Annotated in this window: 43 protein-coding genes, 1 pseudogene and 1 riboswitch (1 of these 45 running past the window's edge); of the genes and pseudogenes, 24 read left to right on the top strand and 20 right to left on the bottom strand. The window is 41.4% G+C overall.

Going from position 1 to position 57,671, the window contains the following annotated elements:
* On the top strand, nucleotides 1-612 hold the 3' portion of the coding sequence (mdh, locus tag GLIP_RS13620; protein WP_008845228.1) for a malate dehydrogenase. The gene continues 324 nt to the left of window position 1, outside the view; 612 of the gene's 936 nt are visible here — the last part of the coding sequence; the start codon falls outside the window, past its left edge; it ends in the stop codon at nucleotides 610-612.
* 110 nt (nucleotides 613-722) lie between these two features.
* Here the strand turns inward: mdh and ppc are convergent, their stop codons facing one another.
* A complete protein-coding gene (ppc, locus tag GLIP_RS13615; protein WP_008845227.1) occupies nucleotides 723-3,347 on the bottom strand; it encodes a phosphoenolpyruvate carboxylase in 2,625 nt (874 codons plus the stop codon).
* Nucleotides 3,348-3,564: 217 nt separating this feature from the next.
* On the opposite strand from ppc, the gene GLIP_RS13610 reads away from it, so the two are divergent.
* The gene (locus tag GLIP_RS13610) at nucleotides 3,565-4,221 is read left to right on the top strand and encodes an FKBP-type peptidyl-prolyl cis-trans isomerase (protein WP_193362861.1); all 657 of its coding nucleotides are present in this window, start codon (nucleotides 3,565-3,567) and stop codon (nucleotides 4,219-4,221) included.
* A gap of 146 nt (nucleotides 4,222-4,367) precedes the next feature.
* Nucleotides 4,368-5,933: a SulP family inorganic anion transporter gene (locus tag GLIP_RS13605; protein WP_008845225.1), complete on the top strand. Its 1,566-nt coding sequence runs from the start codon at nucleotides 4,368-4,370 to the stop codon at nucleotides 5,931-5,933.
* 233 nt (nucleotides 5,934-6,166) lie between these two features.
* On the opposite strand, the gene GLIP_RS13600 is transcribed toward GLIP_RS13605, so the two are convergent.
* The 5 genes from GLIP_RS13600 to ccoG form a co-directional block, all read right to left on the bottom strand.
* Complete coding sequence (locus tag GLIP_RS13600; RefSeq protein ID WP_008845224.1) at nucleotides 6,167-6,787, bottom strand: thiol:disulfide interchange protein DsbA/DsbL; 621 nt, start codon at nucleotides 6,785-6,787, stop codon at nucleotides 6,167-6,169.
* Nucleotides 6,788-6,811: 24 nt separating this feature from the next.
* Nucleotides 6,812-7,465 (bottom strand): thiol:disulfide interchange protein DsbA/DsbL, encoded by a 654-nt coding sequence (locus GLIP_RS13595; RefSeq protein ID WP_008845223.1) that lies wholly within the window; start codon nucleotides 7,463-7,465, stop codon nucleotides 6,812-6,814.
* Between the two features lie 149 nt (nucleotides 7,466-7,614).
* Complete coding sequence (locus GLIP_RS13590) at nucleotides 7,615-9,489, bottom strand: TonB-dependent receptor plug domain-containing protein (RefSeq protein ID WP_008845222.1); 1,875 nt, start codon at nucleotides 9,487-9,489, stop codon at nucleotides 7,615-7,617.
* Between the two features lie 70 nt (nucleotides 9,490-9,559).
* Nucleotides 9,560-9,789, bottom strand: a riboswitch (cobalamin riboswitch).
* 41 nt (nucleotides 9,790-9,830) lie between these two features.
* The gene (locus GLIP_RS13585) at nucleotides 9,831-10,814 is read right to left on the bottom strand and encodes a serine/threonine protein kinase (RefSeq protein ID WP_008845220.1); all 984 of its coding nucleotides are present in this window, start codon (nucleotides 10,812-10,814) and stop codon (nucleotides 9,831-9,833) included.
* The gene (ccoG, locus tag GLIP_RS13580) at nucleotides 10,811-12,244 is read right to left on the bottom strand and encodes a cytochrome c oxidase accessory protein CcoG (protein ID WP_008845219.1); all 1,434 of its coding nucleotides are present in this window, start codon (nucleotides 12,242-12,244) and stop codon (nucleotides 10,811-10,813) included. Before ccoG ends, GLIP_RS13585 begins: the two co-directional genes overlap by 4 nt.
* Nucleotides 12,245-12,564: 320 nt before the next feature.
* Here ccoG and GLIP_RS13575 point away from each other — a divergent pair, with 320 nt between their 5' ends.
* Complete coding sequence (locus tag GLIP_RS13575; RefSeq protein WP_153886343.1) at nucleotides 12,565-12,936, top strand: hypothetical protein; 372 nt, start codon at nucleotides 12,565-12,567, stop codon at nucleotides 12,934-12,936.
* A 15-nt stretch (nucleotides 12,937-12,951) separates the two neighbouring features.
* Here GLIP_RS13575 and GLIP_RS13570 read toward each other — a convergent pair whose 3' ends face one another.
* The 4 genes from GLIP_RS13570 to GLIP_RS13555 are packed head-to-tail and all read right to left on the bottom strand — an operon-like array spanning nucleotide 12,952 to nucleotide 16,211.
* A complete protein-coding gene (locus GLIP_RS13570) occupies nucleotides 12,952-14,196 on the bottom strand; it encodes an ATP-binding protein (protein ID WP_008845217.1) in 1,245 nt (414 codons plus the stop codon).
* A gap of 31 nt (nucleotides 14,197-14,227) precedes the next feature.
* A complete protein-coding gene (locus GLIP_RS13565) occupies nucleotides 14,228-14,932 on the bottom strand; it encodes a response regulator (protein WP_008845216.1) in 705 nt (234 codons plus the stop codon).
* Entirely contained in the window at nucleotides 14,929-15,333 is a 405-nt protein-coding gene (locus GLIP_RS13560) for a DUF3019 domain-containing protein (protein WP_008845215.1), read from the bottom strand. Before GLIP_RS13560 ends, GLIP_RS13565 begins: the two co-directional genes overlap by 4 nt.
* A complete protein-coding gene (locus tag GLIP_RS13555; protein WP_008845214.1) occupies nucleotides 15,330-16,211 on the bottom strand; it encodes a MipA/OmpV family protein in 882 nt (293 codons plus the stop codon). Before GLIP_RS13555 ends, GLIP_RS13560 begins: the two co-directional genes overlap by 4 nt.
* Nucleotides 16,212-16,411: 200 nt before the next feature.
* Here GLIP_RS13555 and GLIP_RS13550 point away from each other — a divergent pair, with 200 nt between their 5' ends.
* The 3 genes from GLIP_RS13550 (at nucleotide 16,412) to GLIP_RS13540 (ending at nucleotide 23,800) form a co-directional block, all read left to right on the top strand.
* The gene (locus GLIP_RS13550) at nucleotides 16,412-18,373 is read left to right on the top strand and encodes a beta-propeller domain-containing protein (RefSeq protein ID WP_008845213.1); all 1,962 of its coding nucleotides are present in this window, start codon (nucleotides 16,412-16,414) and stop codon (nucleotides 18,371-18,373) included.
* Nucleotides 18,374-18,593: 220 nt separating this feature from the next.
* Nucleotides 18,594-19,118 (top strand): DUF3016 domain-containing protein, encoded by a 525-nt coding sequence (locus GLIP_RS13545; RefSeq protein ID WP_008845212.1) that lies wholly within the window; start codon nucleotides 18,594-18,596, stop codon nucleotides 19,116-19,118.
* A 326-nt stretch (nucleotides 19,119-19,444) separates the two neighbouring features.
* The gene (locus tag GLIP_RS13540; protein ID WP_008845211.1) at nucleotides 19,445-23,800 is read left to right on the top strand and encodes an ExeM/NucH family extracellular endonuclease; all 4,356 of its coding nucleotides are present in this window, start codon (nucleotides 19,445-19,447) and stop codon (nucleotides 23,798-23,800) included.
* 80 nt (nucleotides 23,801-23,880) lie between these two features.
* On the opposite strand, the gene GLIP_RS13535 is transcribed toward GLIP_RS13540, so the two are convergent.
* A complete protein-coding gene (locus tag GLIP_RS13535) occupies nucleotides 23,881-25,644 on the bottom strand; it encodes an acyl-CoA dehydrogenase family protein (protein ID WP_008845210.1) in 1,764 nt (587 codons plus the stop codon).
* 114 nt (nucleotides 25,645-25,758) lie between these two features.
* Nucleotides 25,759-26,298, bottom strand: coding sequence for an NUDIX domain-containing protein (locus GLIP_RS21950; protein ID WP_161602055.1), 540 nt, complete (start codon nucleotides 26,296-26,298; stop codon nucleotides 25,759-25,761).
* 105 nt (nucleotides 26,299-26,403) lie between these two features.
* On the opposite strand from GLIP_RS21950, the gene GLIP_RS13525 reads away from it, so the two are divergent.
* From GLIP_RS13525 to GLIP_RS13510, 4 genes are all read left to right on the top strand, one after another.
* Nucleotides 26,404-27,471: an efflux RND transporter periplasmic adaptor subunit gene (locus tag GLIP_RS13525; protein ID WP_008845207.1), complete on the top strand. Its 1,068-nt coding sequence runs from the start codon at nucleotides 26,404-26,406 to the stop codon at nucleotides 27,469-27,471.
* Between the two features lie 10 nt (nucleotides 27,472-27,481).
* Entirely contained in the window at nucleotides 27,482-30,592 is a 3,111-nt protein-coding gene (locus GLIP_RS13520; RefSeq protein ID WP_008845206.1) for an efflux RND transporter permease subunit, read from the top strand.
* Nucleotides 30,593-30,705: 113 nt separating this feature from the next.
* The gene (locus GLIP_RS13515; protein WP_008845205.1) at nucleotides 30,706-31,779 is read left to right on the top strand and encodes a hypothetical protein; all 1,074 of its coding nucleotides are present in this window, start codon (nucleotides 30,706-30,708) and stop codon (nucleotides 31,777-31,779) included.
* A 3-nt stretch (nucleotides 31,780-31,782) separates the two neighbouring features.
* Nucleotides 31,783-32,400, top strand: coding sequence for an alpha/beta hydrolase (locus GLIP_RS13510; RefSeq protein ID WP_008845204.1), 618 nt, complete (start codon nucleotides 31,783-31,785; stop codon nucleotides 32,398-32,400).
* 212 nt (nucleotides 32,401-32,612) lie between these two features.
* On the opposite strand, the gene rpoD is transcribed toward GLIP_RS13510, so the two are convergent.
* The 4 genes from rpoD to rpsU all read right to left on the bottom strand — a co-directional run bounded on the left by rpoD (nucleotide 32,613) and on the right by rpsU (nucleotide 37,393).
* A complete protein-coding gene (gene rpoD / locus GLIP_RS13505) occupies nucleotides 32,613-34,442 on the bottom strand; it encodes an RNA polymerase sigma factor RpoD (protein WP_008845203.1) in 1,830 nt (609 codons plus the stop codon).
* A 287-nt stretch (nucleotides 34,443-34,729) separates the two neighbouring features.
* Nucleotides 34,730-36,514, bottom strand: a complete 1,785-nt coding sequence (gene dnaG / locus GLIP_RS13500; RefSeq protein WP_008845202.1) for a DNA primase — start codon at nucleotides 36,512-36,514, stop codon at nucleotides 34,730-34,732.
* 126 nt (nucleotides 36,515-36,640) lie between these two features.
* Nucleotides 36,641-37,084: a GatB/YqeY domain-containing protein gene (locus GLIP_RS13495; protein ID WP_008845200.1), complete on the bottom strand. Its 444-nt coding sequence runs from the start codon at nucleotides 37,082-37,084 to the stop codon at nucleotides 36,641-36,643.
* Nucleotides 37,085-37,177: 93 nt separating this feature from the next.
* Nucleotides 37,178-37,393, bottom strand: a complete 216-nt coding sequence (rpsU, locus tag GLIP_RS13490) for a 30S ribosomal protein S21 (protein WP_008845199.1) — start codon at nucleotides 37,391-37,393, stop codon at nucleotides 37,178-37,180.
* 235 nt (nucleotides 37,394-37,628) lie between these two features.
* Here rpsU and tsaD point away from each other — a divergent pair, with 235 nt between their 5' ends.
* Nucleotides 37,629-38,642: a tRNA (adenosine(37)-N6)-threonylcarbamoyltransferase complex transferase subunit TsaD gene (gene tsaD, locus GLIP_RS13485; protein WP_040522979.1), complete on the top strand. Its 1,014-nt coding sequence runs from the start codon at nucleotides 37,629-37,631 to the stop codon at nucleotides 38,640-38,642.
* A gap of 38 nt (nucleotides 38,643-38,680) precedes the next feature.
* Here tsaD and plsY read toward each other — a convergent pair whose 3' ends face one another.
* On the bottom strand, nucleotides 38,681-39,301 hold the full coding sequence (gene plsY, locus GLIP_RS13480) for a glycerol-3-phosphate 1-O-acyltransferase PlsY (RefSeq protein WP_008845197.1): 621 nt from the start codon (nucleotides 39,299-39,301) through the stop codon (nucleotides 38,681-38,683).
* A 123-nt stretch (nucleotides 39,302-39,424) separates the two neighbouring features.
* Here plsY and folB point away from each other — a divergent pair, with 123 nt between their 5' ends.
* The 4 genes from folB to GLIP_RS13460 are packed head-to-tail and all read left to right on the top strand — an operon-like array spanning nucleotide 39,425 to nucleotide 41,513.
* Nucleotides 39,425-39,778, top strand: a complete 354-nt coding sequence (folB, locus tag GLIP_RS22145; RefSeq protein WP_008845196.1) for a dihydroneopterin aldolase — start codon at nucleotides 39,425-39,427, stop codon at nucleotides 39,776-39,778.
* Between the two features lie 3 nt (nucleotides 39,779-39,781).
* A complete protein-coding gene (gene folK, locus GLIP_RS22140; RefSeq protein ID WP_008845195.1) occupies nucleotides 39,782-40,285 on the top strand; it encodes a 2-amino-4-hydroxy-6-hydroxymethyldihydropteridine diphosphokinase in 504 nt (167 codons plus the stop codon).
* Nucleotides 40,282-41,082, top strand: coding sequence for an undecaprenyl-diphosphate phosphatase (locus tag GLIP_RS13465; protein WP_008845194.1), 801 nt, complete (start codon nucleotides 40,282-40,284; stop codon nucleotides 41,080-41,082). Before folK ends, GLIP_RS13465 begins: the two co-directional genes overlap by 4 nt.
* A 59-nt stretch (nucleotides 41,083-41,141) precedes the next feature.
* Entirely contained in the window at nucleotides 41,142-41,513 is a 372-nt protein-coding gene (locus tag GLIP_RS13460) for a histidine triad nucleotide-binding protein (protein ID WP_008845193.1), read from the top strand.
* A 111-nt stretch (nucleotides 41,514-41,624) separates the two neighbouring features.
* Here GLIP_RS13460 and GLIP_RS13455 read toward each other — a convergent pair whose 3' ends face one another.
* The gene (locus tag GLIP_RS13455) at nucleotides 41,625-43,310 is read right to left on the bottom strand and encodes a dipeptidyl-peptidase 3 family protein (RefSeq protein WP_008845192.1); all 1,686 of its coding nucleotides are present in this window, start codon (nucleotides 43,308-43,310) and stop codon (nucleotides 41,625-41,627) included.
* A 275-nt stretch (nucleotides 43,311-43,585) separates the two neighbouring features.
* Between GLIP_RS13455 and GLIP_RS13450 the strand changes: the two genes are divergently transcribed.
* Nucleotides 43,586-44,419, top strand: coding sequence for an HDOD domain-containing protein (locus GLIP_RS13450; protein ID WP_008845191.1), 834 nt, complete (start codon nucleotides 43,586-43,588; stop codon nucleotides 44,417-44,419).
* A 56-nt stretch (nucleotides 44,420-44,475) separates the two neighbouring features.
* Here GLIP_RS13450 and rdgC read toward each other — a convergent pair whose 3' ends face one another.
* Together rdgC and GLIP_RS13440 are read right to left on the bottom strand one after the other, a co-directional pair.
* Nucleotides 44,476-45,375, bottom strand: a complete 900-nt coding sequence (gene rdgC / locus GLIP_RS13445) for a recombination-associated protein RdgC (RefSeq protein ID WP_008845190.1) — start codon at nucleotides 45,373-45,375, stop codon at nucleotides 44,476-44,478.
* Between the two features lie 187 nt (nucleotides 45,376-45,562).
* Entirely contained in the window at nucleotides 45,563-47,290 is a 1,728-nt protein-coding gene (locus tag GLIP_RS13440) for a sensor histidine kinase (RefSeq protein ID WP_008845189.1), read from the bottom strand.
* A gap of 303 nt (nucleotides 47,291-47,593) precedes the next feature.
* On the opposite strand from GLIP_RS13440, the gene phoB reads away from it, so the two are divergent.
* The 7 genes and pseudogenes from phoB to GLIP_RS21945 form a co-directional block, all read left to right on the top strand.
* Complete coding sequence (phoB, locus tag GLIP_RS13435) at nucleotides 47,594-48,283, top strand: phosphate regulon transcriptional regulator PhoB (RefSeq protein WP_008845188.1); 690 nt, start codon at nucleotides 47,594-47,596, stop codon at nucleotides 48,281-48,283.
* A 54-nt stretch (nucleotides 48,284-48,337) separates the two neighbouring features.
* Nucleotides 48,338-49,669 (top strand): phosphate regulon sensor histidine kinase PhoR, encoded by a 1,332-nt coding sequence (gene phoR, locus GLIP_RS13430; protein ID WP_008845187.1) that lies wholly within the window; start codon nucleotides 48,338-48,340, stop codon nucleotides 49,667-49,669.
* Nucleotides 49,666-50,628 carry a PstS family phosphate ABC transporter substrate-binding protein gene (locus GLIP_RS13425; protein ID WP_008845186.1) on the top strand — a complete coding sequence of 321 codons (963 nt, stop codon included), beginning with the start codon at nucleotides 49,666-49,668 and terminating at the stop codon, nucleotides 50,626-50,628. Before phoR ends, GLIP_RS13425 begins: the two co-directional genes overlap by 4 nt.
* Before the next feature lie 37 nt (nucleotides 50,629-50,665).
* Nucleotides 50,666-51,508 (top strand): prolyl hydroxylase family protein, encoded by an 843-nt coding sequence (locus GLIP_RS13420; protein WP_008845185.1) that lies wholly within the window; start codon nucleotides 50,666-50,668, stop codon nucleotides 51,506-51,508.
* A 276-nt stretch (nucleotides 51,509-51,784) separates the two neighbouring features.
* Nucleotides 51,785-54,583: a hypothetical protein gene (locus GLIP_RS13415; RefSeq protein WP_008845184.1), complete on the top strand. Its 2,799-nt coding sequence runs from the start codon at nucleotides 51,785-51,787 to the stop codon at nucleotides 54,581-54,583.
* A gap of 154 nt (nucleotides 54,584-54,737) precedes the next feature.
* Nucleotides 54,738-57,386 carry a TonB-dependent receptor domain-containing protein gene (locus GLIP_RS13410; protein WP_008845183.1) on the top strand — a complete coding sequence of 883 codons (2,649 nt, stop codon included), beginning with the start codon at nucleotides 54,738-54,740 and terminating at the stop codon, nucleotides 57,384-57,386.
* A 117-nt stretch (nucleotides 57,387-57,503) separates the two neighbouring features.
* A pseudogene (locus GLIP_RS21945) lies at nucleotides 57,504-57,671 on the top strand (IS5/IS1182 family transposase); the annotation flags it as partial.

Genomic DNA, 57,671 nt, shown 5'->3' with positions numbered 1-57,671 from the left:
TGCCCTGAAGCATGTACATGTATTATCACTAACCCTGTTAATACTACGGTAGCAATTGCTGCTGAAACCTTGAAAGCAAAAGGTGTTTACAACAAAAATAAATTATTTGGTGTAACTACTCTTGATGTAATCAGAGCGGAAACCTTTGTTGCAGAATTGAAAGGTTTAAGTTCAACAAGCGTACATGTTCCAGTTATCGGTGGACACTCTGGTACCACAATTCTACCTCTACTGTCTCAAGTTGAAGGTGTGACATTCAGCGATGAAGAAGTGGCTAGCTTAACGACGCGTATCCAAAATGCTGGTACTGAAGTGGTTGAAGCAAAAGCCGGTGGTGGCTCAGCTACATTGTCTATGGGACAAGCAGCAGCTAGATTCTGTTTATCGTTAGTAGCAGCAATGAAAGGCGACAACGTGGTTGAGTATACTTACGTTGAAACCAACTCTGATGATGCAGTATTTTTCTCTCACCCGGTAAGATTGGGTGCGAATGGCGTTGAAGAAATTTTGTCATACGGTGAATTGAGTGATTTCGAACAAAACGCGAAAGATTCAATGCTTGACGGTTTGCGTGGAGATATTGAATTAGGCGTTAAATTTGTAAACGGCTAAATTAAATATCCCAGTCAAATTAAAAAGCCCCTTACTTATGAAGTAAGGGGCTTTTTTAGTTATGGTGGGAAGTATAACGGGCAAATATTAATGCCCGTTGTTACCAAGTATTAGCCAGTATTGCGCATACCCACAGCTATCCCTGCAATGGTGACCATCATCGCTCTTTCTAGAACCGCGTCATGATCATCGTCTTCTAATTTCCGGATCCGTGACAACAATTCAATTTGCAAAAAATGTAATGGTTGTAAATATCCAGCCCTTATACTCATAGATTCTTTACCTTTAGGATCAGATTCCATTACCGAAGTTTGTCCTAAAAGTTTAAGCAAAGACTCAATACTTTCTTCCAGTTCGCTTCTTAAGGCTTCACCAAAATATTGTAATTCAGATGAGACTAAACGGCTGTCATATTCCTTACTGATACGCGTATCGGCTTTGTTGAAAACCATGTCTAACATAGACAAACGCGAATGGAAAAATGGCCAATTTTCCAACATATCGTCAATAACATTTTGTTGCCCTGACTGTTGTGCCTTTTTGACCGCTTTCATCACACCTAACCAAGAAGGTAGAACAAGTCGAGTCTGTGCCCAAGCGAATATCCAAGGAATTGCACGTAGACTTTCAATTCCTCCTGTGGGTTTACGCTTAGCTGGGCGACTACCCAAGGGCAGTTTGCCTAACTCTTGTTCAGGAGTGGCAACTCTAAAATAGGGAACAAAATTTTCATCGTGGCGCACGATTTGGCGGTAGTTATCACGCCCGTCATTAGCCATTGATGCAATGGCGTCACGCCATTCTTGTTTGGGTTTCGGAGGCGGGAAGAGTATCGCTTCCAAAATAGCGCTGGCGTACAAACCTAAACTACCTTTAGCTAGCTCTGGCATACCAAACTTGTAACGTATGGTTTCACCTTGTTCGGTGACCCTGAATCCGCCAGTTAGCGAGCCAGGAGGTTGAGAGTGAATCGCTGCATGAGCGGGTAAACCACCACGACCAATAGTGCCACCTCGACCATGGAACAAGGTTAATTTAGTGTCATTTTCTTCAGCTAATTTTACTAACGCTTCTTGGGATTCGTACTGTGCCCAGCCGGCAGCTAACGCGCCAGCATCTTTAGCTGAATCTGAATAGCCGATCATTACGTACTGTTTACCTTGAATGTAACCACGGTACCAGTCGATATTAAGTAATTTTGTCATTACTGCTGGCGCGTTGTTTAAGTCTTCCAAGGTTTCAAATAGCGGTGCTACAGGCATCGGCCAGCTTACTCCGCAATCTTTGAGTAGCAACTGAACGGCCAGTACGTCAGACGGCAAACTTGCCATAGAAATGATATAAATACCAAAACCTTGTTGGCTATTCTTGGCGATAGTACGGCAAGTATCCAGTACTTCTTTAACTTCCGCTGAGGGTTCCCAGCTTGGCGGTAATAGCGGACGTTTTGAGCCGAGCTCTTTTAACAAGAATGCTTGCTTGTCTTCTTCGCTCCATTCCATGTAGTCACCCATACCGAAGTAACGGGTTAGCTCACCAAATACCTGTGCATGGCGTTCTGAATCTTGACGAATATCCAATTTAAGTAGATGCACGCCGAAACAATGTACACGTCTAATAGTGTCTAATAACTTACCGTCAGCAATCACTTGCATTCCGCAAGCATGTAACGAGCGATAACAGGTTAGTAGTGGAGAAAGTAAATCATCTTGGCAAGCTATCCAATCGCTGTCATCAACCTGCTCACCAGAGATATAGCTCGCAATTCCTTCTTGGGTTTTGGCTAACTTGTGATACAAAGGGCGAAGCAGGGCGCGGTATGGCTCAAGAACGTCGTCACCAACTAAATTGCGTAGTGTGCTATCACAGTCACCCATCGAGAGTTCGACTTGTAAATCATCGATATCTTTGGCAAATAGTTTTGCAGCGCGTTTTCTGGCAAGTAACAAAACTTCTTGGGTGACTTTTGAGGTCACATTCGGGTTACCGTCTCTATCTCCGCCCATCCACGAGCTAAATTGCACGGGGGATGCATCGATAGGTAGGGAAATACCAAATTTATTATTTACCTTTTTATCTAATGAACGGATAAAGGCTGGGACCGCATCCCAAAGTGAATTTTCGATGACAGAAAATCCCCAGCGAGCTTCATCTACTGGAGTAGGACGCACTGAGCGAATTTCTTCGGTGTGCCAAGCTTGACTGATTAGGTCAGCAATGCGAGTTTCTAGTTCTTCGCGTTCGTCATCAGATAGCATGCTATGGTGCATTTCACGTAAACATTGTGCCAATTCACCATGTTTGTGAATAAGTGTTCGTCGCGTTACTTCAGTAGGATGTGCTGTTAACACTAGGTCGATTTTTAATTGTTCAAAGGCTTCAGCAAAGGTGCTTTGTTCAATATTGGCTTGACCTAAATGGGTAAATAGCTTTTCTACAGGATCATCTGTAATCGAAATACTATTAAATTCCTGCTCGGCAATATTCGCTAAATTTAAGAATTGAGAAAACGCTCGACCAACTGTTAGTAGATCTTCGTTTTTTAGTTCAGCAAATAAATCTTTTAACTGCTGGGTAGAGTCCGCATCGCCATTGTGAGATTTTCGTCCGCCTTTGCGAATCATTTCAATTCGTTCAAGCCATTCTTCACCAAGCTGGGCACGAATTGTGTCTCCAAGCGTTGTTCCTAGAAATCGCACAGATTCCTTCAATTGAACTGCAAGTTGCTCTTTCACACATCCTCCAAACTGAATATATAAAGTTAATAAAATACGTTTAGTTAGGGCACAAAGGTAAACAATATTTAATTATCAGGTCCTGACAATAAGCTGATTATTATTATTTTTATGTGCTTATTTCCGGCCTTTTTTTAACTTTCTTATTTATACTTGTTTTGTATTAAACCAATTAGCTTTTGGGGTACAAGGCAACACATTAACTATGTTACCATTCATGTTTTATCTTATCTCAATCAAAACAGGATATAACGTGACAGAAAAATATAACAGTGTTGAACTACAAGCAAGTTATGGTATTGGCTTTCAAATGGGTGAGCAACTAGCTTCTAACCCTTTCGAAGGTCTTGACATCGACGCAGTTAAAGCTGGTCTTGCCGATGCATTTGGCAAACAAGCTCCACAGGTTGATAACCAAACGCTAGGTGCAGCATTTAACGAAATTCACCAACGTATGCAAGCAGCTAAAGCAGACGAGCACAAAGGTGCAATCGAAGAAGGTGCTGCATATTTAGCTGAAAATGCTAAGCGCGCTGAAATTACCGTTACGCCTTCTGGCTTGCAGTACGAAGTACTAACCGCCGGTGAAGGTGAAAAGCCTGCTGCAAATTCTACTGTTCGTACACATTACCACGGTACATTAATTAACGGTAATGTATTTGATAGCTCTTATGAGCGCGGCCAACCTGCTGAGTTTCCAGTGAATGGCGTGATCAAAGGTTGGACTGAAGCTCTTCAGATGATGCCTGTTGGTTCAAAATGGCGTTTACACGTGCCACACGATTTGGCTTATGGCGAGCAGGGTGCTGGCGGTGCGATTGGTCCTTTCAGTACATTAGTATTCGATGTGGAACTATTAGATATCGTTGCTTAAGATCAAGCTTTAAAGCTTAAATTAAAGGTCGGAATTATCCGGCCTTTTTTGTGAGTTTTAACAAACTGTTAAAAGACCTAAACTCGCATAGCTGCTAAAATGTACGATTAAACAATAAAATTAATAACACAAATTTGGGGTAGTAAATGATTGACCTGATAACCAGCCGCGATAGCAACGTTAAAAATGACGTGCTTTCAGGCATTACCGTTGCTCTCGCATTGGTACCTGAAGCGGTTGCTTTTGCCTTTGTTGCAGGTGTTGAACCTATGGTGGGCTTATATGCTGCATTTATGATGGGCTTGATTACATCTGCAATTGGTGGACGACCAGGAATGATATCTGGTGCGACAGGCGCAATGGCGGTCGTTATGGTCGCGCTGGTTGCGCAACACGGTATTCAATATTTGTTTGCCGCGGTTATCTTGGCAGGCATATTACAAATACTGGCAGGCACCTTTAGGTTAGGAAAGTTTATTCGATTAGTTCCGTATCCGGTTATGTTGGGATTTGTAAATGGCTTGGCTATTGTCATCTTTCTCGCCCAACTTGGGCAATTCAAGATCGTCAATGAATTTGGTGTACAAGAGTGGATGCAAGGCAGCATGCTATATTGGATGCTTGGTTTAACGGCCTTAACAATGGCAATTATCTACTTTTTACCTAAGCTAACCACGGCAGTTCCCGCATCTTTAGTCGCAATTGTTACCGTCACTTTATTGGTGCACGGATTAGATTTAGAAGCGCGCACGGTAATCGATTTTGTGCGTGGTATGTTGCCTGAAGATCAAAAAGCCACTGCTACACTGGCTGGCGAACTACCCAGTTTTAGCGTTCCAATGGTGCCATTAAATATGGAAACCTTGTATATCATCTTACCCACTGCCGTGATTTTATGTTTGGTAGGGTTAATAGAATCGCTATTAACTTTGTCGCTGATAGATGAGATGACAGACACTCGCGGTCGCGGTAATAAAGAATGTGTTGGTCAAGGCGTAGCAAACACAGTAAATGGTTTCTTCGGCGGTATGGGCGGCTGTGCCATGATTGGTCAAAGTATGATTAATATCAATTCAGGTGGTAGAGGTCGTTTGTCAGGTATTACTGCTGCCTTAGTATTATTGGGCTTTATATTATTCGCAGCTCCTCTAATTGAAATGATCCCACTGGCTGCGTTGGTTGGTGTTATGTTTATTGTAGTAATAGGCACATTCGAATGGGCTTCATTCCGCATTGTGCGCGGCGTTAATAAAGAAGATGCATTTGTGCTGTTCCTCGTTACAGCGATAACGGTAGTCGCAGACTTAGCCATCGCTGTGGTGGTGGGCGTGATTGTTTCTGCCCTCGTTTTTGCTTGGAAGCATGCAACTCATATTCACGCTAAAACGCATACCGATGATGATGGCTGGAAAGTCTACGATCTGGAAGGGCCGTTGTTTTTTGGTTCAGTACTGCACTTTAGAGACTTATTTGATCCACAAAATGATCCGCAAGATGTGGTAATTGATTTTCGCGAATCACGAATTTGGGATTCGTCAGGTCTGGATGCGATAGACGGCTTAGCCGACAAGTATAAAGAACAGGGTAAGAAACTGCATATTCGCCACATTAGCCCTGAGTGTAGTGAGTTATTAACCAAAGCGCAGGAATACGTGGAAATGAATGTTAACGAAGATCCACGTTACAGAATTGCATCAGATAAATTAGGTTAGGTTATTCCATCTCCAGGGGCTGAAGCTCCTGCTACAAGGACGTGTAGGCTGGGATTTATCCCAGTGGATATACTGTGTGATACTTTCAGGGGCTGAAGCCCCTGCTACAAGGATGTGTAGGCTGGGATTTATCCCAGTGGATATACTGTGATACTTTCAAGGGCTAAAGCCCCTGCTACAAGGATGTGTAGGCTGGGGTTTATCCCAGCGCATACACTAAGATGTTAGGAAAACTATTTTTGGCTAGTGAGCCAAATAATTAATTCGACATACTCATCAGGCGTCATTTTGGCACCAAAAATCGCTTTGTATTTATCGTTGACGATAAAAGTAGGCACTGATCTAACACCAACTGTTAATTTATCGTTTTTACGCACCGCACCACGTATACCATAGCTATTTGCTAATTTTTTCAACTTATCGCTATCGCCACCTGCATCTGAGTAAACCTGTAGAATGTCATCCATAGATTCAATGCTTTTACGCTCTTTATGAATGGCATTGAATAACGCCGTATTGAACTCATCTGCCTGACCAAGTTGCTTAGCAGCCAACATAGCTTTGGTTGCAGCATTTTGAGTTTCTGGGGTGGCAGTAGCCATAAAGTTAACGTGTGCTTTAGTGAATGTTACGTCACTAGGCAATTTATTTTTAAGTTCTTTGGCAATGCTCTCGAAAGTGAAACAGTGGGGACACCAAAAGGAAAACACTTCGCGAACCTGCTTGCTTTGACTTGGCATATCTTTGAGAACAGTGTAGTGCTCACCTTCTTCCCATTTAGATTGCGCTAATGCAAGAGTTGGCAAAGCACATAATAAAGCGACTAATAAATTGCGCGTTAGTTTGAAAGTCATATAAATAAAATCCTGTAAATGCAATTAACGTTGTTTTGATAACCAGACAATGAGGTCAGCTATATCTTCTCTTGACATACCTTGGACAACCTTAGCTTGGTATTTACCATTGATTATAAAGTTAGGTACGCCACTTAAATGGTCACGATATTTTTCAATCGTTTGATTATTCTGTTTTAGCAAGTTGTTGACTTGAAAACTAGAAGCGACCTTATCAAATTCTTCAGTCTCAATTCCTTTGGCCAAAAATATATTACGTAGATCTGACAAGCCAGTAATCGGTTGGCGCTGCAAATGAATATAGCTAAAAATCGCACTGTTCATTTCTTGCTCTTGTTTCATGTTTCTACCTACCAGTAGCGCCTTGGTGGCTGCATCCTGAATTTCAGCACTGGTAAATCGCATGAAGTTAACATGTACCTTCTTGAAATTAACGTCTTTGTCTAATTTCTGTTTGATTTGCTCAACGATAGGTTCGTAGTTATAACAATGTGGACACCAAAAAGAGAAAAACTCAAGCACTTCAGGTTTTTCCGTGGCGGTTTCATTAATGACAATATAATGTGTGCCTTCTTTCCACTTTGAGGGGGCTTTGGCTTGTTCAGGAGTACTTTCTTTAGAGCAAGCCTGCAGCGACAATATTAAAAATAATGCAAATATTGTTGATAGTTTTTTCATTTCCATCTTTCCTTTATAAATTTATTAAAGGTTATCATAGCTAGTAAAAGATTAGGTATAGTTAATCGGCCAGTTGAATACAATCAACTGATGAATTACATAAAAAAACCGCTCAGTTGAGCGGTTTCATGTAATACCTTTTTTAAAATCTACAACCTTAGAGTCGTTGAAACAAAAAAGTTCCGGCCAGCAGTATTAAATCCACTCACTTCTTGGTAATTTTCGTTGAATAGATTGTTCACACCGGCTTTAAAGCTAATATATTCAGCTAATTGCCAATGAGCTGATAGATGGGTTACTTGATAATCATCTAGTTCTGTACCCGCTATATCTACAGCATTTCTAACATTTCGATAAGTCAATTCAGCATTTAATGTGTCATTCAACCAAGACTGACGTAAACCAAAATTGAATTTGTTTTTGGGCCTTCTTAATCTCACTTCACCAGCATTATCTTCGGTTTGGTTATAGGTATAATTTGCCCAAATTGTAAAACCACTGCTATAAACTTGCTCTATGTTGGCTTCTACGCCTTTAGATTCACTTTCTCCAGCTGTTTGTAAATAACCTTGGAAGCCAACCAGATCAAATACGATTTCGTTTTCGATAGTTTGTTTAAAAAAGACGACTTCTGCATTCAAGCCTTGACGGTTATTCAATTCAAATCCGATATCTAAGCCTTCGCTATTTTCTTCATTTAATTGCAAACCAGAAGCTTCACCATAGGCAAAAGGACCATCGTTATAGCTTTGCTCATACAGACTTGGAGCTCTAAACCCTGTGCCGTACGATGTTTTGAATTTCACATCCGCGACATCTAAGGTAACCACTTTGGCTGCACCTACGCGGACACTGTTATGTTTTCCAAACGTGTCGTTGTCGTCGATACGAAATCCTAAGTTTAATGCGATCTGGTTATCAAACTGGCCTAACCATTCTGCGAAAACACTTTTTTGATCGCGTTTTAGATCGCTTTCATCAATTTTTTGGGTTTCCTTTTCAGCGCCAAACACTAAGTCATGTTGCTGCCAGTTTATGCTTCCTAGATACTCAATCTTGTCAGTGCTTCCTGAATTGCTAAATCCAAATTCACCATTATTAAAAAAGTCTCTTTCTACGTCTGTTTTATTAACCGCGATTTGGTGCTGACTATTTTTGCCTTGGTATTTTAACGCGCCACGAATGGTTTGCTGTTCTGCTTCGGTAGTACATTGATTGATTAGCGCAAAGGTAACGTTGTCGTAACAACCATCATATTGATTTTCTGCATCAACATTTCGAAATACTAACGACGCGTCGATTTTATTTGTTAACGCCAACTGGCCTTTGAAATGTACAGTTTGATTTTCATAACCATCTTTTTCACCACTTTCGTCGCTAGATTGGGCATTAAAACCGTCACTCTCTATTTTTGAGGCAGATAGAAATACATTTCCGGTGTCGTTGCCAGCCGTAATATTCGCGTTTAAGCCTTGGGTATCAAATGACCCAATAGACAAAGTGCCACTGGCATCAAACCCAGTAGCGGCTTGTTTGCTATACATGCTTATTACACCACCGGCATCGGCACCATAAGAAAGGCCTTGTGTGCCTCGCAAAATCTCTATTCGAGACAACTGTTCGATAAGTACATCATCAAAAATTGGCGCAACTTGAGGAGAAGACGCGTCGGTCAACTCAACATTATCTATATAAAGTTTTGTTCTAAATCCTTCTTCACCGCGAATTCTCACGACTGTGTTTTTACCTAAGCCGCCAGAGTTTGATACACCTACACTTGGAGTCTGTCGTAAAAGCTCAGCGACGCTTAGTCCCACATGCAAAGCTAGATCGGATTCATCTAATACCGATACGCTTGTGGTGAGTCGATTTGTAGGGAGTGAAATTCGGCTCGAAACAACCGTCATTTTTTCAATGTTGAGTGGGTCTGATTGTTCATTTGAAGTGTCGTTTTGCGCATAAACACTTGGAGATAACATTGCCAAGCTGACGCTTAGCGCTAATAGCGTTGTTTTGTTTTGCATTTTGATTGGCCTTATTGAGTACTCCGCCCGAGTACTAAGTCATATTGATTTCAGTTTGTTGGATTTCAAACAAACTGGTGATTCTGAGGCCGGTATCCGGGCTTACAAGCGTCAACTAAAAGACTTGATTAATAACCTTCCCATTCTTTCAAACAGTGGTAACTTATTAATCAAATATACCTGACAGGTATCACTTGTTTACCGTTGCGGGGGCAGCGCCAGCTTTAATCAGATATGTACCTGATCTTACTGTCTTCCCGTTTAACCACCAAAGGTGGCACCTAAGAGGTGTGCATTATATCTATCTGTTCTTAAAAAAATAGGTTTTTATAATTTTGTAATTAAAATAAGGTGAGGCTAGGCTCTTGGAGGGCAGAATATTGCTCTTTTAACGCCAATATTTGTTGTTCCCAATACTTAGCATCTGCGAACCAAGGAAATGCTTGAGGAAACGCCGGATCTTGCCAGCGCCGGGAAAGCCAAGCCATATAATGAACCATACGCATGGCGCGTAGAGGTTCGATTAAGGCTAACTGGCTAGTATCAAATTCGCAGAACTCTTCGTACGCTTCGACTAAGGTGTCCATTTGAATTCGCTGTTGATAAGAATCTCCAGATAACATCATCCATAGATCTTGGATGGCGGGCCCCATTCTACAATCGTCTAGATCAACGAAAGTCGGCCCATCTCGCCATAGAATATTGCCCGGGTGACAATCACCATGCAGCCTAATTGCTGAACTAGGTTTATAAAGTTGGCGGGTCAACTCAACAACCTGATCTAAGATCGTGAAAAATGCGGTATGCAAACTACTTGGAATCAATTCCGTTTTTTGCAACGTGGTTCTAGCATCTAGAAGGTGTTCCTGAACACAAAAAGTGGGTCTGTGCGAGAATGTTTTACCTTGGGAAACCTGATGGATACGACCTATAAAGCGTCCCATCCATTCGACCTGGTCCAAATTGTCGACTTCGAATTCTCTTCCACCCACTGACGGGAATATTGCAAAGTTAAAGCCCTGATAATTGTGTAACGATTTATCTTCAGTCCGCAACGGAGCGACCACAGGAATTTCGTGGTCGTTTAGCTCTTGGGCAAAATCATGTTCTTCCTGAATTTGTTCACAGCTCCACCGTTGGGGGCGATAAAACTTAGCCACATATCTGCGCTTATCGTCGCACACAAATTGGTAAACGCGGTTTTCATAACTGTTTAACGCTAATAATCCGGAATCGACTAAATATCCTTTAGATTCGATAGCGTCTAGAATTGTGTCTGGCCCTAATTGAGCAAAATCAAACGTTTGGGTTACGGAGTCATTCATCGATAAATAAACTTACTTGTTTCGCTCACCTGTACGGATTCCTCTATGTTGTCGATGGATGACACTTTAAATTTAAATTCGGTTACAGTTTCATTTAATGCATAAGGGTCAATGGCAATACTGATTGGTAAGTTCAACACTTCTCCGCCAGCAACCGTCACTTTATCCAATCCTATATATTTATTCCCTTCCAGACCGACAACTTCAATCTGATAGGTTTGTTGGTTTTGCGACTTGTTTAATACTTTTAAGGTGTACACATTTTCAATTAGGCCTTCATTGGTTTCGCGGTAAAGTGCATTTCTATCGCGGATAACGTCGACATCTAGTGGGATGCGGGTCATCATTTCCACCACTAGGAGTGATATCATGACTGTCAATACAAGCGCGTAACCTATAAGTTTTGGTCTAACAATTTTGGTTTTCCCGCCAGCAAGTTCATGTTCTGAGGTAAAACTGATCAGTCCTTTGGGATAATTCATTTTTTCCATCACCCCATTACAAGCATCCACGCAGGCTCCACAGTTAATGCATTCGTATTGCAAACCATTACGTATGTCTATGCCGGTAGGGCATACTTGAACACATAGGTTGCAGTCGATACAGTCACCAATCCCTTTTTGCTTTATCTCTTCGTAACTGGTTTTTCTAGACCGTGGACCTCGTTTTTCACCTCGAGTTGGGTTATACGCGACGGTGAAGGTATCTTTGTCGAACATAGCAGATTGGAATCTGGCATACGGACAAATATGAGTACACATGATTTCTCGCATCCAGCCTGCGTTGCCATAAGTACAAACAGTAAAAAAGATTACTGAAAACCCTGCCCAGAATCCCACATTAAAAGTAAAGAAATCGATAAATAGCTTGTCGATTGGAGTGAAGTAACCAACAAACGTTAATGACGTTAGTAAGGCAACCGTTACCCAGGCAAAATGTTTTAATGACTTTCGCCAAAATTTATCAAAGTCCATTTTACGCTGGTCTAATTTAATACGTTTATTTCTTGCCCCTTCAATTTGTTCTTCAAACCAAATATAAATAAATGTCCAAGTGGTTTGCGGGCACATAAAACCGCACCAAACACGACCTGCAAAGGTAGTGACGAAAAATAGCGCAAATGCACTGATGATTAGGATCCATGCCAACAAAGTTAAGTCTTGCGGCCAAAGTGTTAGGCCGAAAATATTGAAACGTTGAGCATCGATATCTAACAGTACGGCTTGGTTTGAGTTGTATTGAATCCAAGGAATGAGTGCAAAAACACCTAAGAAAATTAATCCAAAGAAGCGCCGAAAAGTTTCTAAAGTACCTTCTACTGCACGTACATAGATTCGGCTACGAGGAGTATATGCGTTTTCATGTTTGCTGGCATCGGGCTGGTGAACTTTTACTGCAGGTATTTCTTTGATGGGAATGCGTTCACTCATTCATTTATCCTTTACGGGACGATTAGAAATGACAATCGATTCGACATTTCTATAGGTTAGCTGATATTTTTTATATTATCGCACATACTCACTGTTAGTTGTTAATCTGGATCAATGAAATATCTGCTTTTTTTGAGCAGTGCCAGTTCAGCAACGAATATCTCAAATCCGCGCTAAATTTGCTTGTTTATTAAACGTATTATTTGCTACACGAATGTATATACACAGACAATGGCAAAGGCTTTTCCTAGAACTCGAATTAAATTAAGCTAATCGCTAGAATCAATCACTGACTTTTAAGTCTTTTTAGTTGTGCGGGTATGTTTAGGTATTTAATTGTTTTGGCGGAAATTGTGATATTGGTAACGACACTGCGTTCGTCGTTTGCTCAGTATTTGCTTTCTGACATCCAAAATAAATTAACCCAAATCATGACTGACATTTCCATGAAAATGGAACAGACGCAATTGGATGATGTGCGCTACTCTTTAGCTCCTTACACGGGGCAGATGCGTGAGTTTCAGCGTGATTACATTATGCAGATTACCGATAGTTCAGAAAACTTAGAAAACTTTCACGCTAAATATTGTATCAAGCGTGAAATAAATCCTTATGTAAATGGCTCCAACTTAGAATTAGTTTGCCACACCATTCGTAATTCCACACTGTTGGAAATTAAAAACGCGTCTTAAGCTGGAAATCACCTATTAACTTTGGTTTTCAATAGGAGGTTTAAATAACAAGCAAAAACACGCGCCGCCTAAATGAGCATTTTCAACCCAACATTCTCCTTCATGCCAATGCATTATGCGTTTAATTATCGCTAAACCCAGACCGGCACCACCACGTTTCCTATCGCGACTATTATCGGGTCTAAAAAACGGTTCGAAGATGCGCTTTTGATAGATTTCAGGTACCCCTAATCCATCATCTTCCAACTGCAATAATATGCCTCGTTTGCTTTTAGATACGCTAACGCGAATGGTTGATTCGGCATATCTATAGGCATTATTAAAAAGATTATCGATAACTCTTTCAATAAAGTGTTCATCTCCCAAAATGATATGATCCGGACCTCTAAACTCTAGCCTTAACGTTGAAGGCATACTTTTCTGTAAGTATTCGATTCGCTGTTTACATAAGGTCAGCAGTGGAATATCGGTAATATTTAGTTCTGGCTCTTGTACTTCCATACTGGTGTAACTCAGCATTTCCTGTACTAATTTCTCCAGTTCATCGATATCTTTATTCATTTCGGCCCAAGGACCAGATTGCTCAATATCATGGGCTGCAATCGCAAACTTCAACCGTGACAGGGGAGTTCTAAATTCATGGGCGACCGCGCCAGTCAGTTCTCTTTGCGTATTTAGCAGCTCACGCACTCGGTTGCCCAAGTCGTTAAGGGCAACGGCAATGGGGAATACCACCGATCTGGGTTCAACTTCGATAGCAGGAAATTCGCCGCTAGGGCCAATGCTGCTAGCCGCTTGTTTCAGTTGTTGTAAATCTCTCCACAGCGGCCATAGCCACAAGGCGATTAACCCAGCAAGCAAAAAGAAGAATAAGCCGCTGTAAATGACGTACTTACTGTCGCTTTCTATTTTATTTAACAGAGTAATTTCGAGCAGTTCAGAATCTGACGTTTGGAAATAGATTTGCGGGCCACTTTGATTATCAAATAAGACTATTGGTAATTTACGTCTTAGCTTATTCAACTCATCTGGATTCCATGTCATATCAGCCATGCTTAGTTGTCTAACAGCAAACAAATCCGAATCTAATTGGCTGGGTATTATGCCTTGCTGTTGGTGAACTAACGTGAGTGAACTGACTACCGCCCCTTCATTCTGATTAAGCAATTCATCAGAAAAGAATACGTGATTTAACAGCGCGCTCAGCAACACCAGAGATAGAGCAATAAATAAGTACAAACTCAAAAATAAGCGCGTCATTATGTGTCTTCGTTGTTACTCAAATTCCGGACTATTCCCACGCATCAGGCACAAAGAAAAATCCTTTTCCCCAAATTGTTTTAATACGATAGGGGTTTTGAGGGTTATCTCGTAACTTTTTACGTAGACGAGAAATACGCACATCAGCAGAACGGTCTAAACCGTCATACTCACGACCAATCAATTCACTGTATAGCGTTTCTCGTTCAACTAACTTAGATGGGTTAGTTGCTAATTTCCAAAGCATATCGAATTCATGGCTAGTAAGTTGGATAGGATCGTTTGCCAAAAAGACCTCTCTGGAATTTCGATTTATGCTCAATTCACCAAATTTAAGTTGATAAGACTGAATTTGGGTTTCGTTATTTTGCCCCTCACTACGTCTTAATAATGCATTTATTCTGGCCAGTAAGACCCTTGGTTCCACTGGCTTTATGACATAGTCATCAGCCCCCAGTTCTAATCCTAAAACCTGGTCAAAATCGGAACTTTTAGCCGTGACAAATAACAATGGCCCGGTAAATGATGTCCGCAATTTTTTGCATAACTCAAATCCATCTTCACCCGGTAACATAATATCCAGAATGATTATATCCGGCGCAAACTGGTTCATGGTCTGTTGCAAGTCTACCGAGTCATACAAACATTTCACGACAAAGTCTTGTTGATTCAGAAAGTTTGCCATTAACTCACTTAATCGCTTGTCGTCTTCAATTAGTAATATGCGTTTACTCAAAATAAACTCCAAGGTTGCCTAACCCGTCGTACCTGCTTGTTACTCGCTCTGGCTTTAATATCCATCTTGTGAGACAAAATGACATTGCCTTGAGCAGATTTTAGATACAAAACAGTGTCTTTGGTAAAACGAATTAACAGCGTAGTCTGTTGTGCTGAGCCTGACCAACAATTTAAACGCGTTTGATCTTGAAAATAGCAATATTTGCCGGGTTCTAAGCCATGAAAACTTAGGCTTAGTTCCATTTCACAAAGATCGCCTAGGTTTTCGACGATACACACTTTGGGTTGGACGCTCCAACTCGGTGTCTCCCCCCAAGCATTGGATAAACAGGTCATCACTCCTAGAGCGGCAATCGTCCAGTTAATCCATTTTTGTTTTAACGCGCGTCCAATTGTCAAAATCGACGCCCCAAACCAATAAATACATTGGTTACATTATTCTCTTCAACAATAGGACTATGCACCATTGAAGAGTGCAGTTTTCGGTAACTAAGATTTGTAATCCAATGCCAATCTGCATTTATTTTTTGCGTGTACAAAAGTGCAATGCCCGGTTGTAACCCAGCGGAAACTTGATAGTGATAATCTGTGTTTTCGGTGTCATGCTTATCGACGCCGTAGTAGTAGTTGGCTAAGTTGGCACTTTTCCAGACTAAACTTGGACGCAACATAAATCGCCACGTATCACCTGACCAAAAATATTGATAAGACAGTGTGGCTTTTTGTCCTTGGTGAACACCGCTTACATCTGTTTCTAACGAAAAACTAATTTCATAATTGGCATGGTAATAATGCACACGCGTACCAAAATTAATCGCCCAATTTCGGTCACTGATGTCGTTAACGGACAATGGTTCTTCAGCAGGAGATAAGTCGCCATCATCTGTTTCCGAGGTGGGTGGTTCAATAGCTGGAGAAGAAGGGAGTGCAGCTGGAACGGTAACGTTTCCCGGATGCCATAGTTCAAAGAAGGTCATTTCCCGGTCCAGCGTCAGGTAAGTCTCAACGCCAAAAGCATCTTTTTGCAACCATTTATAACCAATTTCACCGTTGTCGAAGTAAAACTCATCACCATACCAAGCAACATCAAACAGAATTACATTAGGGAAATTTTTACCGTCAACCAGTGGGTTAGAACGTGCGCCAATACCTATTGCTAAGCCAATATCCCATTGTCCTTTTTGGATGCAGTTATTTGTTGATTCGCAGCTAAAAACTGGCGTGACCCAGGTAACAACAAAAAAGAAGCTAATGTATGTTAGATATTGTTTTAACACCTCATTCTCTACCTTGAGATACCACATTAGACAGTGGCGAAAGTTAGTTCGATGATGAAAGATTAACAGACCTTTTGCAAACCTACATCTGAGGGTTACAAATATTCACAATTATTCTCAATTCGTAATAGATAGCACGGCTGCGAAACACTAAGCTTAATCTGTTCAATATTGTCGAACCGAAATCTAGGGTGACTGCTATGTACGGATATAAAGCTGTAATAATGTTGATGAGTTCTGCCGTTCTATTAGCCGCATGTGGGGGCGGAAGTAGTAACGACACCAAAGTTACGCAAAACAAACCACCGGAAGTCAATCAAGCGACAGGGTTCGCAGGTTCGTTAGTGCAAAATGCAGCAAAAACCGAGCGTTACATTCGAAATGGGATTTATGCTTCAGCATTGCCTCAAACCGATTCCGAACAAGGTGGTGTAGTTGCTAGCCCAAGCGCCGATAGTTTGAACTATTCAACTACTAACACAATAGAAAGTGGCGTAGATGAGGCTGACCGAGTTAAATACGATGGTGACACTTTCTATTTGGCGAATTACGCTATTTGGTCACAAGAGAAAAATAGTGCGTCCGTAAGAGTTTTAACCCGCAATGAAGATGACACTTTAACCAGCCTGCCAGATATCGAGTTGGCCAATGAATCAGACAACATTATCGGCATGTATCGTCATCAGAAGCATCTAGTGGCAGTCAGCACGCAAACCCAGATCTATCCAATCGGTGCAATTTCTATTCTGCCATGGGAGCCAAGTGAACCGAAATTTAGTCTGCAGTTTTTTGATGTGAGTAATCCAGCAGATGTAACCAGTGTTCAACACATTGAATTCGATGGTTCATTGTTATCAACTCGCCGTATTGGTGATGATCTTTATATCGCAAGTAGTTTTGTTCCATATCTAGAACAGCTTATTCCTTTACCCAGTAGTGACGCAGATAAACTGGCTAACTATCAATATGTTAGTAACACCGCATCAGACGAGCTAATGCCAAATATGTACTCCAATGGTCAAGCGACTGCGCTGAATGAGTTGGGAGAGTGTTATGTTCCGGAAGCTGCCACCGAGAATGATGGTTATGCACAAATATTAACAGTCACTAGAATCAATATTAATCAGCCTTCCGATATACAATCCATGTGCATGAGTGCACAGGCGTATATGCTTTATATGTCTTTGGATTCGATGTACCTCGCGAGTAATATTGAAGGCCGACAAACTGCTTTCCATAAAATCGGGCTAACTGATTTGAGTTATCAAGCGTCAGGCGTGGTTGATGGCGTTTTAGGTTGGCGGAGTGATCCATTATTCAAAGTTGACGAAAGTGAAGGTTATTTGCGCGTGGTAACTACCGACTATTCGAACTCACCATCTACCCATCATCTTTCAGTGTTAACCCAAAATGGTAATGAGCTTGAAACAGTTGCGACCCTGCCTAATCAAAATCAGTCGGAGTCCATAGGGAAGCCCGGCGAAGATGTATATGCAGTGAGGTTTATTGATGATCAAGCTTATATAGTAACATTTGAGACAATCGATCCGCTTTATGTCATAGATTTAACTGATAATACCGCCCCTTCTATAATGGGAAGTCTGGAAATCCCTGGTTTTTCGAGCTATCTACATCCCCTAGAAAACGGTTTGTTGTTGGGCATTGGACAACAAGTCTCAATGGAGGATATTCCTGATTCAGGCGACGTGTTTATCGCGCCACCGACAACCAGTGGTATGAAAATCAGTTTATTTGATATTCGAGATGCGCAGAATCCTGTTGAGTTGAAATCCATAGTCGTCTCAGATGCGTATACGCCAGTAGAGTTTAATTACAAAGCGCTAAGTGTCTTAGAAGAGGAGGGGCATTACCAATTTGCACTCCCAGTTGAGAGCTGGGGCTTGTCAGAGAGTGAAAATGGTACAGGTATTGACGAGTATGTATCACTAAATAGTCTAATGTTACTCGAAGTTGATAGCAATTCGCTAACCCCTGATTTGTTGTGGAGAGGGAATGTGGGCGCCCTTAATGCAAGCGATGATTACATATATGCAGGTGAAGATCGCAGTATTATTCATGCACAAAACGTGTATTACTTTCATGGTAATCAAGTTTGGCAAGCTTTATGGTCGAACCCAGCGAATGTGACCGGCCCTTTTTAGGCGTACTGTCTATAAAACAGTTTTGCGCCTTGTTGGGCCGTCACTCTAACGGCGGCCCTTTTTTATGCGGGGAACATTTATGCAGGTTTGCCGGTCTATATAAATAGTATGCTTTAAATCCTTTATATTGATATCGCAATTTAAGGATTCAGCTTATATTCATATATCAAGGCTACACTTATATGAAGTAGCTTGATTAAATTGAAACAAGGGGAAATACATGAAATGGTCATTAGTGTTAGCTGCTGCGGCTGCTGCCGTGGCTTCGAGCTTCAGTTATGCAAAAGCTGATGTTGAAATTACATGGGAAAATCCGAAAGAGTTTCGAGACGTTAGGCCCACGATACAGTCCCGTTCAAATTTTAGGGAACAGACTTTTAGTCATATTGAAGAATATGTAAATAAATTGGCTGAAGAATTACCAGACGGTCAAACTTTAAGTATCAATGTAACGGATTTAGATTTAGCGGGACAAGTATGGCCATCCTCATTCGTTGGTTTTAGCTCCGGCGGTGGTGATGTCAGAGTCGTCAAAGCCATTGATATACCAAGAATGACATTTTCTTATACATTGAAAGATGCTGCCGGTGTGGTTGTGCAATCAGCAGATGAAGTCAAATTAAAGGACATGAGCTTTATGGATCGTTCAAACTTTAGCTCAAGAAATGATCCATTGAGATATGAGAAAAAAATGATTGAAGACTGGTTTCAAGATGAATTTCCAGAATTAATCAGCAAAAATTAAAAAAAAAGACCGCCAAATGGCGGTTTTTTTCTGACCATTTGTTCAGGTTTGGAAGTTAAATAAGTCTTAAAAATCAACATGAAACAGTTATTTCATAAAAATCAAAGTGAAATAAACTTCCCCTTCTCTATAAAATTCTGCTATTCAGTTCGTTGAATTACTAACCTATTTCTGACAATATCGATGGCGTAAAAAGGTACAGTTTGTCATTAGAGTGTCACACTCTGACAATAACATCCGACCGGCAATCAAAAGGGCATAGCCCAAAAAAATAACAATTTATAAGCCAGTAAATGGCATTGAAAGTACTAAGGTTAGGAGAATCTATGAAAATCAAGTATCCAGCATTGCTGGCGCTTGTGTGTGCACCTCTCGCGCATGCAGACGTATTTATCAACGAATTCCATTATGACAATTCCAGTACCGATTCCGGCGAGGCAATAGAAATTGCTGGCACGGCCGGCACGGATTTGAGTGGCTGGAGTTTAGTTCTTTACAACGGAAGCAATGGTTCAGTTTACGATACGACTGCGCTAAGTGGCAGTATACCCGACCAGCAAAACGGTATGGGGACTGTATTTTTTAGCTATCCATCCAATGGAATCCAAAATGGTCCTGATGCAATCGCGTTAGTCGATGATAGCAATAGCGTAATTCAATTTATTAGTTACGAAGGGACCTTTTCAGCATCGGGTGGACCAGCGAATGGTATGACATCCGTCAACATTGGGGTGTCTGAAAGCGGTAGCACCAATGTTGGTGATTCTCTGCAATTATCGGGCACAGGCTCAGCGTATGCAGATTTTGCATGGCAAAGTGCAGCTGCAAATACATTTGGTGCGATTAATAATGACCAATCGTTTTCAGCAAATGATGGTGGCGGTGAAGACGGCGGCGGTGATGATAGCGGCAGTCTTGAAGGTGTTTGTTTTAACTGTCCTGATTTAGATAAAGTCGCTGATGCGTCTGAATTTGATGATGCGAGTTATTATGCAGCTGCGAAGACTGAAATTGATATGGGCTCTAGTAGTGCTATTATCAAATCAGCATTAAACGGAATTATTACTAATGATCATCGCGTACTCACCTATGATCAAGTCTGGACTGCACTAACCGAATCAGATGAAGATCCAGCAAATTCTGACAACGTCTTATTAATTTACAAAGGCATTTCATTGCCTAAATTATCAAATGGCAGCGGAGAACAAAGTACCGATCCAGATAACTGGAATCGTGAACATGTATGGCCAAACAGCCATGGTTTCCCAGATCGCCCGTTCGAAGCATATACTGATATTCACCACTTACGTCCTTCAGATATTTCTGTCAACGGCTCTCGTGGAAATCTTGATTTTGACAACAGCGATGCCCCTCTTGATGAAGCTCCTAGTAATCGAATTGATAGCGATTCATTTGAGCCGCGTGATGAGGTTAAAGGTGACGTTGCACGTATGATGTTCTACATGGACACTCGTTATGAAGGTTTAGGCGATGCTACCCCTGATTTGGTGCTTAGCAACGGTTTAACCAGTGCAGGTCAGCCACAACTTGGTAGACTTTGTCGTTTAATTGAATGGCACAACGCAGATCCTGTCGATGCTGCTGAGCAACAACGTCACGACACTATTTACGAATACCAAGGTAACCGTAATCCATTTGTCGATCATCCTGAATGGGTGTCCTTATTATTCACCGCAGAAGTCTGTGGAGATGATGATGGTGGAGAAGACGGTGGCGACGACGGTGAAGACAGCGGTAACGTAGGAGCGGTTGAAGCCAACGCGTTGCTAATCACTGAAATCATGCAAAATCCAGATACGATTTCTGATGCAAATGGGGAATGGTTTGAAGTACTAAATACCAGCACGCAAGTCATAAATCTAAATGGTTGGACTATCCGCGACAATGATTTCGACTCGTTTGTAGTAGACCAAGATGTATTTATAGGCGTTGGTGAATATGCAGTGTTGGGTAAAAACGCAGATACCAGTGTAAACGGTGGAATTACCCTAGCTTATGCTTACGGCGGTTCTATGGCCTTAGCAAACGGCTCTGACGAGTTAGTTTTGGTTGACCCAGACGGCAATATTGTTGATGAAATTACCTATGACGGTGGTCCAGACTTCCCTGATCCAACTGGCGCGTCTATGTACTTGGTCGACCTATATGGCGACAATAACGTGGGCAGCAAATGGGCGGCTGATACAACTAATTTCTATGATTCTAATAACTCAGGTACGCCAGGTACTGGTGATGCAAGCTTTAACTTAGTAATCACTGAGATCATGCAAAATCCAAGAGCGGTTGGCGATTCTGCTGGTGAATATGTAGAAATACTAAACACTGGTGTAATTGCAGCAAACCTCAATGGTTGGGTTTTCCGTGATAACGATTCAGAATCACATACTATCCAAGGGGACGTTTACGTGCCTGCAGGTACCTACGCTGTGTTAACAAATAACAGTGATAGTTCAAGCAACGGTGGTTTCGAAGCGCTTTATCAATATAGCGGTGTGTTTATTGCCAATGGCGCGGACGAAGTTGTATTACAGCGTCCAGATGGCACAATCGAAGATATCGTTGAGTATGACGGCGGTCCAACCTTCCCTGATCCAAATGGGGCGTCAATGACATTAATTTCAGCCAGCTTGGATAACAATGTTGGTGAGAACTGGGTTGAAGAAACAACAGCAACTTATGGCGACGGTGACTTTGGTACACCTGGTTCAGGTCCTGATGGAAAAACCTTTGGTGGTGGCGATGATGGCCCAGGTGACGTTGACCCAGAAATTGGCGTTTGTACCGACCCAGCTACGTTAATCAGCACTATTCAAGGTAATGACTTTGCTTCACTACTTGACGGACAAGAACATATCGTTGAAGCGGTTGTAACATCAACACTAACAGATTTTGGTGGCTTCTATTTACAAGAAGAAGACGCTGATGTTGACGCTGATCCGGCAACCTCTGAAGGTTTATATGTTAGCTATTTTGATGCTAATGCATTGCCTGCCCAAGGCACAGTAGTTCGCGTAATGGGTACAGTAGCTGAAAACTTCGGTCGTACTCAATTGAATGTGTCATCTGATTTGGTAGAGTGTGGAACTGACACAGTTTCTGCTACTACATTAGTATTGCCATTCTCGAGTGCACTAGAAGCTGAATCGTTGGAAAATATGTTAGTGGTTAACGAATCTCCGCTGACTGTAACCAATACCTATACACTGGCACGCTTTGGTGAGGTTGGTTTGTCTTTCGGTAGGTTGTTTAATCCAACCAATGTATATGCACCACTTTCTCCTGAAGCTGTTGATTTAGCAGCTCAAAATGCACTTAACTACATCATTATGGACGATGGCTTAGACGTGCAAAATCCAGAGACAGTGATTTACCCAACAGGTAATCTTTCTGCTGCGAATACTTTGCGCACCGGTGATACAGTGGTAAATATTAAAGGAGCTTTAGACTATAGCTTTAGTAATTTCCGTATTCATCCAATTGAAACACCTACAATCATCCACTCAAATGAGCGTGAGCCAGCACCAAGCATTACTCGCGGCAACCTGACGGTAGCAAGTTTAAATGTATTGAACTTGTTTAATGGAGACGGCCAAGGTGGCGGCTTCCCAACAGAGCGTGGCGCAGACTCATTGTTTGAATATGAACGTCAAATCGTTAAAACAGTTGAAGCAATATCTACCATGGATGCTGATATTGTTGGTTTGATGGAAATTGAAAACGACGGCTTTGGTGAGTTCAGTATGGTTGCTGAATTAACCAACCGATTGAATGAAGTGATGGGTGAAGGTACATACGACTTCGTAAGTTATTCATCTGAAATAGGTACTGATGCGATAGCGGTAGCCTTGTTGTATAAACCTGCCAGTGTGACCTTAGACGGTGACGTGAAAATCAACTTTGATAGTATTTTCAATCGTCCACCTGTTGCACAATCATTCACCACATTAAATGGTGCGGGTATCACAGTTGTAGTAAACCACTTTAAATCGAAAGGATGTGGAAGTGCTTCGGGTGATGATACAGACCAAGGAGATGGTCAAGGTTGTTACAATGCAAAACGTACTCAACAATCTTTATCTTTAGCCTCTTGGTTAGCTAGCGAAGAATCTTTATCGACTAAAGAAAATGTACTGATTATTGGTGATTTAAATGCATACGCTAAAGAAGATCCAATTGCAGCACTTGAAGGCCAAGGCTTTGTAAACTTAGTTGAAACATTCCAAGGTGCTGAGGCGTATTCATATACCTTTAGTGGAGAATTCGGTTATTTAGACCATGCATTAGCAAGTTCTAGTTTGGCTGCACAAGCAGTTGATACTATCGAATGGCACATTAACGCTGATGAACCTTTTGCACTTGACTATAATGTTGAGTTTAAATCAGATGCGCAAGTTAACGACTTTTATGCCTCCGATGTGTTTAGAGTGTCAGATCACGATCCTGTGATGATGAGCTTTGAGCTTGCATCACCTGCAGTTGAAGGTGATATCGATGGTGATATGGACGTTGACTATAATGACATGCGTGCACTGATGAACCTTATCAGAGCCGGTCAAGCCACGCTTGAAGAGCATGACTTTAATAACGATGGACTGCTAAACAGTGGTGACGTGTCTGCGCTTCGCAGCATGTGTTCACGAAGAGCTTGTTCAACTCGTTAAGAAAGCGGTAACAAATAAAAAACCGGTAAAACGTAAGTTTTACCGGTTTTTTTATTTTGAAGAGAGATTAAAGTTAATGTCTATTGGTAATCAAAGACATTGTCTGTTACCTCGACTATATCGTTTGCATCTTCCAATAAGTTAACTTTGTAGAGTTCTTTACGTGGCAAAATGCGTTTAATGTAAAAGTCACAGGTGGCTTTTTTACCTGATTGAACACTCGGGTTAGTACTTAGTGTGGCGCTATCGGCCATGCTCAACCAAAGCATTCCAAGTAAGCTATATGCACTATAATTCATATAATCATACGCAGCGCCGGCGACATTCACTGCAGACTGTTGTTTTAGTTGCAATGAAAGCTGATGCCAATCGTTTAAAATTGAGTGTGCCAATTTCTGCGAGCTTGCATCTGAAATAGCATTTACTAAGTTTGCAAATAGGCTATGGGTAGCTGCCAGCATGTCCCCATTGTCTCGTGACAACTTACGTCCCACTAAATCAGCTGCTTGGATTCCATTAGTACCTTCATAGAGTTGGGTGATCCGACTGTCGCGAATCAACTGTTCCATCCCCCATTCGCGAATAAATCCGTGCCCGCCATAAACTTGCACCCCTAACTGACTAACTTCTTGACCTACGTCGGTCATAAAGCCTTTGCTGATTGGGGTTAAAAATGCCAATACATTAGCAGCATCTTGTTTGGCTTTCTGATCCGTTGCGTTTTTCTCGATGTCCATCTGTGCAGCGTATAAAAAAGACAAGGCGCGGCATCCTTCGGTAAGCGATTTTTGGGTTAGCAACATTTTACGGACATCGGGATGAGCTATGATTGGGTCCGCTTTTCCATCGGGGTTCTGCACACCTTGAGGTGCTCTGGATTGCAGGCGTTCTCGCGCATAAGCTAGCGCACCTTGAAACGCGCTTTCGGCTATCCCCAACCCTTGTAAACCCACCTGAAAGCGAGCGTCATTCATCATAGTGAACATGCAGGCTAACCCTTGGTGCGGTGCGCCAACAAGAAAGCCTGTTGCCTGATCAAAATTCATCACACAAGTTGGACAGGCTTTAATTCCCATTTTCTTTTCTAAACTGCCAACAGATAGCGAGTTTTCGGCACCTAATTCACCGCTTTCCGTTACCAATATTTTTGGCACCAAAAACAAGCTAATTCCTTTTACGCCAGCGGGTGCGTCGGGTAATCTGGCTAATACGAGATGAAGAATATTGTCGGTCCAATCTTGATCGCCACCGGAGATAAATATTTTGTTTCCGGTGATGTGGTAACTGCCATCTTCTTGCGGTTCAGCTTTCGTCGACAGAAGACTTAAATCGGTACCTGCCTGCGGTTCAGTTAAGCACATTGTGCCTGTCCATTCACCGGAAATAAGTTTACGCAGGTATGTATCTTTTAGCGCTTGGCTGCCGTGCTTAGTCACGGCCAATACAGCACTTTCGGTCAACATACTGATTAATCGCCAACTGACATTCGCTGAACAAAGCATTTCTTGCACTGGTACCGCCATTGAATGGGGCAGATCTTGCCCATCATATTCTGGATCACCCAGCATGGCATTCCAGCCATTAGCAATGTATTCGTGATACGCGCTTGCGAATCCATCGGGGGTAGTAACTTTTCCGTTATCGAGTTTGCAGCTTTGCTCATCACCTTCACGATTAAGTGGTGCGATAGCCTGTTCAGCAAACTTTGCCCCTTGGCTAAGAATTTCGTTTACAAGTTCTTTGTCAAAGTCTTGCAAACCTATGTTGGCGTAGTGCTCTTCTAGTTTTAGCCAATCATGTAAAAGGAATTGCATATCGGTTAAAGGCGCTGTGTATTGCGGCATAAGTGTCCACCTAATTTGATTATGTAACTGTTCGGACCAGTTGAAAATTCAGTATACAGGTTGCGCGGCTAAATTTAAATTACCCTTATGGATAGTCAATTATAAAGAATAGTATTAATTGTCTTGTTTCGGCGTTTCTTCATACGCTGAATCTGCAACGCGATTGAACATTTCTCTAATTGCAGTCATTTGTTGCGGAAATCGCCATTGATTGGCTTCGGTTGCAAAAGGGTCAACTAATTGAATGGTGCTGACCTCCACTTGGGCCCAGTCAGGTACCGGAAATTCAGTCATATCTGCACTGAAATTACCGGCTAACTTACACTCGTAAAAGCGCATACCGTTTTGATTTGTACCTAGCCATTGTCCGACTTCTACATTAAATCCGGTTTCTTCCCATGTTTCTCTATGCGCGGTACATTTTGCAGATTCAACTGTATCTGAAGTCCCCCCAGGCAAGTCTAACTTTCCACTTAGTCTGTGTGTGGTGGTAACTAAGTTATCACCTAATCTAATTAAACAGGCTGCATTTGCAATTTGTTGCGGAAATTCAGACTCATCAACCCGACAAGCCGGGTCGCTTATCGTCGAATCAGTACAGGATGTAAGACAGAATGACGATATTGCTAGGTAGATGACAAATTTATTATTCACAATTAAAGGTACAATATTAAATAATCTTACTGTGAGCAGTTTACTACTATTAACGCCAAATAATAACTGCTTAGATTAACTCACTACAATATTCAGGAACTTTTCATGACTTTAAAGACAATGCTATCGCCATTGCTGATAGCCACGTTGGCCCTTGTCGGCTTACTTATTTTCTTAAATTATCCGGAATCAGCGGAGCAAAATGGGCCTAAAGGTAATGGAAAGGTAGCAACACCAGTAGTCTTTTTTGAAGTTCAGAAAACCGATTTTCCTGTCACAGTTGAAGCGTTAGGGACGGCAAGAGCAAATGAGGCGGTTTCTCTGACTCCATTGCAGTCTGATGTTATTCAGGAACTTTACTTTGATGATGGTGATGTGGTTGAAAAAGGCCAGTTGCTGATGCGAATGAACGACCGTGAGGAGCAAGCGAGATTAAACGAACTGAATATCAATCTGCAAGAAGCACAACGCCAGCTTACACGTATTGTGAACCTTGCCAAGAGTAGTGTTGCATCACAACAATTGTTGGATGAACAGCAGGCCAAAGTTAAAACCCTCAAAGCCCAAGTTGAAGTAGCCAATGCACAGCTATCGGAACTCATCTTAGAAGCGCCTTTTTCCGGTAAGTTAGGGATCCGAATGGTCAGCGTAGGGGCGTATGTTACGCCTAGTGATGTCATCACAACGTTGGATGACTTACGCAAAGTTAAAGTGGACTTCAATATCTCTGAAAGTCACTTACCATCACTGTCAATTGGCCAGCAAGTAAAAGCACTATCAGTGGCTTACCCAGATGAAGTTTTTAATGGCGAAATTCGCAGTGTGAACTCGCGCGTAGATGCGAATACTCGTTCAATTCAAGTTAGAGCGTTAATCGATAACCCAGATTTGAAGTTAAGACCGGGTATGTTGATGCAAATAAATCTACAAAAACGCGTATTACAGTCATTGGTGTTACCTGAAAAAGCCATTATTCCAAACGAAGATAAGCAATTTGTGTTTGTTGTTGAAGGCGAAAAGGCTAAGTTAACGCAAGTGGAAATAGGGTTGCGAAAGCCGGGGTTAGTACAAATTCTGTCAGGCTTAGAAGAAGGGCAAAGAGTCGTGGTTGAAGGGGCATTGCGCTTAGTTGATGGTTCTTCTGTTTCGCTATTAGAACAAGCGACTTTATAAGGGAATTGATATGTTGTTATCTGATATTTCCGTCAAGCGTCCGGTATTTGCATCAGTTGTAAACTTGCTATTGATCATATTTGGTATCGTGGCGGTCACCTTACTTTCGCTACGTGAATACCCTGATATTGATCCACCCATTGTATCTATCAATACAAATTATACAGGTGCTTCTGCATCTATCGTTGAAACCCGAATCACGCAATTACTGGAAGACCGAATTTCGGGTATTGAAGGAATAAAAAATATTACTTCTACGAGCCGCAACGGTCGCTCGGATATTAGTATTGAATTTGATTTATCCAGAGATATTGATGCTGCGTCTAATGATGTGAGAGAACGTGTTAGTCGAGCATTGAATAATCTACCTGACCAAGCTGATCCACCCGAAGTCTCTAAATCTGATTCCGATGAAGATGTGGTGGTTTGGTATAACTTACGCAGTGACAATTTATCGGTGATGGAATTAACCGACTATGCCGACCGCTTTTTAGTTGACCGCCTTTCAGTGGTCAATGGTATCGCTAGAGTGCGCTTGGGAGGTGCACGCACATACGCTATGAAAGTCTGGTTAGATCGCAATGCGATGGCGGCTCGTGATATCACGGTTGCTGATGTAGAGCGGGTTATTCGCTCGGAAAACGTTGAATTACCTGCTGGGGAAATAGAATCCACCGATAGAGATTTTGAGGTTCGCGTGGCCAGAAGCTTTCTCTCTCCGGAAGATTTTGCTGACCTAACCATTAAAGTAGGCGCTGGCGGCTATTTAATTAAACTGAAGGAAATTGGTAGCGTTGAATTAGCAGCCGAAGATGACGAATCCCAGTTTCGTGGAAATGGCGTCAATATGATTGGCTTAGGGATCGTTAAACAATCCAAAGCAAATACCCTAGAAGTGGCTAGAGAGGCGAAAAAAGCAATTCAGGAAATATCTGAAACCTTACCTGAAAACATATTTATAGTACCTAGCTATGATTCCTCAATCTTTATCGAGGAGTCCATTAAAGAAGTGTACAACACGCTCGGTATCGCTATGGCGTTAGTGGTTATTGTGATTTACATCTTTTTAGGCAGTATTCGCGCAACATTGATCCCCGCAGTTACTGTTCCTGTGTCTTTGGTTGCTGCATTCATCGTCATGTACGCCCTAGGTTTTTCAATTAACTTACTGACTTTATTAGCTATGGTACTGGCCATTGGTCTGGTGGTTGATGATGCCATAGTCGTTATTGAAAATATTTATCGCCGTTTAGAAATGGGAGAGCCTCCTCTTTTAGCCGCCTTTCGCGGAGCCAAAGAAGTAGGTTTTGCGGTTATTGCGACGACTTTAGTATTGATATCCGTATTTGTACCTTTGGTTTTCTTAGAAGGTAATATTGGCCGTTTATTTACCGAGTTTGCGTTAGCAATAGCCGCCGCTGTTGCGTTTTCAAGCTTCACTGCGCTTACTTTGTCACCAATGCTGTCGTCCAAATTATTAAAGAAAAGATCACGTAGTTCAGGATTCGGTAGGTGGATGGATAACACATTCAAAAAACTCGAAGGTTCGTACTACAACAGCTTAAAAAGCACCCTACATCAGCCAGTTATTGCAGTAATAATGTTAATTGCGGCAGTGGTAGCCTTGGTGCAGTTAAGCCAAAAAATTCCTAGCGAGTTTGTGCCTAAGGAAGATAGAGGCAATTTCTTTGTTTCTTTACAAGCAGCAGAAGGGGCGAGTTTTGAAAGTAACGCGGCCAATCTAAAAAAAGTAGAAGATTTGCTTTTACCCTATCTAGATAAAGGCGAAGTTGATAGAATTCTGGTGCGTACTCCCGGCTTCGGTGGCTCAGCAGGCATCGCGGTTGTTGGTATGGTGGCATTTAATGAACGCACCCGTTCAACTTTTGAAGTGATGGATGAGTTAAGTGCTAAGTTATCACAAGTTCCGGATGTACGAGCTTTTGCGATAATGCGCTCAGGAATTGCAGGTGGCGGAGTAGGGCGACCAGTGCAATTTGTGTTGCAAGGAGATACCTATGAAGACTTGGTTAAATGGCGCAACACATTATTGGAAAAAGCGTCCGAAAACCCTAAGTTGTTGCGATTAGATTCTGATTACAAGGAAACCTTACCTCAAATACTCATCAATATAGACCGCCAACGTGCAGCTGACTTAGGCGTTTCGATTTCTGAAATAGGTGGGACTTTAGAAACCATGTTAGGACAACGTCGGGTTTCTACCTATCTTGACCGCGGTCAAGAATACGACGTTATTCTCGAAGGTCGCGAAGCGGATTATCGAAGCCCACAAAGTATTGATAACCTTTATGTAAGATCTTCAACTACAAATCAATTAATACCTTTGGACAATCTACTTAGCTTTGAAGAACAGGCAACTTCGGCTCGGCTGAATCGTTACAATCGCATGCGAAGCGTGACTATTAGTGCCAACTTAGCCAGCGATTATACCGTAGGTGAAGCATTAGCATATTTGGAAGAAATTGTGGAAACTGAGTTGCCTGACCGTGTCTCTATTGATTACAAAGGTGAATCACAACTTTATAAAGAATCAGGTAACTCAGTTATTTTTGTATTCTTATTGGCATTGGCAATCACTTTCTTAGTGCTTGCAGCACAATTTGAAAGTTGGGTACATCCATTAGTGATTATGCTTACCGTTCCGCTGGCATTGTTAGGTGCATTTCTGGGGCTATATATTTCGGACTCGAGTATTAATATTTACAGCCAAATTGGACTAGTCATGTTGATTGGTTTAGCGGCTAAAAACGGTATCTTAATTGTGGAGTTTGCTAACCAATTACGTGACGCCGGTATGGAATTTGAGACTGCGCTTAAACGTGCTGCTACTCAACGTCTTCGTCCTATAGTGATGACAGGTTTCACCACTGTGTTTAGTTCACTGCCACTAGTAGTGGCAACAGGACCAGGCTCGGAAAGTCGAGCTGTGATAGGAATAGTCATATTTTATGGTGTGTTACTGTCAGCATTGATGACTTTATATATTGTGCCAATTGCATACTATTGGTTAGCTAGACACACTGGTTCGCCTCTTGAAATTACCCACAAACTCGAAGAGCTTGACGAAAAAATGCCCTATAAAAAAGGAGACGCAATTTAACCTTTATATAGTCTATTATTTAATTCGAGGTTAGACTTACTCAACAATGATGTTGTTTAAGGAATTAAATGTTTATACGGATATGCATATTCATTTTCTGCGGGTTCTGTTCAATGGCTGCGGCTGAACAGAATCCGTTTAATGATGCAAAAGCAGCAATTGAGTTTATATATGGAGATGAAATCCAGAATCGACTTTACGCTGAGATCGATTTAGATACTTTAGAACACGCTGCTGAAGTGCTAAACACCGCAATTGACCTGTATGACTATCCCACTGAAAATGATCTTATCCATCATCAGGCTCTAATACATTCCACTATAATACTCAACTTCGCCAGAATCGAAGTAGATCAAAGCGTTCACTTAGATCAACTAGAAGAAGCACTTGAAAAAGTAGATGCTTTACTCGAAAAGAATCCTAATATTACTGATTTTGGGAACTTGTTATTTGAATCTGGTCACATCGCACGATTTCTCCTAGATGATCCGCGATTGGGATATAAATATTGGCATTTGTGCGCTCAACAGGCACATGCAGGTTGCATGAATATCTTAGCTTTCAATTATTTTACCGGCGGCTATGGCATTCGGCAGGATATCGAAAAATCTTATTATTGGCATAATCAAACCTATTTAACTGGGATAAATTTTCACTGTGCAGGCGTTTATTCTGCTAGAAAAGCCAGAGGAATATTATTTCTATTTCCAGAGCTATCAGAGCGAAAACAGTGGCAAGATTGGACGCCAGAAATAATGAACTTGATTGAACAATTAGAAGAAGAATATAGCGATGATAACGCAAATATGTGTGGCAAAGGGCAAGTGTTATTACATACTTATTTATACGAATTATATGAGAATAACACAAGAAATTTAGCTTTATTAAAGCAGGCCAATGACATATTTATTGCAGCCGAACCTAATCATGAAGCTAGTGTTGAAGTCGCCGCTTTTAACCTGATTGGCAAGCCTGACTTTTTTGAAAAATCGCTTGGCTTGTTAGAATCTATTCAAGATCCTTTTACAAAATGTAATATTGGATTTAGCCATATACTTTATGCTCGAGCATTAAAGCAAACCCATCATGCTGATGCGATTTTTTCAATGATGTCAGCATTAGATTCAGAGGTTTGTAACGAAAGTCTTACCACTATCGAATATCTACGTACAAGAGGTACTTGGTAAGTAATGCAGATTTTATTTATCCACGGTATGGGACGTACCCCCATTTCTGCGACGCCAATGTTGTGGCGACTGCGAAAATACGGGCACTGCGTAGACGTTCTAGGATATTTCACCGGTACTGAAAATTTTGCCGATATCGTCAAACGAGTCAGCGATAAAATTACTGAGATGGCAGCTAAAGGAGAGTACGTTTTAGTTGGCCACTCTTTAGGTGGACTGATGCTCAGAGCTGCGCTGCAACAGTTACCTATTGAGATCAGTTTACCCAATCAGCTATTTTTACTTGGTTCACCCACTGTGTCACCTCGTATTGCTAAAAAGAGCCAACATGAATTGGGCTTTCAGTTAGTAACAGGGGACAGCGGACAATTATTAGCTAGCGATTCGCGTCTTGCAACGATCAGTATGCCATCTATTCCGGTAACCGCGATAGTTGGTACCCGTTCTTTTGCGCTCACCACAAAGTACTTCAAAGACGAAGAAAATGATGGAGTAGTGTCTGTCTCAGAATGCAGTCACGCAGGCATAGGTGAGGTCATTAAAGTGCCTGTGATACATACATTTTTACCCAGCAGTAGAAAAGTAAGCCGCATTATTTTAGATAAACTCAGCCAACCGTAATATGGGCTTCAGCCCTTGAGTTTAATTAGCTGCGATAAAGCCCAGCCTACATTACCTACAGTAGCATGGGCTTCAGCCCATGGGTTTATTGCTGAGATAAATCCCAGCCTACATTATCTTTGGTTTTAGCTCATGGGGTTAATATTGGAATTGCCCCATAAAAAAAGCCGCGATTAAGCGGCTTTCTAATGTTGTTTAAGTGCTTAGCGAAATTACTCGTCCAAGAAACTGCGTAATTGCTCTGAGCGACTCGGGTGACGTAATTTACGTAGTGCTTTCGCTTCGATCTGACGAATACGTTCACGGGTAACGTCAAATTGTTTGCCCACTTCTTCTAACGTGTGGTCAGTGTTCATATCGATACCAAAACGCATACGCAATACTTTAGCTTCTCTGGCGGTTAGTCCAGCAAGTACTTCTTGTGTCGCATCCTTCAAGCTACCACCAGTGGCAGAATCAAGCGGCTGCACGATTGTACTATCTTCAATAAAGTCACCTAAGTGCGAATCTTCGTCATCACCGATAGGCGTTTCCATGGAGATAGGCTCTTTAGCAATTTTGAGCACTTTGCGGATCTTGTCTTCAGGCATAATCATGCGTTCTGACAATTCTTCAGGTGTTGGCTCTCTACCCATTTCTTGTAACATTTGACGAGAGATACGATTCAATTTGTTGATCGTTTCTATCATATGTACTGGTATACGGATAGTTCTTGCTTGGTCGGCAATTGAGCGAGTAATTGCTTGGCGAATCCACCATGTAGCATAAGTTGAAAACTTATAACCACGACGATATTCAAATTTGTCTACCGCTTTCATCAAACCGATATTTCCTTCTTGGATAAGATCCAAGAATTGTAAGCCACGGTTTGTATATTTTTTAGCGATAGAGATAACCAAACGCAGGTTAGCTTCAACCATTTCTTTTTTAGCACGGCGAGCTTTCGCTTCACCAATCGACATACGACGGTTGATGTCTTTTATGTCAGCAATGATGAGTCCGGTTTCTTCTTCAACTTGATTCATTTTGCTAACAGCACGTTCTAATTCTTCTCTTACTTCTATCAGTGCAGGAACATAACTCGCACCACTTTCAAGCACTTCTACAAGCCAGTCTGTAGTGGTTTCATTGCCTGCAAATGCCTTAATAAAATCCTTCTTCGGCATTTTTGCGTTAACTACGCAGTGTTTCATCACAATTCGTTCTTGCACACGGACTCTGTCCATCATGCTACGCATATTTTTAACCATGCGGTCGAATTGTTTGGGTACTAATCTGAACTCTTTAAAGACTTCACTTAGCTCGTTAATTTGTTTTCTAGCATCTTTATGAGAACGACCTTTGCTGGCGATTACATCGCGGGCTTTAATGTATTGCTTACGCAATTCATCAAACTTTTCTCTAGCAAGTTCAGGATCAGGACCTGTATCTTCCTCTTCCTCGTCTTCGTCATCTTCGTCGTCATCTTCATCATCCAATTCTTCTTCAGACAACTCAGACCCTACATGGGTTGCAGTAGGTGCTACATCAGTTTCATTTGGATCAACGAAACCAATAATAATATCACTTAGACGAATTTCTTCAGCTTCAAATTGGTCCCATTGATCAAGTAAGTAAGTAATTGCTTCTGGATATTCAGCAACTGAACACTGTACTTGATTAATGCCATCTTCAATTCGTTTGGCAATTTCAATTTCGCCTTCACGAGTAAGAAGTTCAACCGTTCCCATTTCACGCATATACATGCGAACTGGGTCAGTTGTACGACCGATTTCACTCTCAACCGTGGCAAGAGCTTGAGCCGCAGCTTCAGCTACTTCTTCGTCGGCTGTGGTTTCTTGCATCAACAATTCGTCAGAATCGGGAGCTGATTCGAAAACCTGAATACCCATATCGTTGATCATTCGAATAATATCTTCGATTTGATCAGAATCAACAATGTCTTGGGGGAGGTGATCGTTTACTTCAGCAAAAGTTAAATAACCTTGCTCTTTTCCTTTTACAATAAGGAGTTTTATCTGAGACTGCTTGCTTTGCGCCATATAACCTACGTTTCTCAAAATCAGTTGAAAGTGTACCTGGAACTGACCAATCTAAATTGTCGAATCCAGATAAAATCTGCGTGCACCGAGGCGTTTGCGAATTAGCCAGTATAGCAGAATTCCCAGTAGTCAGGCCAGTAAATTAAGCTATTTTCCGGTATTTTATCGTTTAAATTAACTGTTCCTCATATGTATGGGTGAATAGTTTTTATTCAAGTGCCTTATCTACTAACAAATAGGCGCTTTGCGGGGAATTATACTAACCATGCATGTGGATTGGATTTTATTTACTCAGCGCTGTAGGTCGCTTTGGTTTGTGTGAGCAATTTGAATTCCATTTTTTCATCCATGGTCATGGCGCTGCCTTTTGCCAAAAGTTGCTGATAACGCGCTTTGAGTTGTTGTTCAATAAGTCGATTAAAACTATCGATATAAAGTTTGTCTGGGCGATTGTCATCTGCGTCATGGTCAATTTGCAGTAATTGATGTAAGAACTTTGCTTCTGGATCGTGTCGAAAGTGTTCGAGAACATGTCCTGTTTTAATATTCGATTCAGATGCACAAAAACTATGCATTTTAATTAAAACATGTAGTCCTTTTAAGAAATCAGGATTTAACGCACTTGGCTGAATATCTGGGTGTTTCCTTGCCAAGTTAGGGTGTAGAAGTAACAGTCTCAATAACTTCCTAACCGGAGACATATTATTTTTATTGGGCATTTGATAATCTAATTTTTGTGCTTTACCCACACTGTTTGCTTGTTTGATGTCCTGTAATATATCAGCTTTATAACTGTCACCTTTAATCTTTTTACGCAACTCTTCTTTTAATAGAACAACCAAGTTCTCAGCGTGGATTTGCTCAATATATTCATTGGCAGCTTTGGTTAAAGCCGCTTTTCCTTCGCTACTGCCAACATTAAATTGCTGGATAAGGTTTTCAAAGAAGAATTGCGATAGAGGTACGGATTTTTCACTCAATAAAGTTTCAAATTCCGCTTTTCCGGTTTTTCGCACTAATGTATCTGGATCTTCTCCATCGGGTAGAAACAAAAACTTCATTTCTACGCCATCTTTGAGTTGGGGAAGTGCGTTTTCGAGTGCTCGCCACGCTGCATCTCGTCCAGCACGGTCACCGTCATAACAACAAATTATTTCGGGCGCGGCGCGAAACAACATTTGAATATGCTCAGGAGTCGTTGATGTGCCTAAAGAGGCGACTGCGTAATCGATGCCAAACTGGGCAAGCGCTACGACATCCATGTAGCCTTCTACTATCATCAGTCTTTCTAACTTTCGATTCGCCTGTTTGGCTTGATAAAAACCGTATAGCTCGTGGCCTTTATGGAATATCCGAGTTTCTGGTGAGTTAAGATATTTAGGACCGCCGTCTTCTAGCACACGGCCGCCAAAGCCTATTACTCTGCCGCGCTTATCGCGGATAGGAAACATAATCCTATCTCTGAAAAAATCATAACGCCGACGGTTATCGTTCTCAGTGATCAGTTTTAAATCGAGTAACTGCTGTTGTTTTTCCGGCGAAGTACCGAATTGCTTGAAAATGCTATCCCACTCCGGCGGCGCGTAACCTATGCCAAAAGCTTTAACAATCTCCCCGCTTAAACCTCGTTGCTTTAAATAGTCAATGGGTTTGTTTTTTTGTTCATGCTGCTTTAATTGATGCTCAAAAAATCGCGCTGCTTGTTCCATAAGCTGATAATCGTCTGCAATTTGCGCTTTTTGTTGTGGAGTAGGGCCGGGTTTTGCGCCCTGTTCTCGAGGAACTTCTAAACTATGAAATCTGGCGAGCTCTTCAACTGCTTCTGGAAATTCAAGACGATCATATTCGATCACAAAAGAAATAGCGTTGCCATGCGCGCCGCATCCAAAACAATGGTAGAACTGTTTGTCTTGACTTACGGTAAATGAAGGACTTTTTTCGCTGTGGAAAGGGCAACAAGCTTGATAATTTTTTCCGGCTTTTTTTAATTTTACACGGCTATCTACTAGCTCAACGATATCAGTGCGAGCAATCAAATCATCAATAAAATCTTTTGGAATACGTCCGGCCATGAATTGCAATCAAATTTATCAAAAGGGGTTTTCAACAGACGCTACTTTAGCAGTAAGGGTCAGAAACAAACAAGCCGCAATTTTACAACTGCGGCTTGTGCATAGTTTTCGAATAGTTAGCAGTAATCAGGCAAGCTTAGCTTTAATTTGACCACTTAATTTGCCCATATCAGTGCGGCCTTGAACTTTTGGTTTTAACCAGCCCATCACCTTACCCATATCCTGCATTCCGGCAGCCTGAGTATCTTGCATCGCTTGTTGAATCAATGCATCTAACTCACTGTCCGTCAACGGCTGTGGTAAAAATGATTGAATAACTTCGATTTCTGCTTTTTCGGTGTCCGCCAAATCTTGACGACCCGCTTGCTCAAATTGGCCTGCAGCATCTTTACGCTGCTTTACCATTTTTGTTAGCAAAACAGTCACATCAGTGTCAGTTAACTCAACTTTCTCGTCTAATTCACGCTGTTTAACTGCCGCAAGTGCCATACGAATTGTGCCAAGACGTAGTTTGTCTTTAGCACGCATTGCGTCTTTCATTGCTTGATTTAGTTGTTCAACAAGGGGCATCTGAAAACTCTAAAACGTAAAACTATTTAGACAGCTTTAGCTTGGAACCTAATATTCAATCTATCATTAGTTCCAAGCTATAGGAGCGAGATACTAGTATAACTTGATGCGACGTGCGTTTTCGCGAGCTAACTTTTTCAAATGACGCTTTTTAGCAGCTGCTTTCTTACGCTTACGTTCCCAAGTCGGCTTTTCAAAAAATTCGCGACGACGAACTTCTGAAAGAACACCTGCTTTTTCACATGAACGCTTGAAACGACGCAGTGCTACGTCAAATGGTTCGTTCTCTCTTACTTTAACGATTGGCATTAAAATCTCACCTCAAAATATTAAATCTGTTTTACCAGCCCAAAAAATAGCCGGTGCGGTCAAAAATGGTGCGGAATTTTAATCATTCGAAGGCCGCTTGTAAAGGGATGTTTTAAGATAATTTCGAATTTGCGGCAAGTTTTTTGGTTTTTCTGCATTATCTAGGCAGAACTATAGCGTCTGAGGCAGCGCAAAGGTAAACTTCTGGCAATGTTGTTGTTGAGTATAAATGAATATGCGAATTTTAGGAATTGAAACTTCCTGTGATGAAACCGGTATTGCGGTTTTGGATGATGAACTTGGATTGTTATCCCACGAGTTGTACAGTCAGGTAAAACTGCACGCCGATTATGGCGGTGTAGTACCAGAGTTGGCATCTAGAGATCACATTCGAAAAATTGTTCCGCTGATAAAAAAAGCATTAAAAGATGCGGATACCAACGCCCAGCAAATTGATGGTATCGCATATACTCAAGGTCCAGGATTAATTGGCGCGCTTTTGGTTGGCGCTTCTGTTGGCCGAAGTTTAGCGTTTGCTTGGAATGTTCCTGCTGTCGGTGTACACCATATGGAAGGTCATTTGCTAGCACCTATGCTAGATGATCCCAAGCCTGAATTCCCTTTCGTGGCGTTATTAGTGTCCGGCGGGCATACCATGATGGTGAAAGTAGAAGGCATTGGTAAGTACACTGTGTTAGGCGAGTCAGTAGATGATGCTGCAGGTGAAGCATTTGATAAAACCGCTAAAATGATGGGGTTAGATTATCCAGGTGGTCCATTGTTAGCGAAAATGGCTGATAAAGGTACACCCGGTCGATTTGACTTCCCACGCCCTATGACGGCAAAGCCCGGCTTAGATTTTAGTTTTAGCGGGCTCAAAACTGCTGCTGCCAATAGCATTCGATCAGAAAAACTGGATGAACAGACTAAAGCTGATATCGCCTATGCGTTCCAAGAAGCCGTGGTTGATACCCTAGCCATTAAATGTAGAAGAGCATTAAAACAAACAGGTCTAAAACGATTGGTGATTGCGGGCGGTGTAAGTGCAAATACGATGCTTAGAATGCAATTAGAAACGATGATGAAAAAAATTAATGGCAAAGTCTATTATCCGCGGCTGGAATTTTGTACTGATAACGGCGCTATGATTGCCTACGCAGGTTTGCAAAGATTAAAGGCCGGTCAGGTTGAGTCTCTAAGTAGCAAAGCAAAACCGCGTTGGTCATTAGATTCTTTGCCAGCTATTTAACGCTGCAGATACAGCATAAAACTGAGCGGGTTTACAGCTTATTTTTTTGATTGTGTAAACCCAGTTGCTCTACCTTTTTCCCATATTTTATTTTCTTGACCGCGCACTAAACGCACGATGTTGTCTTTATGACGCAATATAATCAACAACGCTAACATACACACGGGTAAGGTATATTCTGGTTTTACAAAGTAAGTGATAACTGGCGAAAGAGCGACCGCTAAAATGGCGGCTAAAGAAGAGTAACCAGTAACAAAAACCACGATTCCCCAACAAGCTATTAAAGCGCCAGCCAACTCCGTCCCTATAGGTAACATTGCTCCAAAGGCGGTAGCCACGGCTTTGCCACCTTGAAAGCTGAAAAAAAGTGGGAATATATGTCCAAGACACGCTGCAATAGCGACAAAGCCGAGCATTAACGGGGAAAGCCCAAGATAATAGCTTAACCAAACCGGTATCATGCCTTTTAGAATATCAAACAGTAACACCAACACCGCTGGCAACCTACCACCTAAACGCAACACATTTGTAGCGCCAGGATTGCCTGAGCCATGCATGCGTGGGTTGGGTAAATAAAACAGCTTACTTACGACCATTGCACTAGATACGGATCCTGCCAAATAGGCGGATGTGATCATCAATAATGTCAGTGCTGTCATATACTTGGTCTTCCTAAACAGTTAAACTCGTATTTCAGTTAACTCGTTAGAGTGATTTTTTACGCTACTTGATAAGCGCTGTCACTTTACTGCATTTAGTCACTATAACTGCGCGGATCTGTCATGGACAAAATTATTATACAAGGCTTGGAAGTCAAGTCACTAATCGGTGTTTACGATTGGGAAAGAAAAGCTAAACAAGCGCTGTTAATTGATATTGAGTTAAACGTAGATTTGAGTGTCGCAGCAAAGTCAGATAATGTCAGTGACACCATTGATTATGCTGCTCTAGCGCTGGCTGTAGAAGAGATTGCGAATAATAGCGAATTTCAGCTATTAGAAGCGTTGGCCTCCCATATCATTGAACACTTGTTGAGTTATCAAGGTGTTGAAAACGCTAAGCTTGCTATCACAAAACCCAATATCCTGCCCAACGCCGTCGCGGTGACAGTCGAACTTTCTCGGGAATCTAATTAATTAATGTTACATCAAATTTATATTAGCATTGGAAGCAATGTAGAGCGCGACAAGTATACCCGTGCAGGACTCGATGGATTACATGCTCAATTCGGGGATTTAGTGCTATCCAGTGTTTATGAAAGCGAAGCGGTTGGCTTCAGCGGATCTCACTTTTACAACATGGTGGTAGGCGCCAGAACGACTAAGTCAGTCGGTGAAGTATGTGAAATTCTAAAAGCGATCGAAAATGACAATGGCAGAGTGCGTGGTGAAAAGAAATTTGCACCTAGAACTCTGGATCTTGATTTATTATTATTTGATGATGTTATAACCGAAGACGGGGTGATATTGCCACGTCAAGAAATTGATTATAACGCGTTTGTGTTGTTGCCCCTGTGTGAAATTGCCGGAGATGTTATTCATCCCGTTCAGCAAAAGAGTATTGCCGCTATGTTGGATGATTACGATCAAAGCCAACAAAAATTATGGAAGATAGAATTTAATTGGAGCCCAGCAACATCATGACTTTGTTTGAGATTATTATACTAGCGATTATTCAAGGGATTACAGAATTTCTACCTATTTCAAGCTCTGCACATCTAATTTTACCGTCTGAATTACTGGGATGGCAGAACCAAGGGTTAGCTTTTGATGTGGCTGTTCATGTAGGTAGTTTACTTGCTGTGATGATCTACTTTCGGGCAGATATCGCGCGTATGCTAGTTGCCTGGGTACAATCTGGTTTCAGTCGGCAGCAAACCGACGATAGTAAATTAGCTTGGTGGGTAATTTTGGCGACCATACCTGCTGTGGTATTTGGCTTTGTCGCTAAAGACTTCATCGAAGAGTATGCACGTTCTGCTTTGGTGATTGCCTGTACTACCATCTTTTTTGGTTTGGTGCTGTGGTATGCTGACGCAACGGGCAAGCTAAGTAAGAACATTTACCAACTTACTTGGAAAAATGCTTTATTTATTGGATTAGCGCAAGCAATGGCATTGATCCCGGGGACGTCGAGATCTGGTATTACCATGACAGCTGGATTGATGTTGGGGATGGATAGAGAAAGCGCAGCACGCTTTTCATTTTTACTGTCAATACCAGTGATTTTAGGCGCTGGATTGCTGGCTACGTTAGATTTGTTTCAACAAGAAACCGTAGTCGATTGGGAAGCGTTGTTTTACGGTATTGGTCTATCTTTTGTTAGTGCCTACACCTGCATTTATTTGTTCCTGTCTTGGATTTCAAAAATAGGCATGTTGCCATTTGTGATTTACCGACTGGTACTTGGCGTTGTGCTTTTAGGCTTTGTTTTTTGGTAAGTTGTTAACTGCTATTCAATAAGTGAATTGTATAAACGTTATTAATTTAGAGGTAAATCATGTCTGACACTATTTTTACAAAAATCATCAATCGTGAAATACCGGCTGAGATTATTTTTGAAACGGATCAGGTACTCGCGTTTAAGGATATTAATCCACAAGCGCCAGTGCATTTCTTAGTTATTCCCAAAAAAGCCATTGCTACTATCAATGACCTTGAGCCCGAAGATGCTGAAATTGTAGGCCAGTTGTATCTTGCAGCGGCTGAAATTGCCAAGCAAGAAGGATTTGCTGAGAACGGTTACCGTGCAGTGATGAACTGTAATCCCGATGGAGGTCAGACCGTATATCATATCCATTTACATGTCTTAGCTGGTAAACCAATGGGTTGGCCGCCATATCAAAATAATTTGAAACAACAATTACCTTAAATGAATAAGAGGGTATGTAACCGCTATTCTAGTTAGAGTTAGTATTGGCGAATAAACAGGCTTTGTAAGTAAATGAATTACATTACAAAGCACTGTTCAATCTTTTTCAAACTAAAGTTTAAGTACGTCTTTTCCTTGCTCAAAAGTGATATCCACTGGGATATTAGCATCTGTTAATTTTTGCAAGTCTTCAGCAAGCGTCGATTTTATTAGCCCTTTATCTGCGACCAACTCAGCTACACCTTGGTAATCACCGTCGCCTTGTAAGGTCAAAATACGTTCAGACAGAGCAGAAATAGCTTCGCTCATTTTTTCCATATTTACGCTATACAAACCATTTTCATCTCGGCTAAATGCGCCTTTTTCTTGGAAGAAGTTAAATCGAATCATATTGGCTTTGCCATGTGCGCTTGATGCTCCGAAGCGAACTGAGCGGAATATACCGGCCATAAATGTCACATAATAATCTTCTAGCTGGCCTTCGGTAATAGCCCCTTTATTCAATAATTGTTCAACCATATACAAGCCTAAAATATCGGCTTTACCTTCTTCTAATGCCGAAGCATGCTCTTTTAATGCTCCGCGCACTGTACCTTTGCCATCTAGGGTGTTTTTGATTCCTAAACCGTGAGCGACTTCGTGAAACATGGTATTGGCAAAAAATGCGGTGAAGGTAATGTGTTGGCGTTGTTCCGGCACTATAAGCTGTTCTGAAATCGGCATTAATATATGCTCAAATTTCGCCTGCATAGCATTTTTTAGTTGTAGTCTACGAGTACCATTTTTAAGCTGCACTTCTTCATCATTAGGCAGGTTAATTGCGATTGTTTTACTTCCTGCATTTGAGTGCCCTGCATAATAAATTACATCGTAGGCATTGAGATCAGCGTTGCTGCCTGGCATTTCGGCTTTATATTTATCTGCAACAGGTAGACCTTTTTGTAATTCAGGTAGGTATGCAGCATATTTGGCTAAACGTTCGCTCCAACTCAGGTCTTTTAATAAGACGTAAGCTTCAAACGCGGCGCGGTAACCAAACAATTGGTCTTCATAGGTTTCGATTGGGCCGATAACCAATTCAATTGGGTTGTCCTTCATTTGCATCCAAGCAAAATCAGACGCTTGATAATTGTCTGTCAGCATAGCCTCGGCGCGCATCTTCAGGTAGTTTGCAAACGCTTCATTGTCAGCCAAATCAGCCGCTTTTCTGAGTAATTCTGCTGCGGCTTCTAATTCATCGGCAAAATATTCTGAATATGGAATGTCAATGAGCTGGCCATTGGTATCTCGTGACACCATAGAATATAGATTATCTTTTTGTTCAATATTGCTCGACAGATACTCTTCTTTACTCATGTCTTCTGGGTAAAACTGTGCACCTAATGGCTTTTCATCCGTTTGAGTTAAAAACGGTTTATCACCATTTAATCTATCCCATGGACCATAATTAATATCAGCAAATTTTCGTACTTTGGGGTCATCTAACGAATCCAAAAAGGCCTGTTTAGGTTGACCAAACGCTTGCATCCAAAACAGGTCGTCCATTATCTTCGAAGCATCAATCAATAAACTCAACATTTGTTTTTGGTTGTCACTGTAAGCCGTTAAATCTGCAGTCAAGGCAACAGGGAAATAGATATCTAATCGCTCTTTGGCTTCTGCAACCAACTCTATCTTGGAGGCTTGCTCGCTTGCTTTTTGTTGTGGTTTCGGTGAGTCTTTTGGAGTCGAAGAGTCTGAACATGCAGCCAGCAAAACTGCTGAAATGGTCAATGTAAGGAGTTTTTTTCTAATCATTGTTCATCCTAATTTGTTTTTTTTATTGAATGCATAAATAATTGAATTGCAAATTTAAATTGGTATGCGTAGCTTATAGGCTCTGTAAACAATCAATTGCAGTTTTAAATTAACCTTTTGATAATAGTAAATCGCAATTAAGGTTTGTGGCCTTTATGTATCTTCTAGTCTAACAACACATTTGGGATGAAGATACTGAACAGATTAAATAATGATACGTCTGCTGTCATTTTTATGTCGAGTAGGTCTTTACTCCAATAAATATAGGAAGAAATATGTCCACAGAGAACGCGTTGTTGACCATTCTGGTTGAGAAAATTAAGAATGATACGATTGTTTTGCCTACACTTCCCGCGATTGCGCTTAAAGTCAGGCGTGCCGCAGATGACCCAAATGTTAACCTTAATGCCATGGGGGACATAATTGGGCAAGATCCTTCGTTAAGCGCTAGAATCATTAAAATTTCAAACAGTGCATATTTAGGGCGAACAATTAAAGTGACGTCTGTCTCTCAGGCGGTAACGCGTATTGGTCTTAGTCAAATTAAGAATATTTCTACTGCACTAGCGATGGAACAACTGTTTGTATCCAAAAATGAATTAGTTAAAAACTATATCCGTAAAATGTGGGATCAAACAATTGAAAGTTTGTCTTATGCTGTAGCGACACTGCAGTTTTATTCAAAGTCTAAACAAAAACATTTAAATTTAGACACATTAACACTTGCGTCTTTAGTGCATAACATCGGCGTATTACCGATATTGACAGAAGCAGAGAGACATGAGGAAGTTTTTGCGAACCCTACCTTTTTAAACACCGCAATCATTAAGCTTTCGGGACGAATTGGTGGCAAGATCATGCGTCAATGGGATTTCGATGAACAGTTTATCGTAGTAGCTGAAAAGTGGCGTGATATGAGTTTTCAAACAACTGAGGTTAGCTTCATTGATTTTGTGAGACTTGGAGCAGCGTTAAGTGGCGTATTTGATAGTCAAAAAGATGCGGTGCTAAAGATATGTTTAGAGAAGAAAATAATCGAAGATACAAGTTTATTTGATAGCCCTGAATTTATCGAAGCTCGTACGAGCGCAAAAGCTGTATTTGCCTAAAAAGAAGAAATGTTGCTGTATTAAGATGCGCTTAATACAGCAACCGTTTACTTTTTCTAGTCTTGGTCTAAGGCAAACGTTTTTGTTAGCCACTGAGAAAAACGCACGATTTCTCCAGACATCAGCGTAAAATCTGCATCTAAACGAGCTAATTTGTCTTCTTTGGCGATATCGTCATTTTGCTCTTTTACCACATCAGTAAACTTGAGACGTTTAACGGATAAATCTTCTTCTAACATCGCGGTTAAACTTTCATCCCATTCAATAGCAAGTTTATGCACAAACTTACCTGCACTGATATGTTGCAGAATTTCATCATCCATGAGTTCTTGGTTTTTCACGCGTACAATGCTGTCTTCTTCGCCTTGACCGCGAAATTCAGCTTCTTCTAACAGAATAACATCGCTGGGCGCTGAGGAATCTTGTAACCAGCTGGTAAGTTCACCTTGAATGCTTTTTCGAGATAATGGCACAACAGGTAACGACGTCATGGCTTTACGAATCATGGCTAGAAATACTTCGGCCTTTCCGTCGGCTGAAGAATCTACTACTACAAGGTTGTCTTTGGTTGAGATAAAACCATGAATGAAACTGTTTTTAGTAAAGGCCTGTGGCAATAAACGGCGTATTATTTCTTCTTTTAGATCCTGTTTGGCTTTTTTACCAACCGCAGAACCCGTTTCCGTTTCTATTTGCGCCACTTTCTCTGCTAGTTCTGCATTCACTACTACCGCAGGAAGAATTCGTTCTTGTTTTTTTAAGGTTATCCAAATGCGTCCTTGGGCACTGTGTATCAAACTGCTGCCAGACTCAAATGGTGAAGAAAATCCCATAGTCGACAACTCTTGGCTGTTACACGGACGGAATTTGAACTCAGCTAATTTTTGCTCTAAGTCGTCTTCCTGCCAATCTAAAGGTTGGGTTATTGCAAAGAGTTTTAGATTTTTAAACCACATAATCACTACTTAATTTGGAAAATTTAATGGGTATCCCGCATTGCAAGCGCGTACACAGCAATAGATTTCTAAAGGATACGATGAAGGGCCCGAAGAATAACATGTTTCGAATGAATACGTCTCGGTATAAATCATGGAGCTTAAGCAAAACACTGTTAAGCTCCATGGGGTCTAAATAACGGGGTTATTAGGAGTGAATTGGGAAGCGAATTTCGTAGGTCAAACCTTCTCCCTGTGTGCTGCTCGCCTTGATGGTCCCATCTAATGCTTGAGTGACTAAGTTATACATGATGTGAGTGCCTAACCCACTACCACCTTTGCCGCGCTTGGTAGTAAAGAAGGCATCAAAATGACGCTCTAAGTTTTCTTCAGATAGACCTTTTCCATCATCCGAATAGTTAACAATAATGTCATCATCTTGTTGGCTTACGGAGATCGTTATTTTGCCATTCTCTTTTTCATCTAAACCGTGAATCAAAGAGTTCATAATCATATTGGTAAAGATTTGTGCAATTGCACCCGGGGCACATTTAACTACAAGATTTTCGGGGCAATTAACACTAATGGAATGAGTGGTCTTTTTAAAGTTTGGCGCTAACGATTGAATTACTTCGTGAATATAGTGTTTTAGATCTACATCACGAATCGCTTCACTAGTTTGGTCTACTGCAACTTGTTTAAAACTAGAGATAAGGTCAGAGGCTCGATTCAGGTTACCTAATAATAATTCCGTGGTTTGATTTGCTTCAGACAAAAACGCACTCATTGTTTTACCAGTCAGGGTTTTCTCCTGATATGCTGTTTCTAAATTGTGGATGCGCTCTTGTAGAAAACTTGCTGCGGTGACACCAACCCCTATTGGTGTATTTACGTCGTGGGCAATTCCTGCCACCAAACCGCCAAGGGAAGCCATTCGCTCCGATTCAACAAGTTGATCTTTCGCTATTTTAACGGTTTCCATCGATTCGGCTAGTTCATTGTTTCGTTTTCGTAATTCGTCTTCAATGTATTGACGGTTTTCGTTTTCTTGACGCAATTCACGTTGGTTGACAATCAATTCATCTTTTTGCTGCTCTAAATCCAACATGATTTTACTCAATGAAGCTGTTTTTCTAGCCACTTCTTGTTCAAGCATGATGTTTTGATCATCGAGTTTTCTATTAGCATCAGTTAACTCATTTCTTGCCGAGCGGAGTTTTTGTTTGTAGTCAATCAGGTCGTCGATCAATTTATTATAGGAAACTTGAAGAAGTTTAAGCTCATTGTCATCTTCAATATGCAAATGTAACTTGGATGATTCTGGCCGATTTACATCGAATTCGCTGATCTGTTGGGTAAGCTCTTCTAATGGATCAGTCAGCATTTGTCGAAATGCATTTAGAAATAAAAACACCAGAAATGCCGTCTTTATGATGGCGTTGCCGATTAAGAAAAATACCCCAACTTCTATACGCCCAAAGATGATATTTGCGCTGGAATACAGTGTTACGTCACCAACGTGCGAAGTGCGTCCTGAAAATTCAAAAATGAGCGGGAAAGAATAACCGAATGTGCCACCAGGGTGATCGCGCATGACACCCGTCATGACCATTTCTGGGGGTAACTTTGCGGTACGACCTTTATCAGCTATGTATTGACCATTTTCATCTCGAATTTGCACACCTTCAACGATTGGAAGCGCTATCAAGCCATCTGCCAACGATTCGGCTTGCAAATTATTCAGTTCCCAAATTGCACGTGTCAAACTGACACTAAAAGTATTTTTTAGTGTTTGTAGCTCGCTTTCAATATGATTTTTGGCGTTCAAATATTCGGTTAGAATTTGCCCAACGGTGACGATTAACGTGAGTATGAAGTAAACGGATAACACACGGGTCAACAACTTTTTGGACAAACCAGTTTTGACTTTAGCCATTCACGAACCTTAACAAACTTAATGATTATAACGATTTGAGAAATTAGAGAATATGCGGAAACAAAGTAATTAACAAGTTGCTTGATCTAATTGTTTGTCTTTCTTTCAACTTTACCTGCAAATTGTGAATTATGCTGTTTGTGCATAAAAAAGTTGAGCGGCTCTGAAACCTGTAAGAATATTGAAATAGCACAGCCGCTTTTGCTTTACATGAACGATTTTTGACATTTATATGATATGTTTAATAAAAGTGTCACAACCTATATTAATAATGGCGCCTTTATTATGAGCAGGAACAAATCAATGCCCAGACGAATTTTGCTGGTAGAGGACGAAGCACCCATCAGGGAGATGCTTGAATTTGTGTTAGAACAATCTGGATTCGAAACACAAGCCGCTGAAGATTATCAAGTCGCTTTGGATTTAGTCAAAGAACCTTATCCCGACTTAATTTTACTTGATTGGATGTTGCCAGGTGGTAGCGGTGTGCAGTTAGCGAAGAAGCTAAAGCAGCATGAATTTACCCGCGATATCCCGATCATTATGCTAACCGCACGGGGCGAAGAAGAAGATAAAGTTCGTGGCCTTGATTCTGGTGCAGATGATTACATTACTAAGCCCTTTTCACCGAAAGAGCTGGTGGCACGTATTAAAGCGGTAATGCGCAGAGTTACGCCTACTTCAGCAGAAGAGCCAATCGCAATAAACGGATTGGTGTTGGACCCAGTTTCTCACCGTGTTACGGCAGAAGAAGAGCCATTGGATATGGGACCTACAGAGTTTAAACTGCTACACTTTTTCATGACGCATGTAGAGCGAGTATACAGTCGTGAGCAGTTGTTAGATAATGTGTGGGGAACCAACGTATATGTTGAAGATCGTACTGTCGATGTGCATATTCGTCGTTTACGAAAAGCCATTTCAAAGTTTTCCCATGACAACATGATTCAAACTGTTCGCGGTGCAGGTTATCGCTTCTCCGCAAAAGTGTAATTTTTATACAAGGCAATAGTTGAATCAGCAGTTCAACAGAGGATCCGTTGGGACATGTATTATCCATTTTCATGGTTAAAAAACTTACTAAGAATTTGTGGATTCTATGTCATTGTGATTCTGGTTGGGTTGTACTTTGATGCATTGGCTGTAGCCATTGCATTTGGTTCAACTTGGTTGTTGGGTTTTTACTCATGGCATATGTACCGTTTCAACCGTTGGGTATGGCATAGCAAAAAGATGACTCCACCCAAAGCCACTGGGTTTTGGGAGCATGTTTATGAAGGTGTATATTACATCCAGCGACGCAATCGTCGTAAACGTAAAGAACTTACGCGTATGGTTAAACGCTTTCGCGAAGGTTCAGAGGCGTTGCCAGATGCTACGGTTGTGGTGGACTCTAATGCCTGTATTGTATGGTGTAATAGACTGGCGCGAATAGAATTGGGCTTGCGTTGGCCGCAAGATTCTGGTCGTCGTGTCGATAATCTCATTCGCCATCCTAAATTTATCGAATATTTCCATAGTGGCAAATATGACTATCCTGTGGAAGTTCCTTCACCTTCAAATGTTCAGAAGATATTTGAGTATCGCATCATGCCCTATGGCGAGAAACACTTGTTGCTCATCGCCCGCGATGTCACTCGATTGACTCAATTAGAACAGATGCGAAAAGATTTCGTAGCTAACGTATCCCACGAATTACGTACACCATTGACGGTATTAAATGGTTATTTGGAAATGTTACCAAGCACAGAAAATGTGCCTCCTGCCTTTATGAAAAAGGCCTTCAATGAAATGCGTTCTCAATCAGAGAGAATGCAAAATTTAGTGGAAGAATTATTGGTACTTTCTAGAATCGAAGCCAGCTCGGAACGTGTGTTTGAAAAATCGGTTAATGTGCCGCAGATGTTGGCCGCGATTCAGGTTGAAGCGAATACATTAAATAAAGACAAAAACCATCAAATTATTTTTGATATTGATACGTCATTGCGCGTATATGGAATTGAAACTGAACTGCGTAGCGCATTTTCGAATTTGATTTTTAATGCGATTAACTACACTCCTGCACCAGGCATAATTCATGTGACTTGGAATAAACAAAATGAACAAGCACATTTTTCTGTGAAAGATAATGGTGAAGGTATTCCTGAGAAACATTTAAACCGATTAACCGAGCGATTTTATCGAGTGGATAAAGCGCGTTCCAGAAAAACTGGAGGATCTGGTTTGGGTTTATCTATTGTTAAACACGTTTTAACCCATCATAATTCAAAGCTAGATATTATTAGTGAAATGGGGGTTGGAAGTGAATTTTCTTTTTCTTTTTCCAGTGAGTTGTCTGTTCAATCCTCTGCCACAGGGGCGTTGGAAAAACAGCTTTGAGTAAGCGTTCAATTAAAAACATTTTACAATGGATATGTGCCAGTTTTGCTGCGTTAAGTTGTTTAACTTTGGCAGCTGAAACATATCAAAAACAACCGGGGTTAGCGGGCTCTATTACTGTGGTTGGTTCTGATACTATGGCCAATCTCATGACAATTTGGTCGGTGGAGTTTAGACAACTTTATCCTCAAGTAAAATTTCAGATTCAAGCTTCAGGTTCTTCTACTGCACCCCCAGCATTAACTGAGGGCATTTCTGATATTGGCCCAATGAGCCGTGAATTACATACCAGTGAAATTCGCTATTTCAGCGGTAAACATGGTTATCAGCCATTGTCATTAAAAGTTGGAATCGATGCTATTGCGTTATTTGTGGACGTAAATAACCCTATTAGCAAGTTATCCATCCAGCAAGTCGATAGTATTTTCTCCGCTACTCGGTTCTGTGGTTACCACGAAGAAACACAATATTGGCGTCAGTTGGGTGTTGCAGGAAGCAATGCGAATCGTAAGATACAGATTTTTGGACGTAACTCAGTATCGGGTACGTACGGATTGTTTAAACGTTTAGCGCTATGCGACGGCGATTTTAAAGCGACAGTAAACGAACTTCCCGGATCTACATCCGTCATTCAATCTGTGGCTTTTTCAAATGGCGCGATTGGCTACGCGGGTTTTGGTCATAAAACAGCAGCAGTTAAAGCGTTGGCGATTGCTGATTACTCTGGTGAATTCATTCCTGCGACAAGTCAAACCATATCTAGCGGTAAATACCCGTTGTCACGCTTTTTATATTTGGTAGTAAATAAACCTCCCAATGCATCTTTGCCGTTACTGGAGCAGGAATTCCTGCGTTTTGTATTGTCAAAGGCGGGTCAAAAAGCGGTAGAGCAAGAAGGGTATGTTGGTATGCCTGATAATATGCTAAACACACAACTCAAAGCACTAATTTCAGACTGAGTTTTCAAACTTGGTGTAACTAGTAAAGGTCGATTGAATGTCTTCATTACCACAAAACTGGAAATCTTGGGTATTACAAAGCTTGCTACAAGGTAGTGACAGCATAGAGATTTTGAAAATTTTATTACAGAATGGATTTACTTTTGAGGCCGCTAAAAAAGCCTTAGGCAGCAACTTACCCGCAGATATCCAATGCAACAAAGATGCGGCATTCTATCGCCGAATAGCACAGCCCAAACTGTTGAATAATTTACATCAGTATGATGCACAAGTGATAGATGATAGTCGCGTGCAAATGATTAAAATTGATAACTTCTTAACCGCACAAGAGTGCGAGGCTTTGGTCGCGTTAACTAAGTCAAAATTGCGACCTTCAGAAATTCCGGAAAGAGAAGGGGACCAGTATAAAGGTTTTCGCACTTCATCTACCTGTGATCTACCTTTTACTAAAGATCCATTGGCACACGAAATTGATCAGAAAATTGTCGATGCTTTAGGCTTGGGGGTAGGTGAAAAAGAAGTCATTCAGGCACAACATTATGCCATAGGTCAGGAATTTAAAGCGCACTGCGATTACTTTGTGCCAGGTTCAAAAGACTTCAAAACGTATTCGAAGGACGGTGGCCAGCGAACTTGGACCTTTATGATTTATCTTAATGAGTTGTGTGAAGGCGGAGAAACCGAGTTTGTTAAATTGGGTATTAAGTTTAAGCCTAAACAGGGGACCGCGTTAGTGTGGAACAACCTACATGAAGATGGCTCAATTAATGAAGATACATTACATCATGCACATCCAATTGAAAGTGGTGAGAAAGTAGTGATAACTAAATGGTTTCGAGAGGATAGTTTCGTACCAATGAGCAAATCTGAACGAGTTTAGATCGTCTTTATATAAACACCTGCTGTACATAACCAGCGGCGTGAAATCTACATATATTAAAACCTAAATAAAACTACCTAGAAAACCGCGTAGCATTAGAACAAATTTTAAACAGGGAGTTTATTACAACAATTATGAAACTTTTGTGACAGTTCTGTAATGTAACAAAACTGTCATTGAGCTTGGGTAACCTTCTCGCGATTTTAAAACTTTCGTTATCAAGTCATTAAATAGAAAAAACTTGAAACTATTTTACACTCGCATTTGGAGAGCTCGATGGAAATCAAAAACATCTTTAAGGTAAGCGCTATTGCAACTGCTTTGGTACTTGCTGGTTGTGGTGGTGATATCAATATTAGCGAAGGCGATATTGATAACAGTTCTACAGTAAATAACCCACCAACTACCACCCCAACACCAACGCCAACTCCAACTGACGACGCTCCAGGTGAATCAAGTACATTCCTTAGCGGTACTGTTTCAGATGCTTTAGGTGAAGCTGTTGAAGTACGCACTCTTTCTGGCAGATTAACCGATGCTGATGAAGGCGATAACGGTAAAATTACATTAACCAATGACATTGTTTGGGCACTAGAAGGTGCTGTATTTGTTGGTAGTGATAATGCGGACAGCACAGTTTTAGAAATAGAAGAAGGTACTATCATCTTCGGTCGCAATGGTAGCGACTATTTGGTTATTAGCCGAGGTTCGCAAATCGAAGCGATGGGGTCATCTACTGATCCAATCATCATGACGTCTTATAACGATGTTATTGGTGATGAAGTTGGCGCAGGCCAATGGGGTGGTTTAGTTCTTTTAGGTAATGCTCCTTCTAACAAGTGCCCAGCAGATGCAGATTGTGCACTTCAAGTTGAAGGTGTAGAAGAAGGCGCTGTGTTTGGCGGTGACGCTGAAGATGACAATTCCGGTATCTTGAACTATTTAGTGGTTAAGTACGCTGGTTTTGAAGTTGCACCTGATAACGAACTTAACGGTATCACGTTTGGTGGTGTAGGTTCTGCGACCGAAGTCGATTATATCCAAGTTCACGCAAACGCTGATGACGGTGTAGAGTTCTTCGGTGGTAATGTTCAAGCTAAGCACTTGGTATTAACGTCTAACCAAGATGACAGCGTTGATTGGGATAACGGTTTCCGCGGTAAGCTTCAATATGTATATATTGAGCAAGACAAAGCCAACGGTGATGCTAACCGTGGTATCGAGGCAGATAACGATGGTTCTACTCCTGATTTAGAGCCTCAATCTAACCCTTTAATTTCTAACATCACTATTATCGGTAATGATTTCGACGGTGAAGATGATTCAGAAGGTGTTTATCTTCGTGAAGGTACCGGTGCGCAAATTTATAACATGGTAATTACTGGTTCAAATGGCATGGGTGAGTGTCTAGAGGTTGAAGGCGTATTAGAAAGCCAAACTAACCTTAGTGACGGTACTATTACCATTGAAAATTCAGTTATGGCATGTACTAACGGCGAAAACTTTAAAAACGGTTCGCTTCCAGAAGGTGCGTCTCATACCATCGTTGATTTAGAAACATGGTTCTTGGAAGAAGGTCGTAATAACCGCGTATCTGAATCAGTTATGCTTAACTCTGATGGAACGCCAATGACAGGATCATTGCTTCTTGAAGGTGCTGCTGATGCTTCGCAAGTGGATGGTTTCTTCGATGCAACTTCATTTGTAGGTGCAGTAACTTCTGATGACGATTGGCGTCAAGGTTGGGCATTCGGATTTGGTGGCGGAACTGTTAAAGTAACCCAGTCTGCTTCAGGTTGCCCTGCAGGCACGACTACTATTGCTGCTGCAGATGGCGTCACTAATACCTGTGAAATTTCTGGTCGTATCACGTCAGATTTGACCCTTACTGAAGGAAACTTATACGCACTTTCTGGTGCAGTATTTGTTGGCGGCGATAACGAAAACAGTGCAACACTTGAAATTGAAGCGGGTGTAACCTTATTTGGTCGTTCGGGTAACGATTACTTAGTCGTAAGCCGCGGTTCACAAATCGAAGCTTTAGGTACCGCAACAGACCCAATCACTATGACCTCTGCCGCTGCTGTCACTGGTGGTCTTGAATCAGGTGCTGCTGGACAATGGGGTGGTTTGGTTCTTCTAGGTAACGCTCCATCTAACAAGTGTCCTGTAAATGCAGATTGCGCACTTCAGGTTGAAGGTGTGCAAGAAGGTGCGGTATTTGGTGGAACAGAATCTGACGATAATTCAGGCACACTTCGCTACGTTCGTGTTATGCACGGTGGATTCGAGGTTGCACCTGATAACGAATTGAACGGTGTAACATTCGGTGGTGTTGGTTCAGGTACAACTGTTGAATATTTACAAGTTCACAAAAACGCTGATGACGGTGTTGAATTCTTCGGTGGTTCAGTAGATGTTAAATACCTAGTCTTAACCGGTATTCAAGATGACGCAATCGACTGGGATAATGGTTTTACAGGTCGTATTCAATACGCGTTAATAAAAGCTGCTGCAGATAACTCAGACGCTAACCGTGCATTCGAATCAGACAACGACGGTTCAACACCAGATATCACTCCTCAGTCTAATCCTACTGTTGCTAATGTTACTATTATTGGTAACGACTTTGACGGTGAAGATGATTCAGAGGGTGTTTATCTTCGTGAAGGTTCAGGTGCGCAACTATCTAACTTCATCATTACTGGTTCTGCTGGAATGGGTGAATGTTTCGAAGTTGAAGGTGTATTAGAGAGTCAAACAAACTTGGGTGACGGAACTATTACTTTCACCAATTCAGTTATTGCTTGTGAAAACGGCGAGAACTTCAAAGATGGTGCATTGCCTGAAGGTGCTACACATACCATTGTTGATTTAGAAGATTGGTTCTTAAACACGCAAACTGGAAACGCGGTTGCCGCTAACCAAGCAGCTGTGTTAGATGGAATATTCAGTATCTCTGATGTAACGCCTAAAGACTTTTCGGGTGATACATTCTTTGATAATGCAGACTTCGTTGGTGCGGTTAAAGCTGACGCTGACTGGACTGCTGGCTGGACTGTCGGTCTGGAATAGGGTTCTTTATTAACTCGTTTTTAGATTTGATATGCGCTTTTTTGGAAACAAAAAAGCGCATTTATGATTAAGATAAAAGACACAACTAATAAGGCAGCAACATCGCTATTACAAACGTATACAGCTGCCAATGTGTACGACAATGAGGTTAATAATGAATACGCCTTTTAACAGGTTTCCTCTTAAACCAATTTCTTTAGCCATTTTAGCAGCTGCTACTTTGCCAAGTGCTTCGTTATATGCTCAAGATGGGTCTGAAGATGTGATAGAGGAAGTTGTTGCTACTGGAACACGTCTAAAGGGGACAGCGACTGCTGTACTTCAAGAACGTAAAAACCAAGCTTTTGTAGCAGATATTCTCGGCGCTGATCAAATATCCCGTACGGGTGATAGTGATGCTGCAGCGGCTCTTCGTCGTGTAACCGGTCTTACGTTAGTAGATGGTAAGTTCATTTATGTACGTGGTCTGGGTGAGCGTTACTCAAGTACCCAATTAAATGGAGCGTCAGTTCCTAGTCCTGATCCAACGCGTTCAGTTATTCCATTGGATTTATTTCCGTCTGATATTATCGAAAGTTTATCAGTTCAAAAATCGTTTTCTCCGTCAATGCCAGCGGCATTCGGTGGTGGTAACGTTGATATTCGGTTGAAGTCTATACCCACAGATTTTGTCTTCAATATGACGGGTAAAATAGGCTCGAATACAAATAACTTTGACGATGCCTACCAATACAATGGTGGCAGTGATGATTGGATGGGGGAAGACGACGGAACTCGCGCCGCACCTGATTCAATTGTTGCGCTTTGGGACAGTAAACAATTCCTTGATGATTTAAGTACCACCGAAGCACGCGACATCTTAAAAGAATTAAATAAAGATTATGATCCCGTTTTACAAAGTGTTGATCCAGATTACGGATTTAACCTATCGCTTGGGAATAATTTTGATTTAAACGAAGACTTTAGAGTCGGTTTTTTGCTGACCGCTGGTTACGATAACAGTTGGGACGTCAGCGAAGGATTTATCGGTGAACAAGCTCAGCGAAGTGGTGATTTAATTTCGTTTCCACGTTTCTTTGATGAAGTGGATATAACCGAACACACTGTTCGTTGGTCTGGTATGGCAAACTTTGGGATTGATTACAATCGCAATCATCGTGTAGATTTTTCTTCAGTTGCTTTAAATGATACTCGTGACCAAATCAGTGAAAAAGTGGGTAACACCAATAACATCCAATTGAGCGATGGTCAGCGTATTCGTGACTTTGAAGTTGTTTATGAAGAGCGTCAAATGTGGTCGAATCAGATTCGCGGCCAACATACATTTACCGATTTAAACTTCTTAGGTTTTGATTGGCAGTTTACTAAAAGTCGCTCGAGCCGTTACGCACCTGGCGCTATCAACACGCGTTTTATTTTGACCGATAATAATGAAGACGGCATTTATGATAAGGATACTGAGAGTTCCTTAACCAATGCAACTACCGCCGCTCGTTATCAATTCCAACGTTTGGATGATAGAGTTGAAAACTTTAGTTGGAATCTAAATTATCCGTACGCTATTGATAAATTCGATATGGAATTTAAAGTGGGTGGTGATTTTGTCACTAAAGCCAGAACAGCAGAAAACCGTCGCTTTGACGTGAATACGCGTGGTTTTTCTAGCAGTTCTACTTTGCAAGGTGGTGTATTTAGTGAAATCTTAAGTGATGCTAACTTAGATGCCGCTGAATTATCTTCCATTGCCTTGTTATCTGATACTACGATTGCTGGTGATGATTATGTTGCTGCACAGAAAGTGGACGCGTATTACTTTGAAGCAGATATTTTCTTTGACAATACATGGCGTATCAGTGGTGGTGTGAGATGGGAAGATTACCGTCAAGCAGTTGTGCCGTTTGATCCTAAAACTAATCAAATTGATTTGTCAGATGAAGCAGACCGAGCACAACTCGCATTCCAGGAAAGTGACTTTTATCCTGCGTTGGCAGTCACTTATATCATGAGTGAAAAAGTGCAATTCAGAGCAAGTTACGGCGAAACCGTAGTACGTCCTGATACTCGTGAACTCGCATCTTCTACTTACATAGATCCGTTAACTGATTTTCCTATTGGTGGTACACCTGGTTTGCGTACAACGCAAATTAAGAACTATGACTTCCGTTGGGAATGGTATTTAGATCAAGGCGATAACGTGTCAGTTGCACTTTTCTATAAAGATATGGACAGTCCAATTGAATCCGTTCAATCGCCAGCTCAGGATGGCCCACCGCTTGTACGTATTGCTAATGCAGAAAATGGTGAGTTATACGGTGTTGAATTTGAATTCTTAAAAGGATTAGGTTTCATTGGAGAAGGCATTTGGGATAATTTGTTTGTCTCTGGTAACCTCACTTTAAGTGATTCGGAAATTCAATTAAATGGTCAGAACGTGGTTGAACAAACAGGTGTGTCAACGTCGGTTACCAACTTAACCCGTCGTCTGACAGGTCACTCTGAATATGTTGTGAATACGCAGATAGGTTTTGATTCTGATAATGGCGAACATTCTGCGTCTTTAGTTTACAACGTGTTTGGTGAGCGTATTCTAATTCCAGGAATCGATGGTTTTGACGACAGTTTTGAGCAGCCATTCAATTCATTGGATTTAGTTTATACCTATTACCCAGACTTCAATACCACGGTGAAGTTTAAAATTCAAAACATGTTAGATGAACAAAAAGAAATCGTTTTTGAAGAAAAAGTGTTACGTTCTGAAACCAGAGGTACTAGTTTCAGTTTGTCACTTAAATACGAATTCTAATAATTCATATTGAAGTATCAAAAAAGCCGCATAAGCGGCTTCAGACTGTTGAAAAAGCCCTAGACGAAAGTCTGGGGCTTTGATCTAATAGGCATAGTGAAATTCGGAGAGTCCACCATGCTAACCCCAAAGTCCCCACAACAATACGAGTTTGAAACGGTTTATATCAACGAGCTTGTGCCAGAAGACCACTTGGTTCGCTTGATTGATATGGCGATTGATTTCGAGTTCATCCGCGATGAAGTGGCTCATCTATATTGTCAGAATAATGGTCGCCCTTCGGTT

Origin of the sequence: Aliiglaciecola lipolytica E3, from assembly GCF_000314975.1 — a bacterium.
Classification (GTDB): domain Bacteria; phylum Pseudomonadota; class Gammaproteobacteria; order Enterobacterales; family Alteromonadaceae; genus Aliiglaciecola; species Aliiglaciecola lipolytica.
The sequence above is the reverse complement of the archived record's forward strand: the minus strand, read 5'-3'. Positions and strand labels throughout refer to the sequence as shown.

Excerpts from the sequence above, each read along its gene's own strand:
- GLIP_RS13610 (WP_193362861.1), top strand. The coding sequence starts at position 3,565 with ATGTTTTATCTTATCTCAATCAAAACAGGATATAACGTGACAGAAAAA.
- GLIP_RS13605 (WP_008845225.1), top strand. The coding sequence starts at position 4,368 with ATGATTGACCTGATAACCAGCCGCGATAGCAACGTTAAAAATGACGTG.
- GLIP_RS13600 (WP_008845224.1), bottom strand. The coding sequence starts at position 6,787 with ATGACTTTCAAACTAACGCGCAATTTATTAGTCGCTTTATTATGTGCT.
- GLIP_RS13595 (WP_008845223.1), bottom strand. The coding sequence starts at position 7,465 with ATGAAAAAACTATCAACAATATTTGCATTATTTTTAATATTGTCGCTG.
- GLIP_RS13590 (WP_008845222.1), bottom strand. The coding sequence starts at position 9,489 with ATGCAAAACAAAACAACGCTATTAGCGCTAAGCGTCAGCTTGGCAATG.
- GLIP_RS13585 (WP_008845220.1), bottom strand. The coding sequence starts at position 10,814 with ATGAATGACTCCGTAACCCAAACGTTTGATTTTGCTCAATTAGGGCCA.
- ccoG (WP_008845219.1), bottom strand. The coding sequence starts at position 12,244 with ATGAGTGAACGCATTCCCATCAAAGAAATACCTGCAGTAAAAGTTCAC.
- GLIP_RS13575 (WP_153886343.1), top strand. The coding sequence starts at position 12,565 with ATGTTTAGGTATTTAATTGTTTTGGCGGAAATTGTGATATTGGTAACG.
- GLIP_RS13570 (WP_008845217.1), bottom strand. The coding sequence starts at position 14,196 with ATGACGCGCTTATTTTTGAGTTTGTACTTATTTATTGCTCTATCTCTG.
- GLIP_RS13550 (WP_008845213.1), top strand. The coding sequence starts at position 16,412 with ATGTACGGATATAAAGCTGTAATAATGTTGATGAGTTCTGCCGTTCTA.
- GLIP_RS13545 (WP_008845212.1), top strand. The coding sequence starts at position 18,594 with ATGAAATGGTCATTAGTGTTAGCTGCTGCGGCTGCTGCCGTGGCTTCG.
- GLIP_RS13540 (WP_008845211.1), top strand. The coding sequence starts at position 19,445 with ATGAAAATCAAGTATCCAGCATTGCTGGCGCTTGTGTGTGCACCTCTC.
- GLIP_RS13535 (WP_008845210.1), bottom strand. The coding sequence starts at position 25,644 with ATGCCGCAATACACAGCGCCTTTAACCGATATGCAATTCCTTTTACAT.
- GLIP_RS13525 (WP_008845207.1), top strand. The coding sequence starts at position 26,404 with ATGACTTTAAAGACAATGCTATCGCCATTGCTGATAGCCACGTTGGCC.
- GLIP_RS13520 (WP_008845206.1), top strand. The coding sequence starts at position 27,482 with ATGTTGTTATCTGATATTTCCGTCAAGCGTCCGGTATTTGCATCAGTT.
- GLIP_RS13515 (WP_008845205.1), top strand. The coding sequence starts at position 30,706 with ATGGCTGCGGCTGAACAGAATCCGTTTAATGATGCAAAAGCAGCAATT.
- GLIP_RS13510 (WP_008845204.1), top strand. The coding sequence starts at position 31,783 with ATGCAGATTTTATTTATCCACGGTATGGGACGTACCCCCATTTCTGCG.
- rpoD (WP_008845203.1), bottom strand. The coding sequence starts at position 34,442 with ATGGCGCAAAGCAAGCAGTCTCAGATAAAACTCCTTATTGTAAAAGGA.
- dnaG (WP_008845202.1), bottom strand. The coding sequence starts at position 36,514 with ATGGCCGGACGTATTCCAAAAGATTTTATTGATGATTTGATTGCTCGC.
- GLIP_RS13495 (WP_008845200.1), bottom strand. The coding sequence starts at position 37,084 with ATGCCCCTTGTTGAACAACTAAATCAAGCAATGAAAGACGCAATGCGT.
- rpsU (WP_008845199.1), bottom strand. The coding sequence starts at position 37,393 with ATGCCAATCGTTAAAGTAAGAGAGAACGAACCATTTGACGTAGCACTG.
- tsaD (WP_040522979.1), top strand. The coding sequence starts at position 37,629 with ATGCGAATTTTAGGAATTGAAACTTCCTGTGATGAAACCGGTATTGCG.
- plsY (WP_008845197.1), bottom strand. The coding sequence starts at position 39,301 with ATGACAGCACTGACATTATTGATGATCACATCCGCCTATTTGGCAGGA.
- folB (WP_008845196.1), top strand. The coding sequence starts at position 39,425 with ATGGACAAAATTATTATACAAGGCTTGGAAGTCAAGTCACTAATCGGT.
- folK (WP_008845195.1), top strand. The coding sequence starts at position 39,782 with ATGTTACATCAAATTTATATTAGCATTGGAAGCAATGTAGAGCGCGAC.
- GLIP_RS13465 (WP_008845194.1), top strand. The coding sequence starts at position 40,282 with ATGACTTTGTTTGAGATTATTATACTAGCGATTATTCAAGGGATTACA.
- GLIP_RS13460 (WP_008845193.1), top strand. The coding sequence starts at position 41,142 with ATGTCTGACACTATTTTTACAAAAATCATCAATCGTGAAATACCGGCT.
- GLIP_RS13455 (WP_008845192.1), bottom strand. The coding sequence starts at position 43,310 with ATGATTAGAAAAAAACTCCTTACATTGACCATTTCAGCAGTTTTGCTG.
- GLIP_RS13450 (WP_008845191.1), top strand. The coding sequence starts at position 43,586 with ATGTCCACAGAGAACGCGTTGTTGACCATTCTGGTTGAGAAAATTAAG.
- rdgC (WP_008845190.1), bottom strand. The coding sequence starts at position 45,375 with ATGTGGTTTAAAAATCTAAAACTCTTTGCAATAACCCAACCTTTAGAT.
- GLIP_RS13440 (WP_008845189.1), bottom strand. The coding sequence starts at position 47,290 with ATGGCTAAAGTCAAAACTGGTTTGTCCAAAAAGTTGTTGACCCGTGTG.
- phoB (WP_008845188.1), top strand. The coding sequence starts at position 47,594 with ATGCCCAGACGAATTTTGCTGGTAGAGGACGAAGCACCCATCAGGGAG.
- phoR (WP_008845187.1), top strand. The coding sequence starts at position 48,338 with ATGTATTATCCATTTTCATGGTTAAAAAACTTACTAAGAATTTGTGGA.
- GLIP_RS13420 (WP_008845185.1), top strand. The coding sequence starts at position 50,666 with ATGTCTTCATTACCACAAAACTGGAAATCTTGGGTATTACAAAGCTTG.
- GLIP_RS13415 (WP_008845184.1), top strand. The coding sequence starts at position 51,785 with ATGGAAATCAAAAACATCTTTAAGGTAAGCGCTATTGCAACTGCTTTG.
- GLIP_RS13410 (WP_008845183.1), top strand. The coding sequence starts at position 54,738 with ATGAATACGCCTTTTAACAGGTTTCCTCTTAAACCAATTTCTTTAGCC.